The sequence below is a fragment of the Enterobacter sp. BWH64 genome, from assembly GCF_001037645.1.
Classification (GTDB): Bacteria; Pseudomonadota; Gammaproteobacteria; order Enterobacterales; family Enterobacteriaceae; genus Enterobacter; species Enterobacter hormaechei_C.
Window position 1 is genome coordinate 3819635 of the sequence record NZ_KQ089922.1, and the last position, 57671, is coordinate 3877305.

Below are 57671 nucleotides of genomic sequence, written 5' to 3' on the forward strand. Positions count from 1 at the left end.
CCTTTTTTCAGTACAGTAACGGCCATTGCGCACCCTTATAAATGTGATGACTATCTTATAGTCATAATATTTATAACGGAGTCTAAAGGAGTAACGGTTTTATATACCGTTTGGTGATTTAGAAGCAGAAAAGGGAATAAGGGGTGCGGGAGAAATTGCCGGGTGGCGCTAACGCTTACCCGGCCTACGAATGGAGAGCGATTTACAGCGCCAGCAGGCGCTCAACGGACGGCGCAAAGTAGTAGCCGCCGGTCACGGGACGGGTGAAGCGCAGCATGGCGTCACGCTTGCCGTCGGTATCGCCAAACATGCTCAGCAGCTGCTGTTCGATGTTGTAAAGGCGCGCACAGTAAGCGCAGAAGTACAGGCCGTGCGTACCGCTCGCGGTGCCGTACGGCAGGCTCTGGCGAACAATCTTCAGCCCCTTACCGTCTTCTTTAAGGTCAACGCGGGTCAGGTGGGACGTGACCGGACGCGCATCGCCGTCAATCTCTTCATTGGCGTCTTTGGTGCGGCCAATCATCATCTCCTGGTCATGCACGCTCATGCGGTTGAGCTGCCTGAGGTTATGCTCCCAGCGCTGGACGAACACGTAGCTGCCGCCCGCGTCCACGCCATCCTTGATTACAGCCACCTCGCGACGCGTCTCTTCCCCGGCCGGGTTTTCGGTGCCGTCGACGAAGCCGCTCAAATCGCGCTCTTCCACCCAGCGGAAACCGTGGATCTCTTCCTGCACGTCGATGCTGTCACCAAAGGCCTCAATCGCTGCCTGAGCGACGGAGAAATTCACGTCATGGCGCAGGGAGAGGATATGGATCAGGACGTCATACTGGGTGGCGGGCGCAAGACCTTTGCCATAAGGAATAAAGTCTTTCAGCTCTTCTGCGCCTTCGCCGCCGCTCAGCTGACGCCAGACGGTATTGCCAAAGGCAACCACCGCGCCCAGATGGGCTTCGGGGAATTTGGCCTGGAAGGTGGCCAGTTTATCAACGAAAACTTTGCTGGCCGCGCGCAGGGCATCCACGTCCCCTTTGACGTTGGCTTCAATCCAAATCGCCGCGCGGCAATGTTCTGGCAAAATGCCACTCTGAACCTGAGACATCGCTCCTCCTGAAAAAAAGATGCCACGACAGCGTGGCATTGATGGCGGCTATTATACCTGGATTTCAGCGAGGCGGCTTGCTCAGGCGCAAATTACTGCTTCCAGATAATTTTGCTCACTTTCCACTTTTTCAGGGTGTCGTCAGACGGCATTAACCCTTCCGGACCGTTCCAGGTGCCGCTGAATACATAGCTAATGTGCTGGCTGCCGTCGGCCTTACACTCGACCGCCACGCTGTCATCCGACGGCACACTGGCGCAGTGGCCAAACGCTTTCTGGTAGAGCTCGCCAAACGGCGTACCTACCTTCACGCCACCTGAGGTCGGGATCTCTTCATCCATCACCGCAATGCGGTTGACCGTACCTTTATCGCCGTTGATGACCATCGCCACCTTGTCGTCTTTCAACGCTTCGAAATAGCGCACGATGTTGCCGTTCTCGGTTTTCATGCCGCTGCGCAGGCGATAATCACTGCCGATAGCCTCCTGAATGGCATCCTGATCCAGCGCCGTCGACGCGGTGATTTTGCCCACGCCCTGCTCGGTCACTTCCGTTGAAGAGCCAAACCAGTTCCACGGATAGGCCGCAGACCAGTTGATGGATGAGAGCGTGGAACAGCCGGTTAACGCCAGCGGGAGAGCGCATAAAAGTAAACGCAGCGATTTCATTGAGACGTCCTTACGTAGTAAATCAACGCTTGTTGGAGTGCAGTATCGGCAAAAAGTGCCGTTTTAATCTGACTCTTGCGTAAAACAGGCGCGTAAACGGGGATTCGTGACCAGCCACAGCAGCGCGACAATATCCGCCACCACCAGCGCAATCCCGATACCGGAAAGCGGCTCGCCGTACAGCCAGAGTACGGGTTGCCAGGCCAGGAGCACAACCTGCGCCAGAATCAACAGCCAGCGAAGCGCGCGCCAGAAGCGCGGGAGGAACTGCCGCCGACCGCTGCACAGGAACGCCAGCACCGCCGGTACACCGGGCAGTAACCCCAGCCAGAACGCATCGTGATCGGGATAAAAGAGATTCAGTAGCGTATCGCCCTGCCCGCGTGACGCGCCAGCCATCACGAACAGCACCCAGGTGCGGGCCTGCAACAGCAGAACGCACCAGAATAAAAAAGGCAGACGCAGACGACCGTGAACATCATAGTCGCCAGGGTGGAACTCAGTACTCTTCATCTTCGATCAGGCGCTTACCCAGCGTCAGTACATCCGCGTGCTCGTAGCCCAGACGTTCATACATGCCCAGCACCACGTCGTTATCTTCCCGCACCATAATCTGGATTTTCGGGCAGCCACGGGCGATCAGTTTCTTTTCCAGACGGTTAAGCAGCGCGTTGGCGATGCCGCGCGCGCGATATTCCGGGTGCACGCCCAGATAGTAGGCCGACCCGCGGTGGCCGTCGTACCCGCCCATCACCGTCCCGACCACCTCGCCGTTGACCTCAGCGACCAGAAACAGACTGACGTCGTGATTCACCTTCCGTTCGATGTCCATTTCCGGATCGTTCCACGGACGCAGCAGATCGCAGCGCTCCCAAAGGGTGATCACCTCTTCGAAATCTTCCTGGCGAAAAACGCGTATCTCCATGGTATTAACCGCCTTTTCGGGTTTAAAAACAGTGATTATGGCGTGAACAGGGCATTTAGCCAATAACCGGGGAAAAACTCGCCAAAATTTGGCATAATGTCACTTTGTCACGTATTGAAATGAAAAGTAAAACAATTCTCAATAAGGAATGTCGTCACGCAAAACGCGATACGATATAACACCAGGACCCCAATTTTTACAATTCAGGCCGCATGAGCACATTCAAACCATTAAAAGCACTCACATCGCGTCGTCAGGTTCTCAAAGCGGGGCTGGCGGCCTTAACGTTAACAGGCATCGCAAAGCAGGTTCAGGCAAAAGAAGAGAGCTCGCTTAAAACCAGTAACGGACACAGCAAGCCGAAAACCAAAAAAGCCGGCGCAAAGCGTCTGGTCATGCTCGATCCGGGCCACGGCGGGATCGACACCGGCGCCATTGGCCGAAACGGGTCGAAAGAAAAACACGTCGTGCTGGCAATTGCAAAAAATGTGCGCGCAATTTTACGCAGCAACGGCATTGACGCCCGCCTGACGCGCACGGGCGACACGTTTATCCCGCTGTACGATCGCGTGGAAATTGCCCATAAGCACGGCGCCGACCTGTTTATGTCCATTCACGCGGATGGCTTCACAAACCCTTCCGCCGCAGGCGCATCGGTGTTCGCCCTCTCCAACCGTGGCGCCAGTAGCGCCATGGCGAAATACCTCTCCGATCGCGAAAACCGGGCGGATGAAGTGGCCGGGAAAAAAGCCACCGACAAAGACCATCTGTTGCAGCAGGTTCTGTTTGACCTCGTGCAGACCGATACCATCAAAAACAGCCTGACGCTCGGCTCGCATATCCTCAAACGGATTAAGCCCGTGCACCGTCTGCACAGTAAAAGCACCGAGCAGGCCGCGTTTGTGGTGCTGAAGTCCCCGTCCATTCCGTCCGTGCTGGTTGAAACCTCGTTCATTACCAACCCGGAAGAAGAGCGATTACTCGGCACCACGGCGTTTCGTCAGAAGATCGCGAACGCTATCGCCTCCGGGGTCATCAGTTATTTCAACTGGTTCGATAATCAAAAAGCACACTCCAGGAAACGTTGATGAAACCGAATGCACAGCTGGTCAAAACGTTCCTGATGCAGCTACAGGACGCGATTTGCCAGAAACTGGCCGCCGCAGACGGCGGTGAATTCCAGGAAGACGCCTGGCAGCGCGACGCGGGCGGCGGCGGGCGCAGCCGCGTGCTGCGTAACGGCGGTATTTTTGAACAGGCCGGGGTCAACTTCTCCCACGTCCACGGTGATGCAATGCCAGCGTCCGCCACGGCGCATCGGCCTGAACTGGCGGGCCGCAGCTTCGAGGCGATGGGCGTCTCGCTGGTGGTGCATCCGCATAACCCGTTTGTGCCAACCAGCCACGCCAACGTGCGCTTTTTCATCGCGGAAAAACCGGGAGCCGATCCCGTCTGGTGGTTTGGCGGCGGTTTTGACTTAACGCCTTACTATGGCTTCGAAGAGGACGCCGTGCACTGGCACACCACCGCGCGCGACCTCTGCCTGCCGTTTGGCGAAGACGTTTACCCGAAATACAAAAAGTGGTGCGATGATTATTTCTATCTGAAGCATCGCGACGAGCAACGCGGCATCGGCGGGCTGTTCTTTGACGATCTCAACACGCCGGATTTTGATACCGCGTTCAGCTTTATGCGCGCAGTGAGTGAAGGCTTTACCGATGCCTATCTGCCGATTGTCGAACGCCGCAAAAACACCGACTACGGCGTTCGCGAGCGTGAGTTCCAGCTGTACCGCCGCGGGCGTTACGTGGAGTTTAACCTGGTATGGGATCGCGGGACGCTGTTTGGCCTGCAAACCGGTGGGCGTACGGAGTCCATTCTGATGTCGATGCCGCCGCTGGTGCGCTGGGAATACAGCTTTGAACCCAAAGAAGGCAGCCCGGAGGCTGCCTTGCGTGAGTTTATTCGGGTTCGGGACTGGGTGTAACCCCCTCACCCCTGCCCTCTCCCAAAGGGAGAGGGAGTATAAATTCCCTCTCCCTTTGGGAGAGGGTTAGGGTGAGGGTAAAAATTACAGCGGCTGCGTCTGTGCCTCAACCACCGCCAGCGCTACCATGTTGACGATACGACGCACGGAGGCAATCGGCGTTAATACATGTACCGGTTTTGACACCCCCATCAGCACTGGCCCTACGGTCACCCCTTCAGAACTCGACACACGCAGCAGGTTATAGCTGATACGCGCCGCTTCCACGTTCGGCATAATCAGCACGTTCGCGGAGCCTTTCAGCGGGCTGTCCGGCATACGTTCATTACGAATGCTCTCCACCAGCGCGGCGTCGCCGTGCATCTCGCCGTCGATCATCAGTTCCGGCGCACGCTCGCGCACCAGGTCCAGCGTCTGGCGCATTTTGCACGCCGCCGCGGATTTGGATGACCCGAAGTTAGAATGCGACAGCAGCGCCACTTTCGGCTCGATACCAAAGCGGCGCACGGTTTCCGCCGCCATCACGGTTATTTCCGCCAGTTCGTCCGGGGAAGGATCGTCGTTGACGTAGGTATCGGCGATAAAGGTGTTACCGCTTGGCAGCAGCAGCGCGTTCATTGCGCCGGCAGTATGGACACCCTCGCGATAGCCGAAGATCTCCTGCACCACGCTGAAATGCTCATGGTACTCGCCGATGGTGCCGCAGATCAGCGCATCCGCCTCACCGCGGTGAACCATGATCGCGCCGATTACCGTGGTGTTGCTGATCACCGCCCGCTGCGCCTGCTCCTGGGTGATCCCGCGACGCTTCATGATCGAATAGTATTCGTTCCAGTACTCTTTGAAGCGCGGATCGGATTCGTTATTGACGATCTCAAAGTCGACGCCCGGCTTAATTTGCAGGCCCAGCTTCTGGATACGCATCTCGATCACGCTCGGACGACCAATCAGGATCGGTTTCGCCAGCCCTAAGGTGATCAGCTCCTGCGTGGCGTGCAGCACGCGCGCCTCTTCCCCTTCCGCCAGCACCACGCGCTTCGCGTCAGCGCGCGCCTGGGAGAAGATCGGCTTCATAAACAGGTTGGTTTTGTAGACGAACTCGGTGAGTTTATCGACGTAGGCATCGAAATCTTCAATCGGCCGCGTCGCCACGCCAGAGTCCATCGCCGCTTTGGCCACCGCTGGCGCGATCTTCACGATCAGACGCGGGTCAAACGGTTTAGGGATGATGTAGTCCGGGCCGAAGCTCAGATCCTGATCGCCGTAGGCGGAGGCCACCACTTCGCTCTGCTCGGCGTGCGCCAGCTCTGCGATAGCATGAACGGCGGCGAGCTTCATCTCTTCGTTGATTGCCGTAGCGCCGACGTCCAGCGCACCGCGGAAGATGAACGGGAAGCAGAGCACGTTGTTCACCTGGTTCGGGTAGTCCGAACGTCCGGTACAGATGATCGCGTCTTCACGCACTGCCTTCGCCAGCGGCGGCAGAATTTCCGGCTCCGGGTTCGCCAGGGCCAGGATCATTGGCGCGCGCGCCATCTTCTGCACCATCTCCTGGGTCAGTACTTTCGGGCCTGAACAGCCGAGGAAAATGTCGGCACCTTCAATGACGTCTTCTAGCGTGCGCTTGCCGTCGTCTTCCACCGCATAGGCCGCCTTGGTTTCCGCCATGTTTGGCTCGCGGTCTTTGTAAATCACGCCTTTGGAGTCGCAGACCACGATGTTGTGTTTCTGCATGCCCAGCGCCACCAGCAGGTTCATACAAGCGATGGCCGCGGCGCCAGCGCCGGAGACCACCATGCGCACGTCGGAGAGGTTTTTCTCCACCACACGCAGACCGTTCAGAATGGCGGCGGTACTGATAATCGCCGTGCCGTGCTGGTCGTCATGGAACACGGGAATGTTCATACGCTCGCGCAGCTTCTGCTCGATATAGAAACATTCCGGCGCTTTGATGTCTTCCAGGTTGATGCCGCCGAAGGTCGGCTCCAGCGCCGCCACCACGTTGATGAATTTATCCGGGTCCAGTTCGTCCACTTCGATATCGAAGACGTCGATACCGGCAAATTTCTTAAACAGAACGCCCTTCCCTTCCATCACCGGCTTACCGGCCAGCGCGCCAATGTTCCCTAACCCCAGTACCGCCGTACCGTTAGAGATAACGGCCACCAGGTTGCCACGGGCGGTGTATTTGTACGCTGCCAGCGGATCTTTTTCGATTTCAAGGCACGGGGCAGCTACGCCTGGCGAGTAGGCCAGCGCCAGATCGCGCTGGGTCGCCAGCGGTTTGGTCGGGGATACCTGGATTTTACCCGGAACAGGAAACTCGTGAAAATCGAGAGCGCTTTGTTTTAACTGATCATCCATCTTGTTATTCCTTTCACGTTTCGGTCAAAAAGGGTGATGTTGACGTTCCTATGCACACCCTGGTGTGCCGCATAGTATCGCCGCAGGCAGACTCCTAAACTTTGAAGGCTGCCAAACTCTCACCATTGCAGAATAAAAATTGTTATCAATTTATAACAGCCATGTTACCCGTCTCAGACAGCAATGCCTCCCCCGTCTGCTATGCTTTTTTGTTAAGTCCATCATGATTTTCTCAGAAGTGTGACCTGACGCACTCGACTAACTCTTTTATTTCCAAGGAGTAATTATGAACCAGCTAGACGGCATCAAACAATTTACCACCGTGGTTGCAGACAGCGGCGACATCGAATCGATTCGTCACTACCAGCCTGAAGACGCGACCACCAACCCCTCGCTGCTGCTCAAGGCGGCCGGTCTTGCGCACTTTAGTCATCTGATTGATGACGCCCTTGCCTACGGCAAACAGCGCGGGAAAACGCAGGAGCAGCAGGTCGCCGAAGCCAGTGACAAGCTGGCGGTCAATATCGGTGCGGAAATTCTTAAAAGCATACCGGGACGCGTCTCCACCGAAGTGGATGCCCGCCTCTCATTCGACCAGGAAAAGAGCATTAGCAAGGCTCGCCGCCTGGTGGAACTCTACCAGGAGCAGGGGATCGATAAATCACGCATCCTGATCAAGCTTGCCTCCACCTGGGAAGGCATCCGCGCGGCGGAAGTGCTGGAGAAAGAGGGGATCAACTGTAACCTGACGCTGCTGTTCTCCTTCGCCCAGGCGCGTGCCTGCGCCGAAGCGGGCGTGTTCCTGATTTCACCGTTTGTCGGACGTATCTACGACTGGTATCAGGCGAAACAGCCGATGGATCCGTATGTGGTGGACGAAGATCCCGGTGTGAAATCGGTGCGTAATATCTACGATTATTACAAGCAGCACCGCTACGAGACCATCGTGATGGGGGCCAGCTTCCGCCGCACCGAGCAGATCCTCGCGCTCGCGGGCTGCGACCGGCTGACCATCTCCCCAGACCTGCTGAAGAAGCTTCAGGAGAGTGAAGAGACGGTGATCCGCAAGCTTGTGCCAACCTCCACCGTTCTGCCAAAACCAAAACCCATGACCGAAGCGGAATTCCGCTGGGAGCACAATCAGGATCCAATGGCCGTGGAAAAACTGGCGGACGGCATCCGTCAGTTCGCCGTCGACCAGCGCAAACTCGAAGATCTTCTCGCCGCCAAACTTTAACCTTGCCACGGAGTGAACTATGTCCCGTAAAGAGCTCGCCAACGCCATTCGCGCCCTCAGCATGGATGCCGTACAAAAAGCCAATTCCGGCCACCCTGGCGCCCCCATGGGTATGGCTGATATCGCCGAAGTGCTGTGGAACGACTTCCTGAAGCACAACCCTACCGATCCGACCTGGTACGACCGCGACCGTTTTATTCTTTCCAACGGGCACGCCTCGATGCTGCTCTACAGCCTGCTGCACCTTTCCGGCTACGATCTGCCGCTTGAGGAATTAAAAAACTTCCGCCAGCTGCACTCCAAAACGCCGGGCCACCCGGAGATCGGCTATACGCCGGGCGTTGAAACCACTACCGGCCCGCTGGGCCAGGGGCTGGCGAATGCGGTTGGCCTGGCGATTGCCGAACGTACGCTGGCCGCGCAGTTCAACCAGCCCGACCACGAGATTGTCGATCACTATACCTATGTCTTTATGGGCGACGGCTGTCTGATGGAGGGGATCTCTCACGAGGTCTGTTCTCTGGCGGGCACCCTGGGGCTGGGCAAGCTGATTGGCTTCTACGATCACAACGGTATCTCCATTGACGGGGAAACCGAGGGCTGGTTTACCGACGATACGGCGAAACGCTTTGAAGCCTATCACTGGCACGTGGTGCACGAGATCGACGGTCACGATCCAGAGGCGGTGAAAAAAGCGATTCAGGAAGCGCAGAGCGTGAAGGACAAACCGTCCCTGATCATCTGCCGCACCACCATCGGCTTCGGCTCGCCGAACAAAGCGGGCAAAGAGGAGGCGCACGGCGCGGCGCTGGGTGAAGAGGAAGTGGCGCTGACCCGCCAGAAACTGGGCTGGAAACACCCGGCCTTTGAGATCCCAAAAGAGATCTACAAGGCCTGGGATGCTCGCGAAACAGGTGAAAAAGCGCAGCAGGCCTGGAACGAGAAGTTTGCCGCCTACAAAAAAGCGTATCCGGAGCTGGCGGCTGAGTTTACCCGCCGCATGAGCGGCGGCCTGCCGGAAGACTGGGAAGAGAAAACCCAGGCGCTGATTGAAAACCTGCAATCCAACCCGGCGAAAATTGCCACCCGTAAGGCATCACAAAACACCCTTAACGCGATTGGCCCAATCCTGCCCGAACTGCTGGGCGGCTCGGCGGATCTGGCGCCAAGTAACCTTACCATCTGGTCCGGCTCTAAATCCCTGAAGGAGGACATTGCCGGGAACTACATCCACTACGGCGTGCGCGAGTTTGGGATGACCGCCATTGCCAACGGCATCGCCCACCATGGCGGCTTCGTGCCGTACACCGCCACCTTCCTGATGTTTGTCGAATATGCCCGTAACGCGGCGCGTATGGCGGCCCTGATGAAGGCGCGGCAAATCATGGTGTACACCCACGACTCTATCGGGCTGGGTGAAGATGGGCCGACGCACCAGGCGGTAGAGCAGCTGGCGAGCCTGCGCTTAACGCCAAACTTCAGCACCTGGCGTCCTTGCGATCAGGTGGAAGCGGCAGTGGGCTGGAAGCTGGCCGTAGAGCGTCATAACGGACCCACGGCGCTGATCCTGTCGCGCCAGAACCTGGCGCAGATCGAGCGCACGCCGGAGCAGGTGAAAAATATCGCCCGCGGCGGGTACATCCTGAAAGACAGCGGCGGCAAGCCAGACGTGATCCTGATCGCCACTGGTTCCGAGGTGGAAATCACGGTAAAAGCGGCGGAGAAACTGACCGCCGAGGGTCACGCGGTGCGCGTGGTTTCACTCCCTTCAACGGATATCTTTGATGCTCAGGATGAGGCGTACCGCGAATCGGTGCTGCCTTCAAACGTCGCGGCGCGCGTGGCGGTTGAAGCTGGCATTGCCGACTACTGGTACAAATACGTGGGCCTGAAAGGGGCAATTGTCGGGATGCATGGTTACGGTGAATCCGCCCCGGCCGACAAGCTGTTCCCATATTTCGGCTTTACCGTTGAGAACGTGGTGGAGAAGGCGCTAAGCGTGCTGTAGTGCTTTTGCCGGGTGACGCTGTCGTTTACCCGGCCTGCGGTTCGAGGCTTTGTAGGCCGGGTAAGGCGTAGCCGCCACCCGGCTTTTTCACACCACTCTTACCCCTGCCGCCATCACCCGCTCCGGCGTTAATAACACACTTTCTCGGGCGTCATCGGTTTCCGCGCAGAGCAACATGCATTCAGATGTTTCACCGCGCATTTTAGCCTTTGCCAGGTTACACAACACCACCACCGTTTTGCCCATCAGCTCCTCTTCCCGGTAATACGGCACCAGGCTGGTGACGGTTTGCAACGTTCTGTCTCCCACCTCTATCTGCGCAATATAGAGCTTGTCCGCATTGGCGTGACGTTTAACGTCAACAATCTTCCCCACGCGGATCTCGAGCTTTGCAAAATCATCGTATGCTACCGTTTCCACTTTTGCCTCCTTGGTAAAATTTTACTAAATACTAACATGGTAACTGGCGAGGGCAACAGGGATGTTATTTACTAAAAATTAATGCATGTCCGAACGCATCCTTTACAATAAGCTATCTCGTGGGGAATGAGGACAAACATGGCAACGCTGAAAGACATCGCGACGGAAGCTGGCGTCTCGCTGGCAACGGTATCCCGGGTTTTAAACGATGACCCGACGCTGAATGTGAAAGAAGAGACGAAACACCGCATTCTCGAGATTGCCGAGAAGCTGGAATACAAAAGCACGACCTCCCGTAAAATGCAGTCTGTCGCTGCCGGTCAGCAACATATTCTGGCGCTCTACAGCTACCAGCAGGAACTGGAGATCAACGACCCTTACTATCTTGCCATTCGCCACGGCATTGAGACGCAGTGCGAAAAACTGGGGGTCGAACTGAGTAACTGCTACGCTAATGCCACCCTGCCGGAGCTGAAAAAGCTCACCGGGGTGTTGATTGTAGGCAAACCCTCCCCTGCGCTTCGACGTGCGGCAATGTCGTTGACCGACAACGTCTGTTTTATCGACTTTCACGAGCCAGGCAGCGAGTACGATTCTGTCGATATTGACCTTTCGCGCATCAGCAAGCAGATCGTGGATTTCTTTATTGCTCAGGGAGTTAAGCGGATTGGCTTTATCGGCGGCGAAGATGAGCCAGGCAAGGCTGATATTCGGGAAGCCGCCTTCGTGGAGTACGGGCTCCTGAAAGGGGTGGTATCGGAACAGGACATCTGGCGCGGCGGTTTTTCCAGTTCGTCCGGTTATGAACTGGCAAAAATCATGCTGGCACAACAGTGCTGGCCTTCCGCCTTGTTCGTGGCCTCCGATTCCATCGCCATCGGGGTGTTACGCGCCATCCACGAAAAAGGGCTGGCGATCCCGGAAGATATTTCACTGATCAGCGTGAACGACATCCCAACCGCCCGCTTTACCTTCCCGCCTCTTTCCACCGTGCGCATTCACTCTGAAATGATGGGCAGCCAGGGCGTTAATCTGCTGCTGGAAAAGGCCCGCGATGGCCGCGCGCTACCGCTTCAGGTCTTTGTCCCGAGCGTACTGAAGCTGCGCGGCACCACCCGCTGATTTCCACCTGTTAACTCTCCCGCCGGGCACGCCCGGCTTTTTTAATTTCGTGATCGAGTTAAAGCAAATCGGTTTTACTGATTTTATTTAGTAAAATATTTACTAAAATCTCCAGCAATGATGTTTTACCCCTACAGGGAGATCACATGAATCGCTGGGAAAATATTCAACTCACGCATGAAAACCGGCTCCCGCCGCGTGCGTACTTCTTCTCTTATGACACCGTTTCCCGGGCGCGCACGTTTGCGCGTGAAGCCAGCAGCCACTTTCTGTCGCTAAGCGGAAAGTGGAACTTTCGCTTCTTCACGAACCCGCTGCTTGTCCCGGAAAACTTTACCTCAGAATACATGGCCGACTGGGGCGATATTACCGTGCCGGGCATGTGGCAGATGGAAGGTCACGGTCAGTTGCAGTACACCGACGAAGGCTTTCCTTTCCCGGTGGACGTACCATGGGTGCCGTCAGACAACCCGACCGGGGCATACCAGCGCTGGTTTACGCTTTCTGAAAGCTGGCAAGAGAAACAGACCCTTATCAAGTTTGACGGCGTCGAAACCTATTTCGAAGTCTACGTGAATGGCCGCTATATAGGCTTTAGCAAAGGCAGCCGACTGTCTGCCGAGTTTGATATCAGCGATGCGGTACACAGCGGGCAAAACCTGTTGTGCGTGCGGGTTATGCAGTGGGCAGATTCCACCTACATTGAGGATCAGGACATGTGGTGGACGGCGGGGATATTCCGCGACGTCTACCTGCTGGGAAAATCACTCACGCATGTCCGCGATTTCACGGTTAAAACCACCTTCGACGAGGCATACCGGGACGCTACCCTCTTCTGTCAGCTTGAGCTGGAAAACCTTGCTGCACGCCCTGCCTGTGTGCAACTGGATTATACCCTGTACGACGGCGAGACAGTGCTGCACCAGGGAACAACCAACAACCTGACCGTCAGCGAGCGTGCGGAAACCGCCTTCAGCATTGAGGTGAGGCATCCCCGCCAGTGGTCCGCCGAATCGCCGGACCTTTATCATCTGGTCATGACTTTAAAAGATAACCATGGCCAGACGCTGGAAATCATCCCGCAGCGCATCGGGTTTCGGGATATCAAGGTGAAAGACGGCCTGTTCTACGTTAACAACCGTTATCTGAAGCTGCACGGCGTCAATCGTCATGACAATGATCATCTGAGGGGCCGCGCGGTGGGGATGGATCGCGTGGAGCGCGACCTGATCCTGATGAAGCAGCACAATATCAACTCGGTACGTACCGCCCACTACCCGAACGACCCGCGCTTTTACGAGCTTTGCGACCTGTACGGCCTGTTTGTGATGGCTGAAACGGATGTGGAATCTCACGGCTTCGCCAACGTCGGCGACCTGAGCCGCATTACGGACGATCCGGTGTGGGAGCCGGTCTACGTTGAGCGTATCGAACGCCATATTCTCGCGCAGAAAAATCATCCGTCGATCATCATCTGGTCGCTCGGAAACGAGTCCGGCTACGGCTGTAACATCCGCGCGATGGCCCGTGCGGCAAAAGCGCTGGATGATACTCGCCTGCTTCACTACGAAGAAGATCGCGACGCCGAGGTGGTGGACATTATCTCCACCATGTATACCCGCGTACCGCTGATGAATCTGTTTGGCGAATACCCGCACGCCAAACCGCGCATTATCTGCGAATACGCCCATGCGATGGGCAACGGTCCCGGCGGGTTGACCGAGTATCAGAACGTGTTCGATCGCCACGACTGCATTCAGGGGCATTATGTCTGGGAGTGGTGCGACCACGGTATTCAGAAAACAGACGCCAGCGGCAACATCTGGTACGCCTATGGCGGCGACTTCGGTGATTACCCCAATAATTACAACTTCTGCCTCGACGGGCTGATCTACTCCGATCAAACGCCCGGGCCAGGTTTGCGTGAGTACAAGCAGGTGATCGCCCCGGTCAAACTGCGCTGGCAAAACGGTGAGCTGCACGTTGATAACCGCTTATGGTTCACCAGCCTGGATGATTACACCCTGCTCACGGAGGTGCGTGCGGAAGGTGAAACGCTGCACAGCGAGCCACTGAACATCACCGGGTTGGCCCCCAACAGCTCCCGCAGCGTCAGCCTGCACGTGCCGGAACTGGACGAGCGCGAAGCATTTCTGACTGTACGTATTATCAAAAACAGTCCCACGCGCTACAGCGAGGTCGGGCACGAGATCGCGGTGTATCAGTTCCCGTTAAAAGGCCGCACGGCACGCCCGACACCGTTTATCAACACCAGTGCCACTCCGCTGCGTCTGGAGGAAGATCGCCTGAGCTGCACCGTGACCGGGCATAACTTCCGCGCGACCTTCTCTAAAGTATCGGGAAAACTCAGCGCCTGGCAGGTGAACGGTGAGGAATACCTTACCCGTGAGCCGAAGATTAACTTCTTCAAGCCCATGATTGATAACCATAAGCAGGAGTATGAAGGGCTGTGGCAGCCGTATCATTTCCAGATCATGCAGGAGCACCTGCGCGGTTTCGAGGTTGAGCAGCATAACGATGCGGTCATCGTCACCACCCGTACCCTGATTGCCCCGCCAGTGTTTGATTTTGGCATGCGCTGTACCTATCGCTGGCGCATCGCCGCCGACGGGCAAATCAACGTTGAGCTATGCGGTGAGCGCTACGGCGAGTACCCGCACATCATTCCGTGCATCGGCTTTACGCTTGGCATCAACGGCGGGTTCGATCAGGTGAGCTACTACGGGCGAGGGCCGGGTGAAAACTATCCGGACAGCCAGCAGGCCAGCACCATCGACCTGTGGCACACCACGGTTGATAAGATGTTTGAAAATTATCCGTTCCCGCAAAACAATGGCAACCGTCAGCAGGTGCGCTGGGCCTCCCTCGCGGATCGTCATGGCAGCGGCGTGCTGGTCGTACCGCAACAGCCTCTCCACTTCAGCGCCTGGCACTACACGGCTGAGAACATTCACGCCGCACAGCACTGCAACGAACTGCGCCGCTGCGATGACATTACGCTTAATCTTGACCACCAGGTGCTGGGCTTAGGCTCCAATTCCTGGGGAAGTGAGGTACTGGAGAGCTGGCGCGTCTGGTTCAGTCCGTTCCGCTACGGCTTCACATTGCTCCCGCTCAATGGCGGCCGCATCGCCTCGATGGCGCTGGCACGCCAGCAATTCGGCACCGGTTTCTTCTCCATGGATTTGCACAGCGAGGCAGACAAATGATCGTTCTTGAGAGCCTGGAACAGTTTCAACAGCATTACCGCACGGGTCGCAAATGGCAGCGCTGCTCAGAAGCCATTAACAATATCGATAATATCTCGCCCGGCGTAGCCCATTCGATTGGCGATTCGCTGGCCTACCGTGTGACCAATGATGCCAGCACCGACGCGCTGTTTGTCGGGCATCGCCGCTATTTCGAGGTGCATTACTACCTTCAGGGCGCGCAGAAAATTGAATATGCCGCCAAAGATGCGCTTCAGACAGTGGAGTGTTACCGCGATGAGACCGATCGAGAATACCTGAAAGGCATGGGTACCACCGAACAGGTGCGCGAGGGGCAGATCGTAATTTGTGAGAACCATGAGGCGTATCGCTTTATCAGCGAGGAGCCGGTCAAAAAAGTCATTCTCAATGTGACCATCGAAGACGGTTATTTCCATAACAAATAAAAAAACGAGCGGTGCCAATGAAGCACCGCTAGCCTCTTACCCGGAGAAACGTTATGTCTGAAACCACCAAACGCAATACCATCGGCAAATTCGGCCTGCTGTCGCTGACCTTTGCCGCCGTGTTTAGTTTTAACAACGTGATCAATAATAATATCGAACTCGGACTTGCCTCCGCGCCGATGTTCTTTTTAGCAACCCTGTTCTATTTTATCCCGTTCTGCTTAATTATCGCTGAGTTTGTCTCGTTGAATAAAAACTCAGAAGCTGGAGTTTATGCCTGGGTAAAAAGTTCACTCGGCGGGCGCTGGGCATTTATTACCGCTTATACATACTGGTTCGTGAATTTATTCTTCTTCACCTCGTTATTACCGCGCGTCATTGCCTATGCCTCTTATGCCTTTCTTGGCTATGAGTACATTCTCACACCATTTGCCACAACGGTGCTAAGTATGGTGCTGTTCGCCTTCTCAACGTGGGTCTCCACCAACGGGGCGAAGATGCTGGGGCCAATTACGTCTGTAACCTCCACGCTGATGCTGCTGCTGACGCTCTCTTACATTCTGCTGGCGGGCGCGGCGCTAATGGGTGGGGTGCAGCCCGCTGATCCGATTACCGTCGACGCGATGATCCCGCATTTTAACTGGGCATTCCTCGGCATTACCACCTGGATATTTATGGCTGCCGGGGGCGCGGAATCCGTCGCGGTGTACGTAAACGATGTGAAAGGCGGTTCGAAATCTTTCGTTAAAGTGATCATCCTGGCGGGGATCTTTATCGGCGTGCTGTACTCCATCTCCTCGGTACTGATCAACGTCTTTATCAGCAGCAAAGCGTTGAAGTTTACCGGGGGTTCGGTGCAGGTGTTCCACGGTCTGGCGGTGTGGTTTGGCCTGCCGGAAGTGTTGATGAACCGTTTCGTCGGTCTGGTTTCCTTTACCGCCATGTTCGGTTCCCTGCTGATGTGGACGGCGACGCCGGTCAAAATCTTTTTCTCGGAGATCCCGACCGGCATTTTTGGTCCGAAAACCGTGGCGCTGAACGAAAACGGCGTACCGGCGCGCGCGGCCTGGATCCAGTATTTGATTGTGATCCCACTGATGATTATCCCGACCATGGGCTCCAGTACCGCGCAGGAGCTGATGAACACCGTCATCAATATGACCGCTGCGGCCTCCATGTTACCGCCGCTGTTTATTATGCTGGCCTACCTCAACCTGCGTCGTAAGCTCGATCACCTGCCGCGCGATTTCAGGATGGGTTCACGAACCACGGGTATAACCATAGTGTCGATGCTGATTGTTATTTTCGCCATTGGTTTTGTGGCATCCACTTTCCCTACCGGTGCCAATATTCTGACGATTATTTTCTATAACGTCGGTGGCATTGTTTTATTCCTCGGATTTGCCTGGTGGAAATACAGCAAATACGTAAACGGATTATCAAAAGAACAACAACAAATTGAAGCATCACCTGCCTCGAATATTAACTGAAATAAAAGGCATGGATTTTATCTCATTGGGATGAGTTTATGAAAATTAAACAAAAAACATTGTGGGCACTCGCTGCCCTCTCTTTCTGCTGCCCTGCTATTGCCGCAGAAGATGCCCGGCCCGCTGAACATGACGATACCAAAACACCGGCAATAACCTCCCCGTCATTTCGTTTTTATGGCGAGATGGGCGTCGGTGGGTATATGGATTTAGAAGGTCAGGATAAACATAAATACAGCGACGGCACTTATATTGAGGGCGGTCTGGAGATGAAACAGGGGAACTGGTTCGGCCTGATTTACGGCGAAGGCTGGACCGTACAGGCGGATCATCAGGGCAACGCCTGGGTGCCCGATCACAGCTGGGGCGGGTTTGAAGGTGGGATTAACCGCTTCTACGGCGGTTACAAAACCGATAACAGCACCGAGATCATGCTCAGCCTGCGCCAGGACTCGTCTCTCGATGACCTGCAATGGTGGGGCGATTTTACGCCGGATCTGGGCTATGTGATCCCCAACACCCGCGACATCTTGTACGCACTAAAGGTGCAAAACCTCTCCGGCAACCTGCGCTATAGCGTCACCGCCACGCCAGCGGGTCACCATGACGAAAGCAAGGCCTGGCTGCACTTCGGCAAATACGATCGTTATGACGACAAATATACCTATCCGGCAATGGCGAATGGCTATATTCAGTACGACATCATGAAAGATGTCACCTGGATGAACGGTCTTGAAATTACCGACGGCACAGGCCAGCTCTTTTTAACAGGCGTTTTGACACCCAACCTGGCGGCACGCGCGTGGCATCATACCGGACGGGCAGATGGACAGAACGTCTCCGGCACGGAGAGCGGATTTATGGTCAGCGCCATGGTGGAAGCCCTGAAAGGCGTTTATCTCTCCACTGCTTACAGCTACGCGAAACATCGTCCGGACGATGCGGCTGAAGAAACTACCTCGTTTATGCAGTTCGGGATCTGGTACGAGTACGGCGGCGGGCGTTTTGCCACCGCTGCCGACAGCCGCTTCTATATGAAAAATGCCTCCGGCGACCCGAGCGATCAGGTCTTCCTGATGCAATACTTCTACTGGTAAAAAGGATCTACCACCATGAAATACGTCCTCACGCCGCTAGCCTGCGCGCTGGCGCTCAGTTTTTCGGCTCACGCCGCCACCGCAACTGACTTCAAAAACGTCATCAACCGTACCGGCGCGCCGCTCTTCATGCAGGATTTCGACTACGACGACCACCAGCGGTTTAATCCCTTTTTTGATATGGGTGCCTGGCATGGGCATTTGCTGCCGGACGGGCCGCAGACCCAGGGCGGATTTCCCGGCGTAGCGCTGCTCACCGAAGAGTACATCAACTTTATGGCGACGAATTTTGATCGCCTGTCCGTGTACCAGAACGGCAAAAAAGTGGATTTCACCCTTGAAGCCTACAGCCTCCCTGGCGCGTTGGTGCAGAAACTGAGCGCCAGGGATGTTCAGATCGTGATGACGCTGCGCTTTGCTTCTGCGCGTACTTCGCTGCTTGAAACCCGTATTACCAGCAAAACGCCGCTGGAGCTGGTGTGGGACGGCGAGCTGCTGGAAAAACTGGAGGCCAAAGAGGGCAAGCCGCGTTCGGATAAAACCATCGACAGCGCATATCCTGATTATCAGCGTAAAATTGTAGCCACGCGCGACGGCCTGAAGGTGACCTTCGGCAAGGTACGCTCCACCTGGGATCTGCTCACCTCCGGCAGTTCCGAATATCAGTTACACCGCTCTCTTCCTGCCGAGACCACCGTTGACGGACATCGCTTTACCAGCCGGGCACAGATTTCCGACAGCACCACGCTGTACACTACCTACTCCCATCTGCTGAACGCCGATGACGTCGCGCGTGAACAGCCGCAGATCCGCGACATTCTGGCGCGTCCGGCCTACTTTATGGCCGCCTCGCAAGCGCGCTGGGAGAGGTATTTACAACAAGGGTTAACCAACCCGCACGCGACTCCAGAACAAACGCGCGTGGCGGTGAAAGCCATCGAGACGTTGAACGGTAACTGGCGTTCGCCAGGCGGCGCGGTGCGTTTTAACACGGTGACGCCCTCCGTAACCGGACGCTGGTTCTCCGGCAACCAGACCTGGCCGTGGGACACCTGGAAACAGGCATTTGCCATGGCGCATTTCAACCCGGAGATCGCCAAAGAGAACATCCGCGCGGTCTTCTCCTGGCAGATCAAACCCGACGATCCGGTGCGCCCGCAGGATGCCGGATTTGTGCCGGATTTAATCGCCTGGAACCTGAGCCCGGAACGAGGCGGCGACGGCGGTAACTGGAACGAGCGTAACACCAAGCCGAGCCTGGCGGCATGGTCGGTGATGGAGGTGTATAACACCACGCAGTATAAAGCCTGGCTTGCCGAGATGTATCCAAAACTGGTTGCCTATCACGACTGGTGGCTGCGTAACCGCGATCATAACGGCAACGGCGTGCCGGAGTACGGTGCGACGCGTGATAAGGCCCATAACACCGCTACCGGCGAGATGCTGTTCACGGTGAAAAAAGGTGATAAAGAAGAGTCGCTTTCCGGCCTGAATAACTACGCACGGATAATCGATAACGGCCAGTACGACAGCCTGGAGATCCCCGCGCAGGTGGCCGCCTCGTGGGAGTCCGGGCGCGATGATGCCGCCGTATTCGGATATATCGATAAAGCGCAGCTGGATAAGTACGTTGAAAACGGCGGGAAACGCAGCGACTGGACGGTTAAATTTGCCGAAAACAGGAGTAAAAAAGGCGATCTGTTAGGGTATTCCTTATTACAGGAGTCCGTTGACCAGGCAAGCTATATGTACAGCGACAATCACTATCTGGCGCAGATGGCGAGCCTGCTGGGTAAAGAGCAGGAGGCCAGCCACTATCGCCAGCTGGCAGATAAGCTCGCAACCTATATCAACACCTGCATGTTCGATGCGAAAAGCGGGTTTTACTATGACATTCGTATCGAGGATAAGCCGCTGGCGAACGGCTGTGCGGGCAAACCTATCGTCGAGCGTGGTAAAGGGCCGGAAGGCTGGTCTCCGCTGTTTAACGGTGCCGCGACGCAGGAACATGCGGATGCCGTGGTCAAGGTGATGCTGGATCCGAAGGAGTTCAATACCTGGGTACCGCTCGGCACCGCCGCGCTGACAAACCCGGCGTTCGGCGCAGACATATACTGGCGCGGCCGGGTCTGGGTCGATCAGTTCTGGTTTGGACTAAAAGGCATGGAACGTTACGGCTATCGTGAGCAGGCGCAAACCCTCGCCGAAACCTTCTTTAAGCATGCGAAAGGGTTAACCTCGGACGGCCCGATTCAGGAGAACTATAACCCCCTGACCGGAGCACAGCAGGGCGCACCTAACTTCTCCTGGAGCGCGGCGCATTTGTATATGCTGTATAACGACTTTTTCCGTAAGAGCGATCGGTGATGCCCTCGTGCCCGGTGGCGGCTACGCCTTACCGGGCCTACGGTTCTAAAAAGTAGGCCGGGTAAGCGACAGCGCCACCCGGCAAAACCCTACCTTGTGATCCACAGCGTGGGCCAGGCATCTGCCCCATTCCAGTTATCACAGCTTGGCTCTTCCGCGTAGCGTACCAGGCGGAAGCGCTGGCCGTTAAAACGCCAGCGGGTCTGGATCCCACAGTCGCCAATCCCGCGTCCCAGCGCCAGCGTGGTCAGCTCGCGCGTTTTTTCGTCGAAGCTGGCATTCATCAGCTCCATGTCGCTACTCTGGCTGGAAGGGGTAAACGGCAGGCGCAATCTCACGCTCCTGGCCGAAAATGGTTTTTTACGCGACACCAGCCACGCCAGGTCGACGGTGTTGTACGCCCCTGCCTCACAGCTGATGATCATCAGCGCTTTGTCATCGGTCAGCGCGGTCACGCGCACTTCACGCCGGTTCGGATCGAGAGAGCACTGGCTGTGGTTCATGCGCCAGGTACCGTAATCCAGCAGATCGTTGAGTTCGTTATGCGTCAGCGGCGTTGGCGTGGGGTTCACCACCGCCACCTTTTTTAATGCCGGCGCAGGCGGCACGCTTAGCGGTGGACTATCCCCTTTTTTAATCCACGCCGTTTCACTTCCGACGCGTTTTTGCTGGGCATCGATAAACAGCAGCGCCGCTTTCAGACCGGCCAGAGAAATTGTCTGCTTCCCCCCGCGCAGGGTCAGCGCCTGCCCTTCCTGAATGGTTTTCAGAAACGTGGTGATGGTGGCCGTATCGTCTGTTTTAAGATGCCAGGGGGCTAACTGCCAGTGTTGCGACGTGAGTTTAAGCGGCACATTGTCGAGCAGCAGGCGCGGGGCGATGTCAGGCTCTTTCACCGGAGGCGCCGAAAGCCCGCCGAGATCGATGCGCAGGCTGGCGTCCGTTTTTGCCCCCGCACTGCGGCTCAGCGTCATGACCAGACCGCGATGCTCGCCGGTATTGCGCGCTACGCAGAAGTTCTGGTTATTGCAGGTCACCTGCCAGTCTGAAAAAGACTGCTGCGCAGGCGCAGCCCACACCAAAGGCGCGGGAAGCACGCAAATGAAGAAGAGAAGATAAACGCAGTAGCGCATGAACGGCACAGCCCCGGAAACGAATAGGTCAATCTGGGGCGTATCTTCGTGCCCTGGGCGGGCTGGCTCAATCGGATTTATCGGATAGATTTATCTGAAATACAACTTATCGCGCTTCCGCCGCCGCATTCATCAGCCCGCTGGTTTGCAGATACTGCAACAGGATCACCGCTTTACCGTCGCGGATCTCGCCGCGTTTCACCATGTCGACAGCCTGAGCGAAAGGCATTTCCAGCACTTCAATGTCTTCATCGTCCACGCCGCCGCCCCGGTGCGTGCGCTGAGCATCGGTATATTCCGCAATGAAGAAGTGAACCAGCTCGGTAACCCCGCCAGGGGACATAAACAGCTCAAAGACTTTCTGCACCGCACCCACTTCAAAACCCGTCTCCTCAATGGCTTCTTTGCGGATACACACTTCCGGCTCATCGTCATCAAGCAGACCTGCACAGGTTTCAATCAGACGTCCGTCCGCGTTGCCATTGACCCATGTCGCGATGCGAAACTGGCGGATCAGCACCACGCTTTGCTTTTCACGGTTATACAGCAGGATGGTTGCACCATTGCCCCGGTCGTAGACTTCGCGTTTATGGCGAATGACGTCCCCGTTCTTACGGGTGAGATCGTAAGTGATGTTACGCAGGACAAAGTAATTTTCAGAAAGGATTTTGTCTTTAATAACGGTAATGTTCAGGGACATACGGGCTCCACGGCAATATGAGTCTGTTTATACTACGCCGTGAAGCCCGCTTTGTCGCCCGTCTGCATTAATGCAAGTTGCGCGGCGGCACGCCAAGCCAGTCCATGATCCCCTGCGCGGCATGGCGCCCTTCCGCCATCGCGGTGACCACCAGATCCGCACCGCGTACCGCATCACCGCCAGCAAAAATCTGCGGATTCGAGGTCTGGTAGCGATAACGGCTCTCCACGGAGGCCCTGATGCGCCCCCAGTCGTCGGTGTCGACGCCCTGCGCCTGAAGCCACGGCATGGCGTGCGGATTAAAACCAAACGCCATGATCACCGCATCCGCTGGCATGACAAACTCACTGCCCGCCACCGGGACAGGACGCCGCCGCCCCTGCGCATCCGGCTCGCCCAGCCTGGTGCGCAGCATCCGGATACCGTTAACCTTCCCGTCGGTATCCAGCGTGAGCTCAACCGGCTGGACATTAAATTCAAACGCTGCGCCCTCTTCTTTCGCGTTTTTAACCTCTTTCTTTGAGCCCGGCATGTTGGCCTCGTCCCGCCGATAGGCGCAGGTTACTTTCGCCGCGCCATGCCGCAGCGCGGTGCGCACGCAGTCCATCGCCGTATCGCCCCCGCCGAGCACCACCACGTTTAAACCCTGTGTGTCGATAAACGGTTCGTCTGCGGCAGGATCAAGGCCCATCACGTTCCGCGTGTTTGCCACTAAAAACGGCAGCGCGTCGTACACGCCCGGCGCGTCTTCGTGAGGGATACCCGCTTTCATGGAACGATAGGTCCCTACGCCGATGAACAGGGCATCGTAGTCGTTTTGCAGTTGGGCCATCGACACGTCTTTTCCCACCTCGCAGTTCAGCTCGAAGCGGATGCCCATCGCGCTGAATATCTCTCTGCGCCGCGCTAACAGGGATTTATCCAGCTTGAAGGCCGGAATACCAAAGGTCAGCAATCCGCCGATTTCCGGATGGCGGTCGTAGACCGTCACGCCGACGCCGCTGCGCACCAGCACGTCGGCGCAGGCCAGCCCTGCCGGACCGGCGCCGATGATGGCGACGCGCTTACCGACCGGCTTAACGTGGCTGACGTCCGGCGTCCAGCCCATCGCCAGCGCCCGATCCGAGATATACCGTTCGATATTACCGATGGTTACTGCCCCTGACGCATCCCGCAGGGTGCAGGCGCCTTCACATAATCGATCCTGTGGGCAGACGCGGCCGGTAATTTCCGGTAAACAGTTAGTCTGGTGTGAAAGCTCAGCCGCACCGACGATATCCCCCGCCCCGATCCGCTGAATCCACTGGGGAATGTGGTTATGCAGCGGGCAGGTCCACTCGCAAATGCTATGCTCGCCACATTTCAGGCACCGGGATGCCTCACGCTGCGCCTGTTCCGGGCGAAACGGCAGGTAGATCTCGTTAAAATGGTATGCGCGTGCTTCGGGGCTGAGCTTATCCGGCTCACCGCGCGCCGGGGTGTTTTGCATCTGTTGCCGTTTGGTTTGCGGAGGGGCTGACTGAACCGCCTCGCTGTGCCACGGCAGCGCGTCCAGCCTTGCGCTGCGCTGTCGGCGCTGCTTAACCAGCTTATCCAGTACGGCTGGGGTGGCGAGCGTAAGCACCTCCGCCGGGCAGTTTTCCACGCAGGCCGGGCCTTGCGGCCTTTCCAGGCAGAGGTCGCATTTGTGCGCCGAGGCCTTTACGCTGTCGTTTTCCAGCGGGGCGATCAGCATGTCCATCGTGCCAAACGGACAGGCCACCACGCAGGCTTTACAGCCAATGCATTTTTGTTGATTGACCTGTACGCTGTCGCTGTGTTGCGTGATGGCTCCGTTCGGGCAGCTTTGCGCGCAGGGCGCGTTTTCACAGTGGTGGCAGGTCACGGGGCTTTTTCGCAAGCCTGAGGTAAGGACCGTAATGCGGGGATGAAAATGGCGCTCGCTCAGCGCGTGCTGCTCCCCGTTGTGCGCCATCACACAGGCAACTTCGCAGGCGCGACAACCGATACACTGTTGAGCGTTGGCCATAATAAAACGATTCATAACAACACCTGTTTTTGGTTCAATAACCTTATTCTTTCTATTGTTATCGTATTTACCCACAGCGGCATGGCGACGCAATGTTCAAATGCCCAGGAAGCCGAACTATTTCCAGTGAACCTGTGGCAGATCAATTTAATTCAGGAAGCTGATGAGTGACCGTTAAACGCCCCGTATCGGGAAGCCTGGCTCGGGCTTTCTTTTCGATGATTGTCTTGTCCGTTCTGATCAGCGCCATTGCGCTGGTCACACTCGCCAGCAGCCAGCGCGACGCCGAGGCGATTAACATCGCCGGCTCGCTGCGTATGCAGAGCTACCGCCTGGGCTACGAAATGCAGCGCGCCGGCCCATCGCTGGCAGAGCACCGCGCGGTCTGGCAAAAAACGCTGAGCGCGCCTGCGTTGCAGAAGCTAAACCGCTGGTATGTGCCAGAGGACGTCAAACAGCGTTACCAGCAGTTGCACCTTGGCTGGCAGGAGATGGACACGCGCATCGCCAGCGGCGATACCGGGTGGTATCAGAACCACATTGAGGATTTCGTGGGCCGGATAGATTCCTTTGTGCTGGCGCTACAGCACTACACCGAACATAAAATTCAGCTGGTGATTTTCATGTCGCTGACGGGTGGCCTGGGCATCCTGCTGCTGGCGGTGGTGACCCTGCGGCGCATCCGCCGTCAGGTTGTGCTGCCGCTGAATAATCTGGTGGCGGCGAGCGAGCGTATCGAACAGGGGCAATTCGACACTCCCGCGCCGGATACTACGCTTCCCAACGAGCTGGGCCAGCTTTCCCGCGCCTTCAACCATATGTCGGCGGAATTACACACCCTGTACCGTTCACTTGAGCGCTCCGTTGCTGAAAAAACCCGCCACCTGAATGAAGCGCATCAGCAGCTCGAAATGCTGTTTAAATGCTCACAGGCGTTGAATACCGGGCAGATAGACAGCCACTGTTTCCGGCATATTTTGCAGATTGTGCATGACTATACGCAGATGAATTACCTGCAATTGCGCACCAGTGACGACTGGCAGCTTTACGAAGGACAGGAGTCCCCGGGCGAGAAAATGCACAATTTACCGGTGTTAATGCAGGACACCCTGTACGGCGAACTGCGCTGGCAAAGCGCGACCGGGGATGTTCCGCTGCCGCTCATGGAAAGCGTGGCGACGATGCTGGGCCGGGGGCTCTATTTCAATCAGGCGCAGAAACATTATCAGCAGCTGCTGCTGATGGAGGAGCGCGCCACCATCGCGCGCGAGCTGCATGATTCGCTGGCGCAGGTGCTCTCCTATTTGCGTATTCAGCTTACGCTGCTGAAGCATGCCGTGCCGGGCGACAATGCTCCGGCGCAGACCATCATTACGGACTTCTCCCGCGAGCTGAATAATGCCTGGCATCAGCTACGCGAGCTGCTCACCACCTTCCGCCTGACCCTCAATCACGCCAATCTTCCTGCCGCGCTACAGGAGTCTCTCGACGGGTTGCAAAGCCAGACCCGCGCGAAGCTGGTGCTCGACTGCCGTCTCTCATCGCTGGCGCTGGACGCACAAAAACAGGTGCACCTCTTACAGATTGTGCGTGAGGCAGTGCTGAATGCGATTAAACATGCCGACGCGAGCGAGATTGTGGTCAGCTGCGTCACCACCGCGGACGGCACTCACACGGTCACGATCCGCGACAACGGCATTGGTATCGGCGACGCCAGCGAACCGCCGGGGCATTACGGGCTGAATATCATGCGCGAACGCGCGGGACGGCTCGGCGGGACATTACACTTTTCTCAGCCGCCACAGGGCGGGACACAGGTCAGCGTAACGTTCCAGACGCCTGCGGCCCAGGCTGAAAAATAGCGAGAAAGAAGGCGCGCTGAAAAAAGCGCATGATAATTTACATTATCTCCTTTATTTCTCCACGTTTGACCTGGGCCTTACCGCTAAAGTTAGGCGGGCAATAAACAATAATGACGTGCAGCAAAACGAGGTCACACTTTAATGGCGAATTTTTTCATCGATCGCCCCATTTTTGCCTGGGTGCTTGCAATCCTGTTGTGTCTGACGGGTGTCCTGGCGATTACGTCCCTTCCTGTTGAGCAATACCCTGACCTCGCGCCCCCCAACGTGCGTATCACGGCGAACTACCCTGGCGCCTCGGCACAGACGCTGGAAAATACCGTCACCCAGGTTATCGAGCAGAACATGACGGGTCTCGATAACCTGATGTACATGTCCTCACAGAGCAGCGCCACGGGCCAGGCGACGGTAACCCTGAGCTTTACGGCGGGCACGGATCCGGATGAAGCGGTGCAGCAGGTGCAAAACCAGCTGCAATCGGCCCTGCGTAAACTGCCTCAGGCGGTGCAGAACCAGGGGGTGACCGTGCGTAAAACCGGTGACACCAATATTTTGACCATCGCGTTTGTTTCAACCGATGGCTCAATGGATAAGCAGGACATAGCGGACTACGTCGCCAGTAATATTCAGGATCCGCTCAGCCGTATCAACGGCGTGGGTGATATCGACGCCTACGGCTCGCAGTACTCCATGCGTATCTGGCTGGATCCCAACAAGCTGAACAGCGTGCAGATGACCGCCAAAGATGTCACCGACGCTATCGAATCGCAGAACGCCCAGATTGCCGTGGGGCAGCTCGGCGGTACGCCGTCCGTGGACAACCAGGCGCTTAACGCCACCATCAACTCCCAGTCGCTGCTCCAGACACCTGAACAGTTCCGCAATATCACGCTACGCGTGAATCAGGACGGTTCGGAAGTGCGTCTGGGGGATGTCGCCACCGTGGAGATGGGGGCGGAAAAATATGACTACCTGAGCCGCTTCAACGGCAATGCCGCGTCCGGGCTGGGGGTGAAACTGGCCTCCGGCGCCAACGAAATGGCGACCGCGCAGCGGGTGCTAGAGCGTCTGGATGAGCTGTCGCATTTCTTCCCGCACGGACTGGAGTACAAAGTCGCCTACGAAACCACCTCGTTCGTAAAAGCCTCCATCGAAGATGTGGTGAAAACCCTGCTCGAAGCTATCGCGCTGGTGTTCCTTGTGATGTACCTGTTCCTGCAAAACTTCCGCGCTACGCTGATCCCCACTATTGCGGTGCCGGTGGTGCTGCTGGGTACCTTTGCGGTGCTGTATGCCTTCGGTTACAGCATCAACACCCTGACCATGTTCGCCATGGTGCTGGCCATCGGTCTGCTGGTGGATGATGCCATCGTGGTGGTGGAAAACGTTGAGCGCATCATGAGCGAGGAAGGGCTTTCGCCCCGCGAGGCCACGCGCAAATCGATGGGACAGATTCAGGGCGCGCTGGTCGGTATCGCCATGGTGCTGTCGGCGGTATTTATCCCGATGGCGTTTTTTGGCGGCACCACGGGCGCGATTTATCGCCAGTTCTCGATCACCATCGTCTCTGCAATGGTGCTCTCCGTACTGGTGGCGATGATCCTTACCCCTGCCCTGTGCGCGACGCTGCTGAAACCGCTGCATAAGGGCGAACACCACGGTCAAAAAGGCTTCTTCGGCTGGTTTAACCGCATGTTTAACCGCAATGCGGCGCGCTATGAAGCGGGCGTGGGTAAAGTACTGCACCGCAGCGTGCGCTGGATGGTGGTTTATGTCCTGCTGCTCGGCGGCATGGTCTTTCTGTTCCTGCGGCTGCCAACCTCGTTCCTGCCGCTGGAAGATCGCGGCATGTTTATCACCTCCGTACAGTTACCCAGCGGCTCGACCCAGCAGCAGACCCTGAAAGTGGTGCAGAAGGTTGAGAACTACTTCCATACTCAGGAGAAAGATAACGTGGTCTCCGTCTTCTCCACCGTCGGCTCTGGCCCTGGCGGTAACGGGCAGAACGTGGCGCGTATGTTTGTGCGCCTGAAAGACTGGGACCAGCGCGACAGCGATACCGGCTCCTCCTTTGCCATCATTGAGCGTGCAACCAAAGCGTTCAACAAAATCAAGGAAGCGCGCGTTTTCGCCAGCAGCCCGCCCGCCATCAGCGGCCTGGGCAGCTCAGCCGGGTTTGATATGGAGCTTCAGGATCACGCGGGTGCCGGGCATGACGCGTTGATGGCTGCTCGCGACAAGCTGCTGGAGCTGGCCGGGAAAGATCCGCAGCTTACCCGCGTTCGTCATAACGGTCTGGATGACAGCCCTCAGCTACAGGTGGATATTGACCAGCGTAAAGCGCAGGCGCTGGGCGTCTCCATCGACGACATTAACGACACCCTGCAAACGGCATGGGGCTCAAGCTACGTGAATGACTTTATGGATCGCGGCCGCGTGAAGAAGGTCTATGTTCAGTCTGCCGCCAAATACCGCATGCTGCCGGACGATATCAACCGCTGGTATGTGCGCAATAACACCGGCGGCATGGTGCCGTTCTCGGCATTTGCGACGTCACGCTGGGAGACCGGTTCACCGCGTCTGGAGCGTTACAACGGCTATTCGGCGCTGGAGATTGTTGGTGAAGCCGCGCCGGGCGTCAGTACCGGTACCGCAATGGACATTATGGAAAAACTGGTTCAGCAGTTACCGACCGGCTTTGGCCTGGAGTGGACAGCGATGTCCTACCAGGAACGGCTTTCCGGCGCTCAGGCGCCTGCCCTGTATGCCCTTTCGCTGCTGGTAGTGTTCCTCTGTCTGGCGGCGCTGTATGAAAGCTGGTCAGTGCCGTTCTCGGTGATGCTGGTGGTGCCTCTCGGGGTCATCGGAGCGCTGCTGGCAACCTGGATGCGCGGCCTGGAAAATGATGTCTATTTCCAGGTCGGACTCCTCACCGTAATCGGATTGTCGGCGAAAAACGCCATTCTGATCGTCGAATTTGCCAATGAGATGAATGCCAAAGGTCACGAACTGATGGCCGCCACGCTGCACGCCTGTCGTCAGCGCCTGCGCCCGATCCTGATGACTTCTCTGGCGTTTGTGTTTGGCGTCCTGCCGATGGCCACCAGCTCCGGCGCAGGCTCCAGCAGCCAGCACGCGGTGGGAACGGGCGTTATGGGGGGAATGATTTCGGCGACGATTCTGGCTATCTATTTCGTACCGCTGTTCTTTGTGCTGGTACGCCGTCGTTTCCCGCTGAAGGATAAGCCGGAATAACACGTTGAAATAAAAAAGGCGGCTTTACAGGCCGCCTTTTTATTGTGTGATTCGTTCACACTATGGTTATTTTAGTTAATTAAGTGCTCTTGCATTTCTTACCGGAAATTCATTTACGAAGCATGCCTTCGATAAAATCTTTCCAGTTCCCCAGTTCACGTTCAATCATAACAACCTCTCTTATTATTATGCGCATTCTACGAAAACGTATCATCATTGTGAAGCCACTTTAACCGATTGCTGTGATTGAGCCCCGCTGTGCTGGTAGGTTTAGGATCACTATGAGCGTTGCCGGGTAAATTTTATGTGACCTACAGCAATATTTTGAAATAGTCGGAAAAATGACAGCATTTTTAATTTCCCTCTGAGTTTATTGGCAATTTAAACAGGGTGGACAACTATGCTTAAAAGATGAAAGACTATTCAGCTTACAGCTGTTCGTTGAATTATGGAGAATTGTAAATCCCGAAAAATTCCGAATGTGTTATATTCCACTTAAGGATATATCTTCGAAAATATTGAACATTTAATCCACAAAAGAACAAAAGGATTCACTATGGTTGTGATGTACGGCATTAAGAATTGCGACACGATTAAAAAAGCCCGCCGCTGGCTGGAAGCACACAACATCGACTATCGCTTCCACGATTACCGTGCCGACGGGCTTGACCCCGCGTTCCTCCATTCCGCCATCAACGAACTGGGATGGGAAGCGCTACTGAATACACGCGGGACCACCTGGCGAAAACTGGATGAATCTCTCCGGGCCACGATCAACGACGCCGACAGCGCAGCCAAACTGATGCTTGAAATGCCGGCAATCATCAAACGCCCATTGCTCTGCAAGCCAGGTCAGCCTATGCTGCTGGGTTTCAGTGAAACCCTTTATTCAGATTTATTCGTTGAGGTGTAGTCTATGTCATGCCCGGTCATTGAGCTGACTCAGCAGCTTATTCGCCGTCCTTCCCTTAGCCCGGACGACGCAGGTTGTCAGGCATTAATGATTGAGCGCCTGCGTGCCATCGGTTTTACCGTGGAGCACATGGATTTTGGCGATACGCAGAACTTCTGGGCATGGCGCGGTCAGGGAGAGACGCTGGCGTTTGCCGGACATACTGACGTAGTTCCCGCAGGCGACGCAGACCGCTGGATCAACCCGCCTTTTGAGCCGACCATCCGCGACGGCATGCTTTTCGGACGCGGCGCTGCGGACATGAAAGGTTCTCTGGCTGCGATGGTCGTGGCGGCAGAGCGTTTCGTCGCCCAGCATCCGAACCATAAAAACCGTCTTGCGTTTTTGATTACCTCCGATGAAGAAGCCAGCGCCCACAACGGCACCGTGAAGGTCGTTGAGGCCCTGATGGCGCGCAATGAACGTCTGGACTACTGTCTGGTGGGCGAACCGTCCAGCACCGAAGTGGTGGGCGATGTGGTGAAAAATGGCCGCCGTGGATCCCTGACCTGTAATTTGACTATTCATGGCGTGCAGGGCCATGTTGCCTATCCGCACCTGGCGGATAACCCGGTACACCGCGCCGCGCCGATGCTGAACGAACTGGTGGGCATTGAATGGGATAAAGGCAATGAATTTTTCCCGCCAACCAGCATGCAGATAGCCAACATCAAGGCCGGCACCGGCAGCAACAACGTCATTCCCGGCGATCTCTTCGTCCAGTTTAACTTCCGCTTCAGCACCGAACTGACCGACGAGATGATAAAAGCGCGCGTGATTGCGCTGCTCGAGAAATATCAGCTGCGCTATACCCTCGACTGGTGGCTGTCTGGCCAGCCGTTCCTGACGCAGCGCGGTAAACTGGTGGATGCGGTGGTGAACGCCATTGCGCACTATAATGAAATTAAGCCACAGCTGCTGACAACGGGCGGCACGTCCGACGGACGCTTTATCGCCCGCATGGGCGCACAGGTTGTCGAACTGGGTCCGGTTAACGCGACGATTCACAAAATCAATGAATGCGTGAACGCTGCCGATTTACAACTGCTGGCCCGCATGTATCAACGTATTATGGAGCAGCTCGTCGCCTGACGGGTGCTTAAAGAGGATTAGCGAATGGACTGGCTTTCAAAGTACTGGTGGGTTCTGGTGTTGGTATTTCTGGTAGGCGTGCTGCTTAACGTGATTAAAGATCTCAAGCGCGTTGACCACAAAAAGTTCCTTGCCAACAAACCGGATCTTCCGCCGCACCGTGATTTTAACGACAAGTGGGACGATGAAGACAACTGGCCGAAGAAGGACCAGAAGAAGTAATCGCTCTGTTTCCCCTCTCCCTAAAGAGAGGGGGACACCTCACATAAACTCGACGATATCATCGTCATTCGGCTTACCGCCGCTGAGCGCTTCATCAAAGTAGTGCTTCGGTACGGTATAACGCAGATGATCGAGCGCGAACTGCATGCTGCGATCGTCAATGGCATGCCCCAGATCGTCCACGATATCCAGCGTCACATCTCCGCCCTCGCGCATCAGCGTCTCCTGGGCAGCTACCGCATGCGAAAGCTCAATTACCCGGTCTTCCCCCCCATGAATGAGATGGATCGTGGTCTGCGTGGTCGCGCTTTGCGGTAACGTCGCAAAACGCCCGTTAAAGGCAATCACGCGGGATACCAGTCTGGGCTGCGCTTTTACGCTTTCCAGCGACATGATTGAGCCCTGAGAGAAGCCAATCAGCGCCGTTGCGTCGGCGCCTACGCCGCTCTGCTGCTGCCAGTAACGCACGGTATCGATAAAGGCTGGCATAGCGGCATCAATACGCGCCTGACGATTCTCCTCCGTCACGCCCTCAACGGAAAACCACTGCCGCCCGCCCGGACCGCACGGCTCCACGCCGCCGATGCTGACGATCAGCGCGTGTGGGAAAACGGGTGCAAACCAGCTGCCAATCTGTCCCATATTGACGGCATTGTCGCCCACGCCATGAAACAGAAGCAGTAGCTGTTTAGCAGGTGTATCCGGGCTTTGCACAACAAAATGGTCATGTTTCATGGCGATCTCCTTAATTGATAAGCAGGATTTTACGCCTCTGCGGGGTAATGACCATGCCACTTTACTGAAGAACTCATTGAAAAAATTGCCATTGCATAATGTCGGCTTTCAGCTGCTGGCTACGGGAGTAATCAAGCCTTTCAAGCGCGTGTGCGGTTTCCTCGCGTAGCTTCGCCAGCAACGCTTTGCGCCCGAAATCGTGCGTATTCCCTTCCATTTTCCCCCGCAGCGCCGGAAGTGGCATGTCCACGGCTAACAACAACCGCGTCAGCGCCGCAACCGAAGTTGAAAACGCCCGGTGAGCAAAGGCAAACCCCGCCAGCTCCAGCCAGTCGTCACTATTAAGGGTAGCTTCCCATGCATCCGTCACCGGGATCTTTTCGCCATTCCAGGCCGACAGGACGCGCATATCACGACATAACCGCTGATGCGCCTGTTCGCAGAGCTGATGCCCCGCCTCGCTCAGCGGCAGCAACGCCATCGCCGTATAGCACCCGCTGCTGGCTTCCCGGTGGCTGCCCATTCGCACCAGCACAAACCCGCACTGCCGCCAGAAACGCCACAGCTCGTCGGTATAGCCAAAGCTGACCGAGAGATAATCTTCTCCGCTGGCACTGCGGATCAGCCGCTGGCCGATGCCTTCCCGCTGGCGATGGGGATGAACCGCAATGCGGCTGACGCGTCGGCCTTTCAGCGTCGCCGCGAGCGGCGAGCCGCCGTGCGCTGCCAGCGACTGCGCCACCAGATTTCCACGCGGCCGACGAAAGCCCGCCCAGACTGCGCGGCTAAGTGCAGGGGGTAATCCCCCCTCCTCCACCAGCCAGAGCGCGCCCGCGATCTCCGCGCCCGCCTGAGCAACAGCAAAGTGCTGGCCGGGGGCGTCCATCATCCGGCGTAAATCGAGGGGTGACGTCCGGTAGTGCGCGGCACACAGCAGTTCATACACGCCTGCCCCGCGCGTCGGATCGCTCTCCCACATCCCGGGCTCCAGCGACGTTAAACGTACCTCTCCTTCCGGTTTGCGATCGATAAGCGCATCGTCGAACAGCAGCGCGTTCGCCACTATCCGCTCAAGGGGACATCCGGCAGCCCAGCGAACAGGCGTGGATAAGGTATAACGCCGCAGCCCGCTGAACCGGGCGCAGAACTTCAGCAGGAATCCCCTGCCCGTGCCTTCATAACCCTGCACCGTGGTGGTCAGCAACACGCGGGGAAAGCGCGACGCCAGCTTCTCCAGCAGCGGGCCGGGGATGGCGGCCGCCTCATCGACAATCAGCCAGTCAGCTTCTGTTGTGGAGGCCAGCAGCGCATCCGGGGCCATAAAGTGAAAATGTTCCCCGGCGAAACGCGCGATGACATCCGTCGCCCCTTTTGCCGGTGCCGTCACTACTGCACTCCCCTGAATGCCGTTGAGCAACATGCCCGCCAGGGCGGACTTTCCGCGTCCGCGCGGTGCCGTCACGGCGGCCACGCCCGCAGGCATGGTCAGAAGAGCGTCGAGGATCTCAGCTTGCTCGCGCTGCGGTTCACCGCTGGCAGGCTGCCAGGCGGGTAAATCTGACGTAACGGGAAGGCACAGAGGACGATGTTGATGCCAGACGATGGCATCTGAATCGGCGGCAAGCGTCCGGCAAAAGTGGTGAACAAAGTGCGGGGTGGCGATCGGCTCGGCGCTGTCGCTCCAGCGTAGAGAATCCGCGTCGGGCCTGTTAGCCCAGACGGAGAACGGCGGCACCAGCAGCATCAGAAGGCTTCCGGCGCGCAGGGTCCCGCTGAGGGCGGCGAAGGCCGAGACGTCAAACCCGCGACGCGCGTCAAAAACGGCGTGCAGGTATTCACGTCCCAGCAGGCCGCTGATGGTCTTAGAGGGGTTTTCCTCCAGCCACAGCCAGTCTCCTGGTAACGTATCGCGCAGAATGGTCGCCTGGCTCAACGTCCACGCTTCATCGCCGCTGAGCACCACCAGCCGGCGGTGCCCGGTACGCTGAAGCTGGTTGACCAGCTGTTCAAACCCCAACATCACATAGCTTTGCCGAAGGTATTACACTGCGACGGGTTGCCGCTGTCGAAGCCACGCTTAAACCAACTGTAGCGCTGCTCTGAGGTGCCATGGGTAAAGCTGTCCGGCACAACGCGCCCCTGGCTCTGCTGCTGCAAGCGATCGTCACCAATCGCCTGTGCGGCATTCAGGGCCTCTTCCAGATCGCCTGTTTCCAGCACGCCCTGCTGCTGCATGCTGTGTCCCCAGACGCCAGCGAAGCAGTCGGCCTGAAGCTCCATGCGTACGGACAGACGATTCACCTCCGCCTGAGAAGCATTCTGCTGCATCTGACGCACTTTAGGCTCAATGCCGAGGAGCTTCTGCACGTGGTGGCCGACTTCATGCGCGATCACGTAGCCCTGGGCAAAATCGCCGTCGGCGCCCAGCTTGCTTTTCATGTCGTCATAGAAGGAGAGATCGATATAGACGGTGCTGTCCGCCGGGCAGTAGAACGGCCCCATAACGGACTGCCCGGTGCCGCAGCCGGTGCGGGTTGCGCCCCGGTACATCACCAGTTTTGGCGGCTGATAAGTCCGCCCCATTTTCTCGAACTGCTGACCCCAGGTATCTTCGGTCGTCGCGAGAATAACGGAAGTAAATTTCGCCGCTTCATCTTCATTCGGGCTGATGGAGCGCTGAGAATACTGCTGCTGTTGCCCGGTTTCACCGGTCATCAAACCGGTCAGGTCGACGCCGTAGTAGCCCGCCACCAGCACGACGACCAGCAGAATAATGCCGCCCTTGCCGCTGGGTAACCGGAAACCTGGCCCGCCCATAGACGGACCACCGCCACCACTGCTGCGTCTGTCTTCTACGTTGTCACTTTCACGACGCCCTTGCCAGCGCATAAACACCTCGAACTATTCCATTTATAATAGCTATGATCGTAGGCGGTTAATGAAAGGATTACCATAGTAAACAAGGATAAGACGCCAAAGGATGCCAACATCCTTTGGCAAATGCGCAGTTTAGTCGAGCTTAACGCCTAAACGGTGAGCAACCGCTTCGTACGCTTCGACCACGCCACCCAGACTCTGGCGGAAACGGTCTTTGTCCATTTTATCCAGCGTCTCTTTGTCCCACAGGCGGCTGCCGTCCGGCGAGAATTCGTCGCCCAGCACCACTTCACCCTTGTACAGACCGAACTCCAGCTTGAAGTCGACCAGGATCAGGCCCGCGTCATCAAACAGCTTTTTCAGCACGTCATTGGCTTTGTAGGTCAGTTCCTGCATGCGCGCCAGGTTCTCTTTGCTTACCCAGCCGAAGGTTTCGCAGTAGGATTCGTTGACCATCGGGTCGTGCATGGCGTCGTTTTTCAGGAACAGATCGAACAGCGGTGGATTCAGTTCGATACCCTCTTCAATGCCCAGACGCTTCACCAGGGAGCCTGCGGCACGGTTACGGATCACGCACTCAACCGGCACCATATCCAGTTTTTTTACCAGACATTCCGTATCGGACAGCAACGCTTCCATCTGAGTCGGGATACCGGCTTCGGCCAGTTTGGTCATAATGAAGTGGTTGAACTTGTTGTTCACCATGCCCTTACGATCGAACTGCTCAATGCGTGCGCCGTCTCCTGCTGACGTATCATTGCGGAATTCGAGCACCAACAGATCCGGGTTTTCCGTGCTGTATACGGTTTTCGCTTTGCCACGATACAACTCAGCTTGCTTCTGCATCTTCATTACTCCTGGTGTGATGATTTGTATTCAAAACTGGCCATATTATGCCACGCACACGTTTGCGTAGCACGAAAATAAAAAGGGCTGGATTAACCAGCCCTCACTATTATTTGCTGAATGCGGCCTGGAAGGCAGCGACCAGCGCATCGTTCTGCGCCTGGGTCAGCGTGTGTCCTTTCGGAACGATAAATTGCAGGCTGCTGCGGTTATCGAGGTCGCCAACCTGGATTTTGTAGTCACCGGAAGGCAGCTGTGGATCGCTTGCCCCCAGCTCCTGCCAGGCGCTATCAGACAGCGGCTTATAGGTCGCTGTGATGCTGCCCGTTGAACGGGTGCTGTCGGTCACCTTCATGCCCACTTTTTCAAGCGTTGCTGGCAGGCGCTGCCAGGTCTGATTAAACGGCGCACGCACCACCAGCATTGGCAGGCCGGTATCGTCTGCACCGCTCTGCACATCAAACGTTGAACCGTTACGGTTCTGCGCGGCGTTTGCGGCATCGGTAGCGTTCTTATCCAGACCAGCGGCAATCACGTTCAGCATTTCAGTGCTGTAGCGCTGCATGGCGGCCGGATCGGCAACCGGTTTACCTGCCTGCTCAAGATTCAACAGCTTGACGGTAACCGCCTGCTGATAACCCTGCGGCTTAACGGAGACTTGATAACGACCACGATACTGCTGGTCTTCATCGAGACGGTTCCACTCAATCCAGTCGGTGGTTAAAGTCTGGCTGGCGTCGTCGCGTTTATCAATCGTATAGTTTTTCGACTGAATAACGCTCACAACCTGCGGCCACAGCGTGGTACCGCGTGCGCTTTCCACCAGCAGAGAGGCCGTATCACCGGTAAACTGCGTGCGCGCGCCACTCACCAGCGCCAGAGGCTGAGCCGGCGGACGAATATCAAGCGCTTTACCCACCAGGCCACTGCCGTTGGTAACCGGAATATTATAATCACCGTTCTGGATCGGCAGGATCATGCCGGCAGGCGCGTGAAGTTCAGCAAGCGGCGGCGCATCCAGATAGGATTCATCACCGCTCACCTGGCGCTTGTAGCGCGAGTCTGAACTACAGGCAGCGAGGAGCATAACAAGCGAAACACCCGCAACCTTCGCCAGGCGCGACTTCTGTACTGAATAAGCCATCAAATCTCCCTAAACTTTACAGCAAACCGGCATGCTTCAGCGCGCCAGCGACAATTTCACGACCGTGGTCGGTAATCGGTGTCATTGGCAGACGCAGCGTGTCGGTTGCTACAAGCCCCAACTCCTTACATGCCCATTTCACTGGGATCGGATTGGGTTCGACAAATAATTTATTGTGCAACGGCATCAGACGCTGATTAATCACGCGAGCTTCATCAAAGTGACCGGCTGCGGCCAGTTTGCACATGTCAGCCATATCACGCGCCGCCACGTTCGCCGTAACGGAAATCACGCCATTACCACCGAGCTGCATAAAGTCCAGCGCGGTCGCATCATCACCGCTCAACAGGATAAAGTCGTCTGAAACCAGCTCTTTGATCTGATGAACGCGGCTTAAGTTCCCTGTCGCCTCTTTAATCCCGATAATATTTTTTACTTTCGAGAGACGGCCAACGGTTTCCGGCAGCATATCGCAACCGGTACGGGACGGCACATTATACAGAATTTGTGGCAAGTCAGTATGTTCAGCGATGGCTTTGAAATGCTGGAACAAACCTTCCTGAGTAGGACGGTTGTAATAAGGGGTCACCGTCAGGCAGCCGACAATGCCGCTGTCGTTAAAACGCTGAGTTAGGCTAATCGCTTCTGCCGTTGCGTTTGCGCCCGTACCCGCGATGACCGGAATACGCCCGTCCGCCAGTTCCAGGGTCAGCATCACAACGTCGCCGTGCTCTTCGTGGCTCAGCGTAGCGGATTCACCGGTAGTCCCTACCGAAACGATCGCCGAGGTTCCATTGGCGACATGGTAATCAATGAGCTTCTTCATGCTTGACCGGCAGACATTACCTTTTTCATCCATCGGTGTAACAAGCGCGACAATACTTCCCGTGAACATGAGCCATCCTCTGTGCGAACAAGAGCCTCAATGTTACGTTTGGAACTGTAATAAAAGCAAGCGACCTGAGGCTCTCAGGCGGTTGTATGCATGTTTTTTTTATGCTTTCCTTAGGAAGACTTAACCACGCAAAGGAAGAACAGGTTTGACAACCTCATCACAACATTACCTGGTTATCACTGCGCTGGGTGCTGACAGGCCGGGTATCGTGAATACCATCACTCGCCACGTGAGCAGCTGCGGCTGCAACATCGAAGATAGCCGGCTGGCTATGCTTGGCGAAGAGTTCACGTTCATCATGCTGCTTTCCGGAACATGGAATGCCATTACCCTCATTGAATCTACCCTGCCGCTGAAAGGCGCAGAGCTGGATTTACTGATTGTGATGAAGCGCACCACCGCGCGCCCGCGTCCGGCTCTGCCTGCCACGGTCTGGGTACAGGTTGAAGTGCCTGATTCACCTCATCTGATTGAACGTTTTACGGCGCTGTTTGACAGCCATCAGATGAACATTGCCGAACTGGTTTCCCGCACGCAGCCGGGCGATGAAAACGCAATCCCGACGCTGTTTATTCAAATTACCGCACACAGCCCTGCCTCGCAGGATGCGTCAAATATCGAGCAAGCGTTCAAAGCCCTCTGTACAGAATTACATGCGCAAGGCAGTATAAGCGTCGTCGATTATTCGCAGCACGAACAGGATGGAGTTGAGTAATGAACCCACTGAAAGCCGGTGATATCGCACCGAAATTTAGCTTACCGGATCAAGACGGCGAGCAAGTAAATTTGACCGACTTCCAGGGACAGCGTGTTCTGGTCTATTTCTACCCGAAAGCCATGACCCCGGGCTGTACCGTACAGGCCTGCGGTCTACGCGACAACATGGATGAGTTGAAAAAGGTCGGTGTGGAAGTGCTGGGCATCAGCACCGATAAGCCAGAGAAGCTGTCACGCTTTGCGGAAAAAGAGCTGCTGAACTTCACGCTGCTTTCCGATGAAGACCACCAGGTTTGCGAGCAGTTTGGCGTCTGGGGTGAGAAGTCCTTTATGGGCAAAACGTACGACGGTATTCACCGCATCAGCTTCCTGATTGACGCTGACGGTAAAGTTGAGCACGTGTTTGATGATTTCAAAACCAGCAACCACCACGACGTAGTGTTGAAGTGGCTGAAAGAGAACGCGTGATAATTTTAGTGCCGGGTGGCGCTGCGCTTACCCGGCCTACAAGGTAAATGCAAAACGGTAGCATGCGCTACCGTTTTTAGTGTTTGCCCCCTCTCCCCGCGGGAGAGGGTTGGGGTGAGGGCATCAGCCCGCACTAAATCTACTTCTCTTCCACCGCTGGCACATCCGGCCACGCGTGGACCACGGCTTTAATCAGCGTCGCCAGCGGAATGGCGAAGAATACCCCCCAGAATCCCCACAGCCCGCCGAAAATCACCACTGAAAGGATAATCACCAGCGGATGCAGGTTAACTGCTTCTGAGAACAGCACCGGTACCAGCAGGTTCCCGTCCAGTCCCTGAATAATCAGGTATACGGCGAAACAGCTCCAGAACTCCGTACCCAAACCAAACTGGAACAGCGCCACCCCCACAACCGGAATGGTCACCACAAACGCGCCGATATACGGGATCAGAACCGAGAATCCGACCAGCACCGCCAGCAGCAGCGAGTAGTTCAGTCCGAAGATCACGAAGCCAATCCAGGTCGCCACGCCCACCACAATCATCTCCAGCACTTTGCCGCGAATGTAGTTGGTGATCTGCTGGTTCATCTCCTGCCAGACCTGACCGGCGAGACCGCGATTGCGCGGCAGCACACGGCGTACCGCGTTCAGCATCTGCTCTTTATCTTTGACCAGGAAAAACACCATTAGCGGCACGAGAACAAGGTAAACCGCCAGCGTCAGCAGGCCGACCAGCGAGGCCAGAGAGTATTTCACCACCGAATCACCCATGGTCATGATGCGGGCGCGCATGTTTTCGGCCATCGCATCGATGATCCCGGCGTCCATCAGCGCAGGATAGCGGCGCGGCAGCGTGGCGGCAAAATCAGACAGTTTATTCAGCATGCCGGGCATATCGCGGATCAGGTAGATCCCCTGTTGCCAGGCGATGGGCATCACCACGAAGGACATCAGCAGCAGAATGCCGACAAACAGCACCAGAACAATGCTGGTCGCCCAGCGGCGGGAACAGCCGATATGTTCCAGACGCGCGGTGGGCCACTCCAGCAGATACGCCAGCACAATTGCCACCAGTAGCGGTGCCAGCAGGCCACTAAAGAAGAACAGGATACCGAATCCGGCAACCAGAATGACCAGCAAAGCAATGGCTTCCGGGTCGCTAAACCGACGCCGATACCACTGCATTAACATTTCGAGCATACAACCCTTCCCTGAATCGAATGGCGGGAGTGAGACGGTGAATTGTATCTAACTGTCACAAAAAAGACTTTCCTTTTTGTTTCACTGTCAGGTTTCGCAAAACCCTGATGAATGGGATTTTCTTCATCTCTTAACACGGCTACACTCGCAGAGCAGCGGAGATGAACGTTATGCGGGTTCATCGGTCAAATTAGCACATCCAACATACAGGACAGTGGTTATGTTCAGGCAGTTGAGAAAAACACTGGTTGCGACACTGATTGCCGCCGTGACGGTGGGTCAGGTGTTGCCCGCTTTCGCTGACTCGTCCGATTCATTGCCGGACATGGGCACCACGGCAGGAAGCACGCTCTCCATCGGGCAGGAGATGCAGATGGGTGATTATTACGTACGCCAGCTGCGCGGCAGTGCTCCGCTGATTAACGACCCTTTGCTGGTGCAATACATTAACGGCCTGGGGATGCGTCTGGTGGCGCACGCCGACTCGGTAAAAACGCCCTTCCACTTCTATTTAATCAATAACGACGAAATCAACGCCTTCGCCTTCTTTGGCGGGAACGTGGTGCTGCATTCGGCGTTGTTCCGTTATTCCGATAACGAAAGCCAGCTGGCGTCCGTCATGGCGCACGAAATTTCGCACGTCACCCAGCGCCATCTGGCGCGTGCGATGGAAGATCAGAAGCGTAACGCCCCGCTAACCTGGGTGGGCGCGCTGGGTTCTATTCTGCTGGCGATGGCCAGCCCGCAGGCCGGGATGGCGGCGCTTACCGGGACGCTGGCGGGTACGCGTCAGGGGATGATCAGCTTTACCCAGCAGAACGAGCAGGAAGCAGACCGCATCGGCATTCAGGTTTTACAGCGTTCCGGCTTTGACCCGCAGGCCATGCCGAGCTTCCTGGAAAAGCTGCTCGACCAGGCACGCTACTCGTCGCGCCCGCCTGAAATTCTGTTGACCCACCCGCTGCCGGAAAGCCGCCTCTCGGATGCGCGTAACCGTGCCAATCAGATGCGTCCGGTCGTGGTGCAGTCTTCGCAGGATTTCTACATGGCCAAAGTGAGAACGCTTGGCATGTACAACTCCGGACGTAATCAGCTCACCAGCGATCTGCTGGACGCGCTGGCGAAAGGCAACGTGCGCGAGAAAAACGCGGCGCAGTATGGTCAGGCGCTCCAGGCGATGGAGGCCAGCAAATACGATGAAGCGCGAAAAGCGCTACAGCCGCTGCTGACGGCGGCGCCTGACAATCCGTGGTATCTCGACCTCGCCACCGATATCGATCTGGGGCAGAAAAAAGCGACCGATGCGATTAATCGCCTGAAAGGGGCGAAAGATCTTCGTAATAATCCAGTATTGCAGCTTAACCTGGCGAACGCCTACCTACAGGGCGGCCAGCCCGGCGAGGCGGTGACCATTCTGAACCGCTACACCTTTAACAATAAAGATGACCAGAACGGCTGGGAGCTGCTCGCCCAGGCCCAGGGGCAACTGGGTAACCGCGATCAGGAGCTGGCCGCGCGTGCGGAAGGTCTGGCGCTGGCGGGTCGTCTCGATCAGGCCATTTCCCTGCTGAGCAGCGCCAGCTCGCAGGTGAAGCTTGGCAGCCTGCAACAGGCCCGCTACGATGCGCGAATCGACCAGCTGCGCGGCCTGCAACAACGCTTTAAGCCGTACGAGAAGATGTAATAAAGGAGAAGTCATGACAGACGCGGTAAAAATTTACCATAACCCTCGCTGCTCCAAGAGCCGAGACACCCTCAGCCTGCTGAAGTCTAACGGCATCGAACCGGAAGTGGTGCTGTACCTGGAGACGCCGCCGGACGCGCAGACTATCCGCCAGCTGCTGAAGATGCTGAACATGGGCAGCGCACGCGACCTGATGCGTCAGAAAGAAGATCTGTATAAGTCGCTCAATCTGAACGATACCAGTCTCACTGAAGATCGGCTGATTCAGGCGATGGTCGACAATCCAAAGCTGATTGAGCGCCCGATTGTAGTGGCAAATGGCAAGGCGCGTATCGGCCGTCCGCCGGAAGACGTGCTCGAGATCGTCTAATCGTTACGCCGCAGCGCTTCCAGAAACGCCTGCGGCGTACGCTCTCCCAGCTTTTTCTGCGCTTTTCCCCGGTTGTAAAACTCACACAGTTGGATCAACAGCTCTCCCATCGGTTCACTGTTCACCCGCGGAATGATTTCGCGTAACGGCACGGTGACCTGAAGGGCGAGATAATACTGTGAATGCACTTTTACGGTGACGTTATGCTCCGGCAAGTTCACTTCTAGCCCAAAAGTCTCAACAGATTGAATATCAGCCGGACAGGCAGCCAGCACCTCGTTCGTCCAGCGGGTCAGCAACTGCGGCGATACGCCAGCATAAAGCCGGGCGTAACACCAGCCGCTGACGGGTTCACGCGCCCAGAGCAGGTGTTGCTCGCCACCGTCGTCCATATGCAGCGACAGCGGCTGATGATGCAGGAGTAGCTTCTGCGGCATGATCCCGGCCTTCAGCGCCTTTTTGCCCTGCAACGACGCCCCCTTTTGTTTTAGCGAGGCTGGTTTGAGGTAGCGGTTCAGGGTCGCGCGGGAAACGGCGATCCCGAGTCCGTCATTCACCAGCAGCAGCAGTTCATCCAACGGTGCCCCTGTGATATCCCGCAGGGCATTTATCAGTGCCGCCTGCTCTTGTCTCAGCGCTTTGTGTATCACTTTTGGCGTTGTGTGGTTATCCGAAACCTGGTCGCGGTTGCGCCAGCGCCTGACGGTGGTGACCGAGATCCCCAGCTCAACGGCAAGTTCCCTGTCGCTTTTATCTGACTGCTGAAGATAACGACGGATACGCGGTGTGGTGGTGGCGTTGGCATGCAGTTTGATTTCCATCGCGTCCCTCCGGAACTAATCTTATGAGATTTATATCAGAGCAGCGAATGCTTTGTGACCGATTTCACCTTTCGCTCGCCGCGCTTCACTGATAATCCACAGACATAACATAAACAACACCTCTCAATCTTGTACGGAGTTCACAATGAACAATGTTCTGGGATTTCTTGAAGCAAAACTGATGCCGCTGGCGGCGAAAACGGCCCAGCAGCGTCATCTTGGGGCCATTCGCGGCGCCTACGTTTCATTCATGCCGTTTATCATCGTCGGCTCCATTCTGCTGGTGATCTCCTCCTTCCCGAATCAGGCCTATCAGCAGTTTATGTCTCAGGCCTTTGGTGAGAGCTGGAGTGCAATTATAGAGATCCCGTTTAACGCGGTGTTCTCAACCATGTCGCTGTTTATCAGCTTCCTGGTGGCCTACCGCCTGGCTGAGCATTATGGCGAGGACCGCATCTCCTGCGGCATCCTGGCGCTGGTCGCGTTTCTGATCCTGACGCCCTTTATCAAAGTGGCGGAAAACGGCGGCATTACCGTGATGCCGGTGGAGTGGATTGGCAGCAAAGGGCTGTTCGTGGCGATGATCGGTTCCCTGCTGTGGACGGAACTGTTCTGCTGGCTGAAGCGCAAAAAGCTGGTCATCAAAATGCCGGACGGCGTGCCTCCGGCGGTGCAGGAGTCGTTCGCGGCCCTGATCCCGGCCCTGCTGGTGATGATTCTGGTGCTGCTTATCCGCATCATCTTTGAAAACACCCACTATCACACCATCCACCAGTTTATTTATGAAGTGGTTGCCACCCCGGTGCGCCACTACGGCACCTCTTATTTCGGGGCGCTGATGACCGTATTCAGCATCACCATTCTGTGGTCAGTGGGCATTAACTCCGGTTCGATGATCAACGGGATTATTCGCCCGCTGTGGATGGAGAACCAGACCGACAACATCGCCGCGATCCAGGCGGGAACGACGCCGCCGCACATCATCACCGAACAGTTTTTTGACATGATCTGGATGGGCGGCGCGGGCGCCACGCTGTCGCTGGTGATTGCGATGCTGATTTTCGCCCGCAGCAAAAACATGCGCGAAGTAGCGCGCCTCGGTGCGGGCGCGTCGGTGTTTAACATCAACGAACCGATCCTGTTTGGCCTGCCGGTGATCATGAACCCGATCATGCTCATCCCGTTCAATCTGGTGCCGCTGGTGCTGGTCACCGTGCAGTATGCGGCGATGAAAATTGGTGCGGTCGCCGTCACCACCGGGGTGTTTATCCCCTGGACGCTGCCGCCGGTTATCAGCGGCTTTATCGTCACCGGGCACCTGAGCGGCAGCGTGATGCAGCTGATCAACCTGCTGATTGGCGTCATGCTGTACCTGCCTTTCATGCGTATCGTGGATAAACAGTACCGCGCCGCGGAGCTGACTACCGCTACGCAAACCGACACCACCCTTGCAAAACAGGAGTAAAGCATGTGGGGAATTATCGCAACCTGGCGAATGGCGCTTGAAGGCGTCACGGAATCTGCGTCTGCGCTGGCTGCGGGCAAACCTGTCGCTCCGGCGGTGGTGGATGCCGTCGCCGCCGTCGAGGACTTTCCGTTTTATAAATCCGTCGGCTACGGCGGGCTGCCGACCGAGAACGGCGAGGTGGAGCTGGACGCGGCCTATATGGACGGCGACACGCTGGCGTTCGGCGCCGTGGGCAATCTGGTGGATATCGCCAACCCGGTGCGCGTGGCGCACGCACTCAGCCGCCAGCGCTATAACAGCCTGCTGGTCGGCCAGGGCGCGCGCGAATGGGCGCTGAGCCAGGGCTTTGCCGACAAAACCATGCTCACGGATCGCGCCATGCAACACTACCGTAAGCGCTGCCGCGAAACGCTGGACAAGGGGTTAAGCCCCTACGACGGACATGACACCGTCGGCATCATCGGCCTCGATAAACAGGGCTCGATGAGCGTCGCCACCTCCACCAGCGGCCTGTTTATGAAAAAACGCGGCCGCCTCGGTGACTCACCCATCATCGGCTCCGGCTTTTACTGCGACAGCGAAACCGGCGCGGCCACCGCCACGGGCGTCGGTGAAGATCTGATGAAGGGCTGTACCAGCTACGAAATCGTTCGCCGGATGGCGCAAGGGATGACGCCGCAGCAGGCGGCGGATTCGGTGGTGTTCGAACTGGAAGACAAGCTGATGTCGCGCTTCGGTCGCGCGGGCGATCTCTCCGTGGTGTGCATGAACAGCAAAGGAGAATTTGGCGCCGCAACCAACATCAAAACCTTCTCGTTTGTGGTGGCGACGGCTCGCCAGCCCCTCACCGTTTTCCGTACTGAACGCCTGCGGGAGAAAACGCACTATCACGCGGTAGATGAGGAGTGGATGCAGGCCTATGCCGCGCGGATCCGCGCACCGATTGAGGAGTCATGATGATCACATACCAGTTTATCAACGCGCTTTCAGACGCGAAGCCGCAAAGCCATTTGATTGCGCGCGCTGACAGTTCCCTGATACCGGAAAGCGCTCTTGTCGCTGAAATGCGCCAGCAGAGCACCGTCGCGGACGCGCGCTTTGGCTGCGCGCCGTTTGCCCGCATCACCCTGTTTCCGGATGCGCTCTGGCATGACGCCCTGACCGAAGGGTTGCTCACCGCCCTGCGACCGCTGCTTGCCGCCCCCGCCAGCGCCGAACTCGTGCTGGACGTGACGGATATTGACGATGTGGTGCTGGCGCAGGTACTGCGTTTTCTCTTTAATCAGGCGCACAGGCTCAGTGACCTGAAGCTGAAGAAGACGGACGAAGCGCTGCGTCTTACCTGCATCACTGCCCTCTGCTTGCCGGAACAGCAGGCGAAGCTGGAGACGACCTTCCGCCAGCAGCAGACCATTGCGCTCGGCATGGTTGCGGCGCGACGTCTGGCGGATATGCCGTCCGACCGCTGCACGCCGCAGTTTGTGGTGGAAGAGGCGCAAAAACTGTGTGCCGCCAGCCCTGCCCTGCGCTGCGAGGTGTTGGATGAAAAGCAAATTGTTGAGCAGGGGCTGGGGCTACTGCACGCCGTTGGCAAAGGGGCGACCTGCCCACCGCGTCTGCTGGCTATTCACTATAACGGCGTGTCTGATGGCCCGGTGCGCTGCTACGTGGGAAAAGGCATTACATTTGACACCGGCGGCCTGTGGCTGAAGGAAGGCGCGGGCATGTACACCATGAAATATGACATGTGCGGCGCGGCTAACGTGCTCGGGCTGATGCTGACCGTTGCGGAGCTGAAATTACCCGTGCGCATCATGGGCGTGCTGGCGCTGGCGGAAAACGCCATCGGCCCCGACGCCATGCAGCCCGGCACGGTGGCGATGGCCTGCAACGGCACCACCGTTGAAATCAACAATACCGATGCCGAAGGCCGGCTGGTGCTGGCAGACGCTATCGCCTGGGCGAGTCAGCGCCATCCGCAGGCTCACTATATCATTGATATGGCGACCTTAACCGGCGCAGTCGTCAAAGCGCTGGGCTATGAATTGAGCGGGTTAATGACGGAGGATGAGCCGTTGCGTCAGGCACTGACGCTCGCGGGCAAACGGAGCGGCGACGAGGTGTGGTCCCTGCCGCTGGATGCGCGGCTGAGAAAGCAGACCGACAGCGCCATTGCCGATCTATGCAACACGCCGACCAACAATGCGGCGATCAGCGCCTCGGCGGCGTGGCTGCTGCATCACTTCTGCCCGCTGACCATTCCGTGGGCGCATCTGGATATCAGCGGGACGGCGCTGTGGCGTGAGAACGGCAGAAGCGTGGCATCGGGAAGACCGATTCCGCTGCTGGTGGAGCACTTGTTGGGGGATCTTTAGCCGGGTGGCGGCTGCGCCTTACCCGGCCTACAAGGTATGACGGGTTTTCGTAGGCCCGGTAAGCGCAGCGCCACCGGGCAAAAAACTCAAAGCTTAAGAATATCTTTCACAAACGGAATGGTTAGCTTGCGCTGCGCGGTAATAGACGCGCGATCGAGCTGATCGAGCGTGTCAAACAGCGTGCGCATTTCCCTGTCCAGGCGTTTAAGCAGGAACCGACCCACGTCCTCCGGCAGCTCAAACCCACGCTGCTTAGCGCGCAGCTGAAGCGCCTGGAGTTTGTCTTCATCCGACAGCGGTTGCAGCTTGTAGATTTGCCCCCAGTCCAGACGAGACGCCAGATCCGGCAGCCCCAGATTGAGCTGGCGCGGCGGACGATCGCCGGTGATCAGCAGCCGGGTTTTGCCCGACTCCAGAATGCGGTTGTAGAGGTTAAAGATCGCCATTTCCCACGGTTCGTCCCCCGCCACGCATTCGATATTATCGATGCAGACCAGGGAGAGATGTTCCATGCCCTCCAGCACCTCAGGCACAAACCAGGTGCGTTTATCCAGCGGCACATAGCCTACCGCGTCACCGCGCGCCGAAAGCTCCGCACAGGCGGCATGCAGCAGGTGGCTGCGTCCCGCGCCTTCGCGTGACCAGATATAGATGTATCCGCTGTGTTCCTGGCGCAGCACGTTTTGCAGTGCAGCCAGTAAAGAGGGGTTATCACCCGGCCAGAAACTCGCGAAAGTTTCGTCGTCAGGGAGATAAAGTGGCAGAGAGAGCTGTGCCGGTCCGTTCAGAAATACCTCAACCAGAGATCTTACATAAAATCGGAATGGAGTTTAACACGGAACCTGCAAGGAGAGAACCGGGCGATCCTTCGCCCGGCATGACGATCAATGTGGCGCTTTTTCGCTTTCGTCTGCGTCCAGCACCACCTCTTCCGGGCGGATCACCGAGATCAGCTTGAAAATCAGGCTCAGGCCGACGCCGACGATGGTCGCCAGCGCCATACCCTTCAGCTCTGCCGCGCCGATGTGCACCTTCGCGCCGCTCACGCCGATAATCAGGATAACGGAGGTCAGGATCAGGTTCTGCGCCTTGCTGTAATCCACTTTGGATTCAATCAGCACGCGAATACCGGAGGCACCGATCACCCCGTACAGCAGCAGAGAAACGCCGCCCATCACCGGAACCGGGATAATCTGGATCGCCGCCGCCAGTTTACCAACGCAGGAGAGCAGAATGGCGATGATCGCCGCGCCGCCGATAACCCAGGTGCTGTAGACGCGGGTGATCGCCATTACGCCGATATTCTCACCGTAAGTCGTGTTTGGCGTGGAGCCGAAGAAACCAGAGATGATGGTGGAGAAACCGTTGGCAAACATGGAGCGATGCAGGCCCGGGTCGCGGATCAGGTCGCGCTTCACGATGTTCGCCGTCACCACCAGGTGGCCGACGTGCTCAGCAATCACCACCAGCGCGGCAGGCAGAATAGTGAAAATAGCGAACCATTCAAAGCGCGGGGTGTAGAAGGTTGGCAGCGCGAACCAGTGCGCCTCGGCAATCGGGGTGGTATCCACAACGCCCATCACGAAGGAGAGCGCGTAACCCGCCAGCACGCCGATCAGGATCGGGATAATCGCCATAAAGCCGCGGAAGAGGACGGAACCGAAAACCGTCACGCCCAGCGTCACCAGCGAAATAATGATGGTTTTGGAATCCGGTGACTGACCGTCCGCAGGCAGCAGCCCGGCCATGTTCGCCGCCACGCCCGCCAGCTCCAGGCCGATGACGGCAACGATGGCCCCCATTGCCGCAGGCGGGAACATCACGTCCAGCCAGCCGGTACCGGCTTTCTTCACAATGAAGGAGACCAGGCAGAACAGCACGCCGCACATGATAAAGCCGCCCAGCGCGACCTCATAACCCAGCGGCAGCAACAGCAGAACCGGGGAGATAAACGCGAAGCTCGACCCGAGATAGGCCGGGATTTTGCCTTTACAGATGAAGAGGTAAAGTAGCGTACCGATGCCGTTAAACAGCAGCACGGTAGCCGGGTTAATGTGAAACAGGATTGGCACCAGCACGGTTGCGCCAAACATGGCGAACAGGTGCTGCAAACTAAGCGGGATTGTCTGTAAAAGCGGCGGTCTTTCACTCACCCCGATAGCACGGCGCGTCATAGTGTTTTCCTCTGAGTGTCAGTGTTGGTTTTTATTCAAAAAAAAGCCGACTATCAAAGTCGGCTTCTTTATCGTTATTCGATTATTTAGTACCAAAAATCTTATCGCCGGCATCGCCGAGCCCCGGGATGATGTACCCGTGCTCGTTCAGTCCCTGGTCGACAGACGCGGTATAGAGTTCAACGTCCGGGTGCGCTTTTTCCAGCGCCGCGATACCTTCCGGCGCCGCAACCAGCACCAGCACTTTGATGCTGCTGCATCCCGCTTTTTTCAGCAGGTCGATGGTGGCGATCATCGAACCGCCGGTCGCCAGCATCGGGTCAACCACCAGCGCCATACGCTCGTCGATGTTAGAGACCAGCTTCTGGAAGTACGGGACCGGCTCAAGCGTCTCTTCGTTACGGTAGATACCCACCACGCTGATACGCGCGCTTGGGACGTGCTCCAGCACGCCTTCCATCATGCCCAGACCCGCACGCAGGATTGGCACCACGGTAATTTTTTTACCTTTGATCTGCTCAACCTGTACCGGACCGTTCCAGCCTTCGATGGTCACTTTTTCCGTTTCCAGATCAGAGGTCGCTTCGTAGGTCAGCAGGCTACCCACTTCAGAAGCCAGTTCGCGAAAACGCTTCGTGCTGATGTCATGCTCACGCATCAGGCCCAACTTGTGTTTAACGAGTGGGTGTTTCACTTCCACAATCTTCATTCTCTTTCTCCTCTGAGGTGGCATCCGCAAAAAAATCGCGGGATTATACCGCTTTTTTCGGATTGCGCCATACCCATCTTGCTTGACGTATATCAATCAAAGTGATTTAGAGACAAAAAAACCGGAGGCGAAGCTCCGGCTTGGGTGCGGGATTCTGCCGGGTGGCGCTAACGCTTACCCGGCCTACACATCCCGTAGGCTCGGTAAGCGCAGCGCCACCGGGCAATTATAGCTGCTCTCCGTTGCTGGCAATCACCTGCTTATACCAGTCGAACGATTTCTTCTTGCTGCGGTTCAGCGTGCCGTTACCTTCGTTATCTTTATCGACAAAGATAAAGCCGTAGCGTTTTTTCATCTCGCCGGTGCCGGCCGAGACCAGGTCGATACAGCCCCACGGGGTATAGCCCATCAGATCCACGCCGTCTTCCACCACCGCTTTTTTCATCTCGCGGATGTGTGCGGAAAGGTAGTCGATGCGGTACTGGTCGTTCACCGTGCCGTCGCTCTCCTGCACGTCGATCGCGCCAAAGCCGTTCTCAACAATAAACAGCGGCAGCTGGTAGTGATCCCAGAACCAGTTGAGGGAGTAGCGAAGCCCCACCGGGTCAATCTGCCAGCCCCAGTCCGATTTCTGCACGTACGGGTTAGAGACCAGGCTCTTGCTCTCGTCGTAGTCCAGCTGCGGGTTGTCCGCCGTCGCTTTGGTGGCGAAAGACATGTAGTAGCTGAACCCGATGTAATCCACGCAGCCCTGCGTCAGCGCCACTTTATCTTCTTCGGTGATATCCAGCGCGAAGCCGCGACGTTCAAAGTAGTTGAGCAGATGCTGCGGATACTTGCCGCGCACGTGAACGTCGGTGAACCAGTAGCGACGATGCATGGCGTTCATCGCCATCATCATATCGTCCGGGGCACAGGTCAGCGGATAGATGGGGCACATGGCAATCATGCAGCCGATTTGCAGCGACGGGTTGATCTCGCGCCCCGCCTTCACCGCCAGGGCACTGGCCACCAGCTCATAGTGCGCCGCCTGGAACATCACCGGCTCGCGATCTTCTCCCGGCGCATATTTCAGCCCGGAGTTGGTAAACGGCGCAAAGTCTTCGTGGAAGTTGGCCTGGTTGTTGATCTCGTTAAAGGTCATCCAGTACTTCACTTTATGCTGGTAGCGCTCAAAAACGACCTTCGCGAAGCGAACAAAGAAGTCGATCAGCTTACGGTTGCGCCAGCCGCCGTATTCCGTCACCAGGTGGAAAGGCATCTCGAAGTGGGAAAGCGTGATCACCGGCTCGATGCCGTGCTTCAGGCACTCGTCAAAAAGATCGTCATAGAATTTGAGTCCCGCTTCGTTCGGCTCCAGCTCGTCGCCTTTCGGGAAGATACGCGTCCAGGCGATGGAGGTGCGGAAGCATTTGAACCCCATCTCGGCAAAGAGTTTGATGTCTTCTTTATAGCGGTGATAAAAGTCGATGGCTTCGTGGTTTGGGTAATTTTTCCCCTCCAGCACGCCGTTGGTGATTTCACGCGGTACCCCGTGGGCGCCTGCCGTCATGACATCGGCAACGCTCACGCCCTTGCCGCCCTCTTTCCAGCCGCCTTCGAGCTGGTGCGCCGCAACGGCCCCACCCCACAGAAAACCTGCTTTAAATCCTGACATTCGCTATCCCTCATTCTGCGTTATTTTCTGCAAAAACAGTTACAGAAACCGGTTTCAGTTTGATGATGTGCAAAGGGGATAGCCGTTGCAAGCAGATCGCCGAAACCGGTTTCATTTTCGTGAACAGAGTCAAGTTTGTTGCCCTGGACAGCCCGCACAGAAAAAAAGATCCTCGCGCCGAGAATAGGCTCGCAAACGTTTGCCTGGACTGTTAGAATTGCGCCGATTTTTCTTACTAGCTATGCAATCGCGTGGGGATTTAAGCCGTGACCAACAAAACTTCTCTCAGCTACAAAGATGCCGGTGTTGATATTGACGCAGGTAATGCGCTGGTTGACCGAATCAAAGGTGTGGTGAAAAAAACCCGCCGCCCGGAAGTGATGGGTGGCCTGGGTGGATTCGGCGCACTGTGCGCGCTGCCGCAAAAATATCGTGAACCTGTGCTGGTCTCGGGTACGGATGGTGTCGGTACAAAACTGCGCCTGGCGATGGATCTTAAGCGTCACGATACGATTGGTATCGATCTGGTGGCGATGTGCGTCAACGACCTGGTGGTACAGGGCGCCGAGCCGCTGTTCTTCCTCGATTACTACGCGACCGGCAAGCTGGACGTGGATACCGCAGCCAGCGTCATTAACGGTATCGCCGAAGGCTGCCTGCAATCCGGCTGTGCGCTGGTCGGCGGTGAAACCGCGGAAATGCCTGGCATGTATCACGGGGAAGATTATGACGTCGCAGGCTTCTGCGTCGGCGTGGTAGAAAAATCAGAAATTATCGACGGCAGCAAAGTGGCTGACGGCGATGTGCTGGTTGCGCTGGCCTCCAGCGGTCCGCACTCCAACGGCTACTCTCTGGTGCGTAAAATCCTCGAAGTGAGCGGTTGCGACCCGCTGACCACCGAGCTGGACGGCAAACCGCTGGCCGATCACCTGCTGGCCCCGACGCGCATCTACGTGAAAAACGTGCTGGAGCTGATTGAGAACGTTGACGTGCACGCCATCGCTCACCTCACTGGCGGCGGCTTCTGGGAAAACATTCCGCGCGTGCTGCCGGACAATACCCAGGCGGTGATCGACGCATCCTCATGGCAGTGGCCGTCCGTCTTCAACTGGCTGCAAACCGCAGGCAACGTGAGCTCTCACGAAATGTACCGCACCTTTAACTGCGGCGTGGGCATGGTTATCGCCCTGCCCGCCAGCGAAGCGGATAAAGCGGTTAAACTGCTGACAGAAAAAGGTGAAAACGCGTGGAAAATCGGTACGATTAAAGCTTCCGATTCCGAACAGCGTGTGGTCATTGAATGAAAAACATCGTGGTGCTCATTTCCGGCAACGGAAGCAATTTGCAGGCAATCATAGACGCCTGCAAACAGAAGAAAATCAATGGCACCATTCGGGCAGTATTCAGCAACAAGGCCGATGCATTCGGCCTTGAGCGCGCGCGGGAAGCGAACATTCCTGCGCACGCGCTGGAAGCCAGCCAGTTCGCCGGGCGTGAAGCCTTTGACCGTGAGCTGGTGCAGGAGATTGACGCCTACGCACCTGACGTGGTGGTGCTGGCAGGCTACATGCGCATCCTGAGCCCGGCTTTTGTTGCACACTACGCCGGACGACTGCTCAATATCCACCCTTCCCTGCTGCCAAAATACCCCGGTCTGCACACCCATCGTCAGGTGCTGGAGAACGGCGATGAGGAGCATGGTACCTCCGTGCATTTCGTCACCGACGAGCTGGACGGCGGTCCGGTCATTTTGCAGGCAAAAGTACCGGTCTTTGACGGCGACAACGAAGACGACGTGACCGAACGTGTGCAGACGCAGGAACACGCCATTTATCCGCTGGTGGTAAGCTGGTTTGTCGATGGACGTCTGGAGATGCGCAACGGCGCAGCCTGGCTGGACGGCGTGAAGTTGCCCCCGCAGGGTTATGCGGCTGAAGAGTAGTCTGTTTGAATTGCCCGGCGGCGCTTCGCTTGCACGGGCCTACGGTCCCGTAGGTCGTGGTAAGCGCAGCGCCACCCGACACCCCCTCCCCCAACCCTCTAAATTCCCCAACAAAAAAATAACTGTCATACTTTTCTGGCACTGTTGGACATATCGTGGAAATGCTCGCCATAATAAGGACGAGACGGATTTACCACGTCCTGTGATTGAACTGGAGTGTGAGCTGTAATGGGTCAGGAAAAGTTATACATCGAGAAAGAGCTAAGCTGGTTAGCATTCAACGAACGTGTACTTCAGGAAGCGGCCGATAAAAGCAACCCGCTGATTGAACGTATGCGTTTTTTAGGCATCTATTCCAACAATCTGGATGAGTTCTACAAGGTTCGCTTCGCCGAACTGAAACGCCGAATCATCATCAGCGAAGAACAGGGCTTGAACTCCCACTCCCGGCATCTGCTTGGAAAAATCCAGTCTCGCGTCATGAAAGCCGATCAGGAATTTGATGGCCTCTATAACGAGCTGCTGCTGGAAATGGCACGCAACCAAATCTTCCTGATCAACGAACGCCAGCTCTCCGCGAATCAGCAAAACTGGCTGCGCCACTATTTCAAACATTATCTGCGCCAGCATATCACCCCGATTCTGATCAACCGTGAAACCGATCTGGTGCAGTTCCTGAAAGATGATTACACCTATCTGGCGGTAGAAATCATTCGGGGTGAGACCATTAACTACGCGCTGCTGGAAATACCGTCTGATAAAGTCCCACGCTTTGTAAACCTGCCGCCGGAAACCCCGCGCCGGCGTAAGCCGATGATCCTGCTGGATAACATCCTGCGCTACTGCCTGGACGATATCTTCAAAGGCTTCTTCGATTACGACGCGCTCAACGCCTACTCGATGAAGATGACCCGTGACGCCGAGTACGATCTGGTGCATGAGATGGAGGCCAGCCTGATGGAGCTGATGTCTTCCAGCCTCAAGCAGCGCCTGACGGCGGAGCCGGTGCGGTTTGTCTATCAACGCGATATGCCGGACGCGATGGTGGAGATGCTGCGCGATAAGCTGACCATCTCCCGCTACGACTCCATTATCCCCGGTGGGCGTTACCACAACTTTAAAGATTTCATTGGCTTCCCGAACGTCGGCAAGGCCAATCTGGTGAACAAACCGCTGCCGCGCCTGCGCCATATCTGGTTCGATAAGTTCCGCAACGGGTTCGACGCCATCCGCGAACGGGATGTGCTGCTCTACTATCCGTATCACACCTTTGAACACGTGCTGGAATTGCTGCGTCAGGCCTCGTTCGATCCGAACGTGCTGGCGATCAAAATCAACATTTATCGCGTGGCGAAAGATTCCCGTATCATCGATGCGATGATCCACGCGGCGCACAACGGCAAGAAAGTGACCGTGGTGGTTGAGCTCCAGGCTCGCTTCGACGAGGAGGCCAACATCCACTGGGCGCGCCGACTGACGGAAGCGGGCGTACACGTCATCTTCTCCGCGCCAGGGCTGAAAATTCACGCCAAGCTGTTCCTGATCTCCCGTAAAGAGGGCGACGACGTGGTGCGCTACGCCCATATCGGTACCGGGAACTTTAACGAGAAAACCGCGAGAATCTACACCGACTATTCGCTGCTGACTGCCGATGCCCGCATCACCAACGAAGTGCGTCGGGTGTTCAACTTCATTGAGAACCCGTACCGCCCGGTGAGCTTCGATTATCTGCTGGTGTCACCGCAGAACTCACGGCGCCTGCTGTACGATATGATCGATAAAGAGATTGCCAATGCGCAGAACGGCTTGTCGTCCGGCATCACGCTGAAGCTCAACAATCTGGTGGACAAAGGGCTGGTGGACCGCCTGTACGCGGCCTCCAGCTCCGGCGTTCCGGTAAATCTGCTCATTCGCGGCATGTGCTCGCTCATTCCGGAACTGGAAGGCATCAGCGACAATATCCGCGTGATCAGCATTGTGGATCGCTATCTTGAACACGATCGCGTCTATATTTTCGATAACGCCGGTGATAAGCGCGTATACCTCTCGTCCGCCGACTGGATGACGCGTAACATTGATTACCGTATTGAAGTGGCGGCACCGCTGCTGGATCCTCGCCTGAAGCAGCGTATCCTGGACATTATCGAGATCCTGTTCAGCGATACGGTGAAAGCACGTTATATCGACAAAGAACTCAGTAATCGCTATGTACCGCGCGGCAACCGCCGTAAAGTGCGCTCGCAGCTGGCGATTTACGATTACATTAAATCACTTGAGCAATCCGATTAACCTATGCCAATAAACGATAATACCCCACGCCCGCAGGAGTTCGCCGCGGTCGATCTTGGCTCAAACAGTTTCCATATGGTCATCGCCCGCGAGGTGGATGGCGCGATGCAGATCATCGGTCGTCTGAAGCAGCGTGTGCATCTGGCCGATGGTCTCGACGCGCGTAACATGCTGAGCGAAGAGGCCATGGAGCGCGGGCTGAACTGTCTGTCGCTGTTCGCAGAACGTTTGCAAGGCTTTTCGCCGTCCAGCGTCTGCATCGTCGGGACGCATACGCTACGCCAGGCGCTGAACGCGCCGGAGTTTCTTAAGCGCGCGGAAAAGGTTATCCCCTACCCGATAGAGATCATCTCCGGTAACGAAGAAGCGCGCCTGATTTTTATGGGCGTGGAGCATACGCAGCCGGAAAAAGGCCGCAAGCTGGTGATTGATATCGGCGGTGGTTCCACGGAACTGGTGATTGGCGAAGACTTCGAGCCGCGTCTGGTGGAAAGCCGCCGTATGGGCTGCGTCAGCTTCGCGCAGATGTATTTCCCGGGCGGCGTCATCACCCGCGAAAACTTCCAGCGCGCGCGCATGGCCGCCGTACAAAAACTGGAAAATCTGGCCTGGCAATACCGTATTCAGGGCTGGAACGTGGCGCTGGGCGCGTCGGGGTCGATTAAAGCGGCCCATGAAGTGCTGCTGGCAATGGGTGAAAAAGACGGGTTTATTACGCCTGAGCGCCTTGTGAAACTCACCGAAGAGGTGCTTAAGCATAAGAGCTTCGACGCCCTGAGTTTGCCGGGTCTGTCCGACGAACGTAAAGCCGTGTTCGTACCGGGGCTGGCGATCCTCTGCGGCGTGTTTGACGCGCTGGCGATCAAAGAGCTGCGCCTCTCTGACGGCGCCCTGCGTGAAGGTGTGCTGTATGAGATGGAAGGCCGTTTCCGTCATCAGGATATTCGCAGCCGCACCGCGCAGAGCCTGGCCAACCAGTACAACATCGACCGCGAACAGGCGAAACGGGTGCTGGAAACCACGGTTCAGATGTACGAGCAGTGGGAGGAGCAGAATCCGAAGCTGGCGCATCCGCAGCTGGCCGCGCTGTTGAAATGGGCCGCCATGTTGCACGAGGTGGGGCTGAACATTAACCACAGCGGAATGCATCGCCATTCGGCCTATATTCTGCAAAACAGCGATCTGCCTGGCTTCAACCAGGAGCAGCAATCCATGATGGCGACGCTGGTGCGCTATCACCGCAAAGGCATCAAGCTCGACGATCTGCCGCGCTTTACGTTATTTAAGAAAAAGCAGTTCCTGCCGCTCATTCAGCTGTTGCGCCTGGGCGTGTTGCTCAATAATCAGCGACAGGCAACCACCACGCCGCCGACGCTGAAGCTAAAAACGGATGACTATCACTGGACGCTGAGCTTCCCGCACGACTGGTTTAGCCAGAACGCGCTGGTGCTGCTGGATCTGGAAAAAGAGCAGCAGTACTGGGAAGCGGTCACCGGCTGGCTGTTGAAGATTGAAGAAGAGAGTTCTGAGGCGGCAGCGTAACGGCTCAGGCGCTCTCCTGAGAAGGCTGCGTGTTGAGCAACGTATC

General features: G+C 56.7%; 50 protein-coding genes (2 of these 50 running past the window's edge). 26 read left to right on the top strand and 24 right to left on the bottom strand.

What is annotated here, in order from left to right; translation table 11 throughout:
- The 5 genes from SK50_RS18190 to SK50_RS18210 all read right to left on the bottom strand — a co-directional run.
- Positions 1–26: the 5' end (the start) of a sulfate ABC transporter substrate-binding protein gene (locus tag SK50_RS18190; RefSeq protein WP_017383479.1), read on the bottom strand. 988 nt of this gene lie to the left of the window's left edge; 26 of the gene's 1014 nt are visible here — the first part of the coding sequence; its start codon is at positions 24–26; the stop codon falls past the left edge of the window.
- A gap of 176 nt (positions 27–202) precedes the next feature.
- Positions 203–1102, bottom strand: coding sequence for a Dyp-type peroxidase (locus SK50_RS18195; RefSeq protein ID WP_045344323.1), 900 nt, complete (start codon positions 1100–1102; stop codon positions 203–205).
- Between the two features lie 92 nt (positions 1103–1194).
- Positions 1195–1770, bottom strand: a complete 576-nt coding sequence (locus tag SK50_RS18200) for an RpoE-regulated lipoprotein (RefSeq protein ID WP_015572220.1) — start codon at positions 1768–1770, stop codon at positions 1195–1197.
- 63 nt (positions 1771–1833) lie between these two features.
- Positions 1834–2283 (bottom strand): DUF2919 domain-containing protein, encoded by a 450-nt coding sequence (locus SK50_RS18205; RefSeq protein WP_045344321.1) that lies wholly within the window; start codon positions 2281–2283, stop codon positions 1834–1836.
- Complete coding sequence (locus tag SK50_RS18210) at positions 2270–2695, bottom strand: GNAT family acetyltransferase (protein WP_003861292.1); 426 nt, start codon at positions 2693–2695, stop codon at positions 2270–2272. The genes SK50_RS18205 and SK50_RS18210 overlap by 14 nt, the downstream gene beginning before the upstream one ends.
- Positions 2696–2907: 212 nt before the next feature.
- Between SK50_RS18210 and amiA the strand changes: the two genes are divergently transcribed.
- Together amiA and hemF are read left to right on the top strand one after the other, a co-directional pair.
- Complete coding sequence (gene amiA, locus SK50_RS18215) at positions 2908–3783, top strand: N-acetylmuramoyl-L-alanine amidase AmiA (RefSeq protein ID WP_045328430.1); 876 nt, start codon at positions 2908–2910, stop codon at positions 3781–3783.
- Positions 3783–4682, top strand: coding sequence for an oxygen-dependent coproporphyrinogen oxidase (hemF, locus tag SK50_RS18220; RefSeq protein WP_048229791.1), 900 nt, complete (start codon positions 3783–3785; stop codon positions 4680–4682). The genes amiA and hemF overlap by 1 nt, the downstream gene beginning before the upstream one ends.
- Before the next feature lie 84 nt (positions 4683–4766).
- On the opposite strand, the gene maeB is transcribed toward hemF, so the two are convergent.
- Positions 4767–7046 (bottom strand): NADP-dependent oxaloacetate-decarboxylating malate dehydrogenase, encoded by a 2280-nt coding sequence (gene maeB, locus SK50_RS18225; RefSeq protein WP_023295115.1) that lies wholly within the window; start codon positions 7044–7046, stop codon positions 4767–4769.
- A 286-nt stretch (positions 7047–7332) separates the two neighbouring features.
- Between maeB and tal the strand changes: the two genes are divergently transcribed.
- Together tal and tkt are read left to right on the top strand one after the other, a co-directional pair.
- Positions 7333–8283 carry a transaldolase gene (gene tal, locus SK50_RS18230; RefSeq protein WP_015572217.1) on the top strand — a complete coding sequence of 317 codons (951 nt, stop codon included), beginning with the start codon at positions 7333–7335 and terminating at the stop codon, positions 8281–8283.
- A gap of 19 nt (positions 8284–8302) precedes the next feature.
- Entirely contained in the window at positions 8303–10291 is a 1989-nt protein-coding gene (gene tkt / locus SK50_RS18235; protein ID WP_015572216.1) for a transketolase, read from the top strand.
- A gap of 87 nt (positions 10292–10378) precedes the next feature.
- On the opposite strand, the gene SK50_RS18240 is transcribed toward tkt, so the two are convergent.
- Positions 10379–10711, bottom strand: a complete 333-nt coding sequence (locus SK50_RS18240; protein WP_017383485.1) for a tRNA-binding protein — start codon at positions 10709–10711, stop codon at positions 10379–10381.
- A 138-nt stretch (positions 10712–10849) separates the two neighbouring features.
- On the opposite strand from SK50_RS18240, the gene ebgR reads away from it, so the two are divergent.
- The 6 genes from ebgR (at position 10850) to ygjK (ending at position 20463) form a co-directional block, all read left to right on the top strand.
- The gene (gene ebgR, locus SK50_RS18245) at positions 10850–11833 is read left to right on the top strand and encodes a transcriptional regulator EbgR (protein ID WP_015572215.1); all 984 of its coding nucleotides are present in this window, start codon (positions 10850–10852) and stop codon (positions 11831–11833) included.
- A 146-nt stretch (positions 11834–11979) separates the two neighbouring features.
- Positions 11980–15063, top strand: a complete 3084-nt coding sequence (gene ebgA, locus SK50_RS18250) for a beta-galactosidase subunit alpha (protein WP_047642545.1) — start codon at positions 11980–11982, stop codon at positions 15061–15063.
- Complete coding sequence (locus SK50_RS18255) at positions 15060–15509, top strand: beta-galactosidase subunit beta (protein WP_017692956.1); 450 nt, start codon at positions 15060–15062, stop codon at positions 15507–15509. Before ebgA ends, SK50_RS18255 begins: the two co-directional genes overlap by 4 nt.
- Before the next feature lie 53 nt (positions 15510–15562).
- Positions 15563–16999 carry an amino acid permease gene (locus SK50_RS18260; protein ID WP_017383487.1) on the top strand — a complete coding sequence of 479 codons (1437 nt, stop codon included), beginning with the start codon at positions 15563–15565 and terminating at the stop codon, positions 16997–16999.
- A 38-nt stretch (positions 17000–17037) separates the two neighbouring features.
- Positions 17038–18096 carry a protein YgjJ gene (gene ygjJ / locus SK50_RS18265; protein ID WP_015572211.1) on the top strand — a complete coding sequence of 353 codons (1059 nt, stop codon included), beginning with the start codon at positions 17038–17040 and terminating at the stop codon, positions 18094–18096.
- A 15-nt stretch (positions 18097–18111) separates the two neighbouring features.
- Positions 18112–20463: an alpha-glucosidase gene (gene ygjK, locus SK50_RS18270; protein WP_048229794.1), complete on the top strand. Its 2352-nt coding sequence runs from the start codon at positions 18112–18114 to the stop codon at positions 20461–20463.
- Positions 20464–20552: 89 nt separating this feature from the next.
- Here ygjK and SK50_RS18275 read toward each other — a convergent pair whose 3' ends face one another.
- From SK50_RS18275 to aegA, 3 genes are all read right to left on the bottom strand, one after another.
- A complete protein-coding gene (locus SK50_RS18275) occupies positions 20553–21596 on the bottom strand; it encodes a DUF1176 domain-containing protein (protein ID WP_017692953.1) in 1044 nt (347 codons plus the stop codon).
- Positions 21597–21702: 106 nt separating this feature from the next.
- Positions 21703–22296, bottom strand: coding sequence for a GDP-mannose pyrophosphatase NudK (gene nudK, locus SK50_RS18280; RefSeq protein ID WP_017692952.1), 594 nt, complete (start codon positions 22294–22296; stop codon positions 21703–21705).
- Between the two features lie 67 nt (positions 22297–22363).
- The gene (gene aegA, locus SK50_RS18285) at positions 22364–24340 is read right to left on the bottom strand and encodes a formate-dependent uric acid utilization protein AegA (protein ID WP_071591734.1); all 1977 of its coding nucleotides are present in this window, start codon (positions 24338–24340) and stop codon (positions 22364–22366) included.
- A gap of 152 nt (positions 24341–24492) precedes the next feature.
- Here aegA and narQ point away from each other — a divergent pair, with 152 nt between their 5' ends.
- A complete protein-coding gene (gene narQ, locus SK50_RS18295; RefSeq protein WP_017692951.1) occupies positions 24493–26187 on the top strand; it encodes a nitrate/nitrite two-component system sensor histidine kinase NarQ in 1695 nt (564 codons plus the stop codon).
- A 141-nt stretch (positions 26188–26328) separates the two neighbouring features.
- Positions 26329–29442: a multidrug efflux RND transporter permease AcrD gene (gene acrD, locus SK50_RS18300; RefSeq protein WP_017383494.1), complete on the top strand. Its 3114-nt coding sequence runs from the start codon at positions 26329–26331 to the stop codon at positions 29440–29442.
- Between the two features lie 109 nt (positions 29443–29551).
- On the opposite strand, the gene ypfM is transcribed toward acrD, so the two are convergent.
- Positions 29552–29611, bottom strand: coding sequence for a protein YpfM (ypfM, locus tag SK50_RS23950; protein WP_015572204.1), 60 nt, complete (start codon positions 29609–29611; stop codon positions 29552–29554).
- A gap of 387 nt (positions 29612–29998) precedes the next feature.
- Between ypfM and SK50_RS18305 the strand changes: the two genes are divergently transcribed.
- Genes SK50_RS18305 through SK50_RS18315 form a run of 3 tightly spaced genes read left to right on the top strand, consistent with a single transcriptional unit; the run spans position 29999 to position 31708 of the window.
- A complete protein-coding gene (locus SK50_RS18305; protein WP_015572203.1) occupies positions 29999–30355 on the top strand; it encodes an ArsC family reductase in 357 nt (118 codons plus the stop codon).
- Between the two features lie 3 nt (positions 30356–30358).
- Positions 30359–31486 carry a succinyl-diaminopimelate desuccinylase gene (gene dapE, locus SK50_RS18310; protein WP_017383496.1) on the top strand — a complete coding sequence of 376 codons (1128 nt, stop codon included), beginning with the start codon at positions 30359–30361 and terminating at the stop codon, positions 31484–31486.
- Positions 31487–31510: 24 nt separating this feature from the next.
- Positions 31511–31708 (top strand): YpfN family protein, encoded by a 198-nt coding sequence (locus SK50_RS18315; RefSeq protein WP_048229797.1) that lies wholly within the window; start codon positions 31511–31513, stop codon positions 31706–31708.
- A 39-nt stretch (positions 31709–31747) separates the two neighbouring features.
- Here the strand turns inward: SK50_RS18315 and ypfH are convergent, their stop codons facing one another.
- From ypfH to dapA, 6 genes are all read right to left on the bottom strand, one after another.
- Positions 31748–32443: an esterase gene (gene ypfH / locus SK50_RS18320; protein ID WP_048229798.1), complete on the bottom strand. Its 696-nt coding sequence runs from the start codon at positions 32441–32443 to the stop codon at positions 31748–31750.
- A gap of 73 nt (positions 32444–32516) precedes the next feature.
- Positions 32517–34463, bottom strand: coding sequence for a tRNA(Met) cytidine acetyltransferase TmcA (locus SK50_RS18325; protein WP_017692948.1), 1947 nt, complete (start codon positions 34461–34463; stop codon positions 32517–32519).
- Positions 34463–35332, bottom strand: coding sequence for a KPN_02809 family neutral zinc metallopeptidase (locus tag SK50_RS18330; RefSeq protein WP_001303362.1), 870 nt, complete (start codon positions 35330–35332; stop codon positions 34463–34465). The genes SK50_RS18325 and SK50_RS18330 overlap by 1 nt, the downstream gene beginning before the upstream one ends.
- A 120-nt stretch (positions 35333–35452) precedes the next feature.
- Complete coding sequence (gene purC, locus SK50_RS18335; protein WP_001171626.1) at positions 35453–36166, bottom strand: phosphoribosylaminoimidazolesuccinocarboxamide synthase; 714 nt, start codon at positions 36164–36166, stop codon at positions 35453–35455.
- A gap of 109 nt (positions 36167–36275) precedes the next feature.
- The gene (gene bamC, locus SK50_RS18340; RefSeq protein ID WP_048229801.1) at positions 36276–37310 is read right to left on the bottom strand and encodes an outer membrane protein assembly factor BamC; all 1035 of its coding nucleotides are present in this window, start codon (positions 37308–37310) and stop codon (positions 36276–36278) included.
- Between the two features lie 16 nt (positions 37311–37326).
- Positions 37327–38205 carry a 4-hydroxy-tetrahydrodipicolinate synthase gene (gene dapA / locus SK50_RS18345; protein ID WP_003860542.1) on the bottom strand — a complete coding sequence of 293 codons (879 nt, stop codon included), beginning with the start codon at positions 38203–38205 and terminating at the stop codon, positions 37327–37329.
- Between the two features lie 145 nt (positions 38206–38350).
- On the opposite strand from dapA, the gene SK50_RS18350 reads away from it, so the two are divergent.
- Positions 38351–38920 (top strand): glycine cleavage system transcriptional repressor, encoded by a 570-nt coding sequence (locus tag SK50_RS18350; RefSeq protein WP_000213743.1) that lies wholly within the window; start codon positions 38351–38353, stop codon positions 38918–38920.
- Positions 38920–39390, top strand: a complete 471-nt coding sequence (bcp, locus tag SK50_RS18355; protein ID WP_015572198.1) for a thioredoxin-dependent thiol peroxidase — start codon at positions 38920–38922, stop codon at positions 39388–39390. The genes SK50_RS18350 and bcp overlap by 1 nt, the downstream gene beginning before the upstream one ends.
- A 139-nt stretch (positions 39391–39529) precedes the next feature.
- Here bcp and SK50_RS18360 read toward each other — a convergent pair whose 3' ends face one another.
- Positions 39530–40594, bottom strand: coding sequence for an AI-2E family transporter (locus SK50_RS18360; protein WP_003860546.1), 1065 nt, complete (start codon positions 40592–40594; stop codon positions 39530–39532).
- Between the two features lie 220 nt (positions 40595–40814).
- On the opposite strand from SK50_RS18360, the gene bepA reads away from it, so the two are divergent.
- Together bepA and arsC are read left to right on the top strand one after the other, a co-directional pair.
- On the top strand, positions 40815–42278 hold the full coding sequence (gene bepA, locus SK50_RS18365) for a beta-barrel assembly-enhancing protease (protein ID WP_017692947.1): 1464 nt from the start codon (positions 40815–40817) through the stop codon (positions 42276–42278).
- A 13-nt stretch (positions 42279–42291) separates the two neighbouring features.
- On the top strand, positions 42292–42648 hold the full coding sequence (arsC, locus tag SK50_RS18370; RefSeq protein WP_017383503.1) for an arsenate reductase (glutaredoxin): 357 nt from the start codon (positions 42292–42294) through the stop codon (positions 42646–42648).
- Here arsC and SK50_RS18375 read toward each other — a convergent pair.
- On the bottom strand, positions 42645–43469 hold the full coding sequence (locus SK50_RS18375; RefSeq protein WP_017383504.1) for a homeodomain-like domain protein: 825 nt from the start codon (positions 43467–43469) through the stop codon (positions 42645–42647). The two genes, arsC and SK50_RS18375, sit on opposite strands and share 4 nt — an antisense overlap.
- Before the next feature lie 145 nt (positions 43470–43614).
- Here SK50_RS18375 and celB point away from each other — a divergent pair, with 145 nt between their 5' ends.
- From celB to SK50_RS18390, 3 genes are read left to right on the top strand one after another with little or no spacing between them, the layout of a single operon-like run.
- Positions 43615–44934, top strand: coding sequence for a PTS cellobiose transporter subunit IIC (celB, locus tag SK50_RS18380; protein ID WP_048229802.1), 1320 nt, complete (start codon positions 43615–43617; stop codon positions 44932–44934).
- 3 nt (positions 44935–44937) lie between these two features.
- Positions 44938–45894 carry a N(4)-(beta-N-acetylglucosaminyl)-L-asparaginase gene (locus SK50_RS18385; RefSeq protein ID WP_017383506.1) on the top strand — a complete coding sequence of 319 codons (957 nt, stop codon included), beginning with the start codon at positions 44938–44940 and terminating at the stop codon, positions 45892–45894.
- Positions 45894–47312 carry a leucyl aminopeptidase family protein gene (locus SK50_RS18390; RefSeq protein ID WP_017692946.1) on the top strand — a complete coding sequence of 473 codons (1419 nt, stop codon included), beginning with the start codon at positions 45894–45896 and terminating at the stop codon, positions 47310–47312. Before SK50_RS18385 ends, SK50_RS18390 begins: the two co-directional genes overlap by 1 nt.
- An 86-nt stretch (positions 47313–47398) precedes the next feature.
- Here the strand turns inward: SK50_RS18390 and SK50_RS18395 are convergent, their stop codons facing one another.
- The 4 genes from SK50_RS18395 to SK50_RS18410 all read right to left on the bottom strand — a co-directional run bounded on the left by SK50_RS18395 (position 47399) and on the right by SK50_RS18410 (position 51852).
- Complete coding sequence (locus SK50_RS18395) at positions 47399–48100, bottom strand: DnaA inactivator Hda (protein ID WP_166792068.1); 702 nt, start codon at positions 48098–48100, stop codon at positions 47399–47401.
- Positions 48101–48196: 96 nt separating this feature from the next.
- Positions 48197–49486: a uracil permease gene (uraA, locus tag SK50_RS18400; protein WP_017692944.1), complete on the bottom strand. Its 1290-nt coding sequence runs from the start codon at positions 49484–49486 to the stop codon at positions 48197–48199.
- 82 nt (positions 49487–49568) lie between these two features.
- On the bottom strand, positions 49569–50195 hold the full coding sequence (upp, locus tag SK50_RS18405) for a uracil phosphoribosyltransferase (protein WP_003860560.1): 627 nt from the start codon (positions 50193–50195) through the stop codon (positions 49569–49571).
- A gap of 226 nt (positions 50196–50421) precedes the next feature.
- The gene (locus tag SK50_RS18410) at positions 50422–51852 is read right to left on the bottom strand and encodes a 6-phospho-beta-glucosidase (protein ID WP_023295128.1); all 1431 of its coding nucleotides are present in this window, start codon (positions 51850–51852) and stop codon (positions 50422–50424) included.
- Positions 51853–52118: 266 nt separating this feature from the next.
- On the opposite strand from SK50_RS18410, the gene purM reads away from it, so the two are divergent.
- The 4 genes from purM to ppx all read left to right on the top strand — a co-directional run bounded on the left by purM (position 52119) and on the right by ppx (position 57625).
- On the top strand, positions 52119–53156 hold the full coding sequence (gene purM, locus SK50_RS18415; protein WP_017383509.1) for a phosphoribosylformylglycinamidine cyclo-ligase: 1038 nt from the start codon (positions 52119–52121) through the stop codon (positions 53154–53156).
- A complete protein-coding gene (gene purN / locus SK50_RS18420; RefSeq protein ID WP_006811493.1) occupies positions 53153–53794 on the top strand; it encodes a phosphoribosylglycinamide formyltransferase in 642 nt (213 codons plus the stop codon). Before purM ends, purN begins: the two co-directional genes overlap by 4 nt.
- Before the next feature lie 228 nt (positions 53795–54022).
- Positions 54023–56083 carry a polyphosphate kinase 1 gene (ppk1, locus tag SK50_RS18425; RefSeq protein ID WP_017692942.1) on the top strand — a complete coding sequence of 687 codons (2061 nt, stop codon included), beginning with the start codon at positions 54023–54025 and terminating at the stop codon, positions 56081–56083.
- Between the two features lie 3 nt (positions 56084–56086).
- The gene (gene ppx / locus SK50_RS18430; RefSeq protein ID WP_048229804.1) at positions 56087–57625 is read left to right on the top strand and encodes an exopolyphosphatase; all 1539 of its coding nucleotides are present in this window, start codon (positions 56087–56089) and stop codon (positions 57623–57625) included.
- Between the two features lie 4 nt (positions 57626–57629).
- Here the strand turns inward: ppx and SK50_RS18435 are convergent, their stop codons facing one another.
- Positions 57630–57671, bottom strand: the 3' portion of a protein-coding gene (locus tag SK50_RS18435) for an EAL domain-containing protein (RefSeq protein WP_017383511.1). It continues 2199 nt past the right edge of the window; only the last 42 of its 2241 coding nucleotides appear in the window; the start codon falls outside the window, past its right edge; the stop codon is at positions 57630–57632.

What these genes read in the sequence shown, in the direction of transcription:
- nudK (WP_017692952.1), bottom strand. Translation starts at nt 22,296, where the DNA reads ATGTCCCTGAACATTACCGTTATTAAAGACAAAATCCTTTCTGAAAAT.
- SK50_RS18305 (WP_015572203.1), top strand. Translation starts at nt 29,999, where the DNA reads ATGGTTGTGATGTACGGCATTAAGAATTGCGACACGATTAAAAAAGCC.
- SK50_RS18330 (WP_001303362.1), bottom strand. Translation starts at nt 35,332, where the DNA reads ATGCGCTGGCAAGGGCGTCGTGAAAGTGACAACGTAGAAGACAGACGC.
- acrD (WP_017383494.1), top strand. Translation starts at nt 26,329, where the DNA reads ATGGCGAATTTTTTCATCGATCGCCCCATTTTTGCCTGGGTGCTTGCA.
- SK50_RS18205 (WP_045344321.1), bottom strand. Translation starts at nt 2,283, where the DNA reads ATGAAGAGTACTGAGTTCCACCCTGGCGACTATGATGTTCACGGTCGT.
- ygjJ (WP_015572211.1), top strand. Translation starts at nt 17,038, where the DNA reads ATGAAAATTAAACAAAAAACATTGTGGGCACTCGCTGCCCTCTCTTTC.
- SK50_RS18260 (WP_017383487.1), top strand. Translation starts at nt 15,563, where the DNA reads ATGTCTGAAACCACCAAACGCAATACCATCGGCAAATTCGGCCTGCTG.
- ppx (WP_048229804.1), top strand. Translation starts at nt 56,087, where the DNA reads ATGCCAATAAACGATAATACCCCACGCCCGCAGGAGTTCGCCGCGGTC.
- celB (WP_048229802.1), top strand. Translation starts at nt 43,615, where the DNA reads ATGAACAATGTTCTGGGATTTCTTGAAGCAAAACTGATGCCGCTGGCG.
- SK50_RS18275 (WP_017692953.1), bottom strand. Translation starts at nt 21,596, where the DNA reads ATGCGCTACTGCGTTTATCTTCTCTTCTTCATTTGCGTGCTTCCCGCG.
- tal (WP_015572217.1), top strand. Translation starts at nt 7,333, where the DNA reads ATGAACCAGCTAGACGGCATCAAACAATTTACCACCGTGGTTGCAGAC.
- dapE (WP_017383496.1), top strand. Translation starts at nt 30,359, where the DNA reads ATGTCATGCCCGGTCATTGAGCTGACTCAGCAGCTTATTCGCCGTCCT.
- SK50_RS18390 (WP_017692946.1), top strand. Translation starts at nt 45,894, where the DNA reads ATGATCACATACCAGTTTATCAACGCGCTTTCAGACGCGAAGCCGCAA.
- ebgR (WP_015572215.1), top strand. Translation starts at nt 10,850, where the DNA reads ATGGCAACGCTGAAAGACATCGCGACGGAAGCTGGCGTCTCGCTGGCA.
- SK50_RS18375 (WP_017383504.1), bottom strand. Translation starts at nt 43,469, where the DNA reads ATGGAAATCAAACTGCATGCCAACGCCACCACCACACCGCGTATCCGT.
- dapA (WP_003860542.1), bottom strand. Translation starts at nt 38,205, where the DNA reads ATGTTCACGGGAAGTATTGTCGCGCTTGTTACACCGATGGATGAAAAA.
- ypfH (WP_048229798.1), bottom strand. Translation starts at nt 32,443, where the DNA reads ATGAAACATGACCATTTTGTTGTGCAAAGCCCGGATACACCTGCTAAA.
- bepA (WP_017692947.1), top strand. Translation starts at nt 40,815, where the DNA reads ATGTTCAGGCAGTTGAGAAAAACACTGGTTGCGACACTGATTGCCGCC.
- hemF (WP_048229791.1), top strand. Translation starts at nt 3,783, where the DNA reads ATGAAACCGAATGCACAGCTGGTCAAAACGTTCCTGATGCAGCTACAG.
- ppk1 (WP_017692942.1), top strand. Translation starts at nt 54,023, where the DNA reads ATGGGTCAGGAAAAGTTATACATCGAGAAAGAGCTAAGCTGGTTAGCA.
- bcp (WP_015572198.1), top strand. Translation starts at nt 38,920, where the DNA reads ATGAACCCACTGAAAGCCGGTGATATCGCACCGAAATTTAGCTTACCG.
- maeB (WP_023295115.1), bottom strand. Translation starts at nt 7,046, where the DNA reads ATGGATGATCAGTTAAAACAAAGCGCTCTCGATTTTCACGAGTTTCCT.
- SK50_RS18385 (WP_017383506.1), top strand. Translation starts at nt 44,938, where the DNA reads ATGTGGGGAATTATCGCAACCTGGCGAATGGCGCTTGAAGGCGTCACG.
- upp (WP_003860560.1), bottom strand. Translation starts at nt 50,195, where the DNA reads ATGAAGATTGTGGAAGTGAAACACCCACTCGTTAAACACAAGTTGGGC.
- uraA (WP_017692944.1), bottom strand. Translation starts at nt 49,486, where the DNA reads ATGACGCGCCGTGCTATCGGGGTGAGTGAAAGACCGCCGCTTTTACAG.
- purC (WP_001171626.1), bottom strand. Translation starts at nt 36,166, where the DNA reads ATGCAGAAGCAAGCTGAGTTGTATCGTGGCAAAGCGAAAACCGTATAC.
- tkt (WP_015572216.1), top strand. Translation starts at nt 8,303, where the DNA reads ATGTCCCGTAAAGAGCTCGCCAACGCCATTCGCGCCCTCAGCATGGAT.
- SK50_RS18325 (WP_017692948.1), bottom strand. Translation starts at nt 34,463, where the DNA reads ATGTTGGGGTTTGAACAGCTGGTCAACCAGCTTCAGCGTACCGGGCAC.
- ygjK (WP_048229794.1), top strand. Translation starts at nt 18,112, where the DNA reads ATGAAATACGTCCTCACGCCGCTAGCCTGCGCGCTGGCGCTCAGTTTT.
- SK50_RS18255 (WP_017692956.1), top strand. Translation starts at nt 15,060, where the DNA reads ATGATCGTTCTTGAGAGCCTGGAACAGTTTCAACAGCATTACCGCACG.
- SK50_RS18200 (WP_015572220.1), bottom strand. Translation starts at nt 1,770, where the DNA reads ATGAAATCGCTGCGTTTACTTTTATGCGCTCTCCCGCTGGCGTTAACC.
- purN (WP_006811493.1), top strand. Translation starts at nt 53,153, where the DNA reads ATGAAAAACATCGTGGTGCTCATTTCCGGCAACGGAAGCAATTTGCAG.
- SK50_RS18410 (WP_023295128.1), bottom strand. Translation starts at nt 51,852, where the DNA reads ATGTCAGGATTTAAAGCAGGTTTTCTGTGGGGTGGGGCCGTTGCGGCG.
- SK50_RS18360 (WP_003860546.1), bottom strand. Translation starts at nt 40,594, where the DNA reads ATGCTCGAAATGTTAATGCAGTGGTATCGGCGTCGGTTTAGCGACCCG.
- SK50_RS18195 (WP_045344323.1), bottom strand. Translation starts at nt 1,102, where the DNA reads ATGTCTCAGGTTCAGAGTGGCATTTTGCCAGAACATTGCCGCGCGGCG.
- SK50_RS18315 (WP_048229797.1), top strand. Translation starts at nt 31,511, where the DNA reads ATGGACTGGCTTTCAAAGTACTGGTGGGTTCTGGTGTTGGTATTTCTG.
- bamC (WP_048229801.1), bottom strand. Translation starts at nt 37,310, where the DNA reads ATGGCTTATTCAGTACAGAAGTCGCGCCTGGCGAAGGTTGCGGGTGTT.
- SK50_RS18210 (WP_003861292.1), bottom strand. Translation starts at nt 2,695, where the DNA reads ATGGAGATACGCGTTTTTCGCCAGGAAGATTTCGAAGAGGTGATCACC.
- ebgA (WP_047642545.1), top strand. Translation starts at nt 11,980, where the DNA reads ATGAATCGCTGGGAAAATATTCAACTCACGCATGAAAACCGGCTCCCG.
- amiA (WP_045328430.1), top strand. Translation starts at nt 2,908, where the DNA reads ATGAGCACATTCAAACCATTAAAAGCACTCACATCGCGTCGTCAGGTT.
- aegA (WP_071591734.1), bottom strand. Translation starts at nt 24,340, where the DNA reads ATGAATCGTTTTATTATGGCCAACGCTCAACAGTGTATCGGTTGTCGC.
- arsC (WP_017383503.1), top strand. Translation starts at nt 42,292, where the DNA reads ATGACAGACGCGGTAAAAATTTACCATAACCCTCGCTGCTCCAAGAGC.